Origin of the sequence: Nitrospirillum karajorum (assembly GCF_036348415.1) — a bacterium.
GTDB classification, from domain to species: domain Bacteria; phylum Pseudomonadota; class Alphaproteobacteria; order Azospirillales; family Azospirillaceae; genus Nitrospirillum; species Nitrospirillum amazonense_B.
Genome location: NZ_JAZBQB010000002.1, coordinates 532301 through 589105, shown reverse-complemented (window position 1 = coordinate 589105; position 56805 = coordinate 532301). Strand labels below are relative to the sequence as shown.

The 56805-nt window shown below is 67.8% G+C and carries 50 protein-coding genes and 1 pseudogene (2 of these 51 only partly in view); 26 read left to right on the top strand and 25 right to left on the bottom strand.

Going from position 1 to position 56805, the window contains the following annotated elements; translation table 11 throughout:
- The 6 genes from UCD39_RS10310 to UCD39_RS10285 form a co-directional block, all read left to right on the top strand.
- On the top strand, window positions 1-787 hold the 3' portion of the coding sequence (locus UCD39_RS10310) for an SDR family oxidoreductase (RefSeq protein ID WP_330495937.1). The gene continues 200 nt to the left of window position 1, outside the view; only the last 787 of its 987 coding nucleotides appear in the window; its start codon lies beyond the left edge, outside the window; its stop codon occupies window positions 785-787.
- A 44-nt stretch (window positions 788-831) separates the two neighbouring features.
- On the top strand, window positions 832-1581 hold the full coding sequence (gene paoA / locus UCD39_RS10305; RefSeq protein ID WP_330495936.1) for an aldehyde dehydrogenase iron-sulfur subunit PaoA: 750 nt from the start codon (window positions 832-834) through the stop codon (window positions 1579-1581).
- Window positions 1578-2213 (top strand): FAD binding domain-containing protein, encoded by a 636-nt coding sequence (locus UCD39_RS10300; RefSeq protein ID WP_330495935.1) that lies wholly within the window; start codon window positions 1578-1580, stop codon window positions 2211-2213. Before paoA ends, UCD39_RS10300 begins: the two co-directional genes overlap by 4 nt.
- A gap of 8 nt (window positions 2214-2221) precedes the next feature.
- Window positions 2222-2542, top strand: a complete 321-nt coding sequence (locus UCD39_RS10295; protein ID WP_330495934.1) for an FAD binding domain-containing protein — start codon at window positions 2222-2224, stop codon at window positions 2540-2542.
- A 3-nt stretch (window positions 2543-2545) separates the two neighbouring features.
- Window positions 2546-4741 carry an aldehyde oxidoreductase molybdenum-binding subunit PaoC gene (gene paoC / locus UCD39_RS10290; protein WP_330495933.1) on the top strand — a complete coding sequence of 732 codons (2196 nt, stop codon included), beginning with the start codon at window positions 2546-2548 and terminating at the stop codon, window positions 4739-4741.
- Window positions 4742-4822: 81 nt separating this feature from the next.
- Window positions 4823-6670 carry a glycoside hydrolase family 9 protein gene (locus UCD39_RS10285; protein ID WP_330495932.1) on the top strand — a complete coding sequence of 616 codons (1848 nt, stop codon included), beginning with the start codon at window positions 4823-4825 and terminating at the stop codon, window positions 6668-6670.
- Window positions 6671-6714: 44 nt separating this feature from the next.
- Here UCD39_RS10285 and UCD39_RS10280 read toward each other — a convergent pair whose 3' ends face one another.
- Window positions 6715-7464: a creatininase family protein gene (locus UCD39_RS10280; RefSeq protein WP_330495931.1), complete on the bottom strand. Its 750-nt coding sequence runs from the start codon at window positions 7462-7464 to the stop codon at window positions 6715-6717.
- Between the two features lie 165 nt (window positions 7465-7629).
- Between UCD39_RS10280 and UCD39_RS10275 the strand changes: the two genes are divergently transcribed.
- The gene (locus UCD39_RS10275; protein ID WP_330495930.1) at window positions 7630-9543 is read left to right on the top strand and encodes an AsmA family protein; all 1914 of its coding nucleotides are present in this window, start codon (window positions 7630-7632) and stop codon (window positions 9541-9543) included.
- Here the strand turns inward: UCD39_RS10275 and UCD39_RS10270 are convergent.
- Both UCD39_RS10270 and UCD39_RS10265 read right to left on the bottom strand, forming a co-directional pair.
- A complete protein-coding gene (locus UCD39_RS10270; protein ID WP_330495929.1) occupies window positions 9540-10928 on the bottom strand; it encodes a sensor histidine kinase in 1389 nt (462 codons plus the stop codon). The genes UCD39_RS10275 and UCD39_RS10270 overlap by 4 nt on opposite strands.
- The gene (locus UCD39_RS10265; protein ID WP_503629720.1) at window positions 10915-11595 is read right to left on the bottom strand and encodes a response regulator transcription factor; all 681 of its coding nucleotides are present in this window, start codon (window positions 11593-11595) and stop codon (window positions 10915-10917) included. The genes UCD39_RS10270 and UCD39_RS10265 overlap by 14 nt, the downstream gene beginning before the upstream one ends.
- A gap of 319 nt (window positions 11596-11914) precedes the next feature.
- On the opposite strand from UCD39_RS10265, the gene UCD39_RS10260 reads away from it, so the two are divergent.
- From UCD39_RS10260 to UCD39_RS10250, 3 genes are all read left to right on the top strand, one after another.
- The gene (locus tag UCD39_RS10260; protein ID WP_330495927.1) at window positions 11915-12319 is read left to right on the top strand and encodes a hypothetical protein; all 405 of its coding nucleotides are present in this window, start codon (window positions 11915-11917) and stop codon (window positions 12317-12319) included.
- 122 nt (window positions 12320-12441) lie between these two features.
- Window positions 12442-13098 (top strand): flavin reductase family protein, encoded by a 657-nt coding sequence (locus UCD39_RS10255; RefSeq protein ID WP_330495926.1) that lies wholly within the window; start codon window positions 12442-12444, stop codon window positions 13096-13098.
- Between the two features lie 213 nt (window positions 13099-13311).
- Window positions 13312-13830, top strand: coding sequence for a flavin reductase family protein (locus tag UCD39_RS10250; protein WP_330495925.1), 519 nt, complete (start codon window positions 13312-13314; stop codon window positions 13828-13830).
- 142 nt (window positions 13831-13972) lie between these two features.
- On the opposite strand, the gene UCD39_RS10245 is transcribed toward UCD39_RS10250, so the two are convergent.
- The 6 genes and pseudogenes from UCD39_RS10245 to UCD39_RS28495 all read right to left on the bottom strand — a co-directional run.
- On the bottom strand, window positions 13973-16879 hold the full coding sequence (locus tag UCD39_RS10245; protein ID WP_330495924.1) for a TonB-dependent receptor: 2907 nt from the start codon (window positions 16877-16879) through the stop codon (window positions 13973-13975).
- Between the two features lie 81 nt (window positions 16880-16960).
- A complete protein-coding gene (locus tag UCD39_RS10240) occupies window positions 16961-18655 on the bottom strand; it encodes a GH35 family beta-galactosidase (protein WP_330495923.1) in 1695 nt (564 codons plus the stop codon).
- Between the two features lie 204 nt (window positions 18656-18859).
- Window positions 18860-20185 (bottom strand): MFS transporter, encoded by a 1326-nt coding sequence (locus tag UCD39_RS10235; protein ID WP_330495922.1) that lies wholly within the window; start codon window positions 20183-20185, stop codon window positions 18860-18862.
- A gap of 88 nt (window positions 20186-20273) precedes the next feature.
- Entirely contained in the window at window positions 20274-21479 is a 1206-nt protein-coding gene (gene manD / locus UCD39_RS10230) for a D-mannonate dehydratase ManD (RefSeq protein WP_145733965.1), read from the bottom strand.
- Between the two features lie 203 nt (window positions 21480-21682).
- Window positions 21683-22516: a substrate-binding domain-containing protein gene (locus UCD39_RS10225; RefSeq protein WP_442943643.1), complete on the bottom strand. Its 834-nt coding sequence runs from the start codon at window positions 22514-22516 to the stop codon at window positions 21683-21685.
- Window positions 22517-22669: 153 nt separating this feature from the next.
- A pseudogene (locus UCD39_RS28495) lies at window positions 22670-22816 on the bottom strand (LacI family DNA-binding transcriptional regulator); the annotation flags it as partial.
- 200 nt (window positions 22817-23016) lie between these two features.
- On the opposite strand from UCD39_RS28495, the gene UCD39_RS10220 reads away from it, so the two are divergent.
- Together UCD39_RS10220 and UCD39_RS10215 are read left to right on the top strand one after the other, a co-directional pair.
- A complete protein-coding gene (locus tag UCD39_RS10220) occupies window positions 23017-23757 on the top strand; it encodes a GntR family transcriptional regulator (RefSeq protein WP_330495920.1) in 741 nt (246 codons plus the stop codon).
- A gap of 140 nt (window positions 23758-23897) precedes the next feature.
- Window positions 23898-26261: a glycoside hydrolase family 3 N-terminal domain-containing protein gene (locus UCD39_RS10215; protein ID WP_330495919.1), complete on the top strand. Its 2364-nt coding sequence runs from the start codon at window positions 23898-23900 to the stop codon at window positions 26259-26261.
- Here the strand turns inward: UCD39_RS10215 and UCD39_RS10210 are convergent.
- On the bottom strand, window positions 26251-26448 hold the full coding sequence (locus tag UCD39_RS10210) for a hypothetical protein (protein WP_330495918.1): 198 nt from the start codon (window positions 26446-26448) through the stop codon (window positions 26251-26253). The two genes, UCD39_RS10215 and UCD39_RS10210, sit on opposite strands and share 11 nt — an antisense overlap.
- Here UCD39_RS10210 and UCD39_RS10205 point away from each other — a divergent pair.
- From UCD39_RS10205 to UCD39_RS10195, 3 genes are read left to right on the top strand one after another with little or no spacing between them, the layout of a single operon-like run.
- Window positions 26443-29154, top strand: a complete 2712-nt coding sequence (locus UCD39_RS10205; RefSeq protein ID WP_330495916.1) for a glycosyl hydrolase 115 family protein — start codon at window positions 26443-26445, stop codon at window positions 29152-29154. The two genes, UCD39_RS10210 and UCD39_RS10205, sit on opposite strands and share 6 nt — an antisense overlap.
- Window positions 29155-29178: 24 nt before the next feature.
- Window positions 29179-30102, top strand: coding sequence for a polysaccharide deacetylase family protein (locus tag UCD39_RS10200; RefSeq protein ID WP_330495915.1), 924 nt, complete (start codon window positions 29179-29181; stop codon window positions 30100-30102).
- Between the two features lie 25 nt (window positions 30103-30127).
- On the top strand, window positions 30128-31375 hold the full coding sequence (locus UCD39_RS10195) for an SGNH/GDSL hydrolase family protein (RefSeq protein WP_330495914.1): 1248 nt from the start codon (window positions 30128-30130) through the stop codon (window positions 31373-31375).
- 126 nt (window positions 31376-31501) lie between these two features.
- Here the strand turns inward: UCD39_RS10195 and UCD39_RS10190 are convergent, their stop codons facing one another.
- A complete protein-coding gene (locus tag UCD39_RS10190; RefSeq protein ID WP_330495913.1) occupies window positions 31502-31885 on the bottom strand; it encodes a DUF1636 family protein in 384 nt (127 codons plus the stop codon).
- 144 nt (window positions 31886-32029) lie between these two features.
- Here UCD39_RS10190 and UCD39_RS10185 point away from each other — a divergent pair, with 144 nt between their 5' ends.
- Window positions 32030-33208: a winged helix-turn-helix domain-containing protein gene (locus tag UCD39_RS10185; RefSeq protein ID WP_330495912.1), complete on the top strand. Its 1179-nt coding sequence runs from the start codon at window positions 32030-32032 to the stop codon at window positions 33206-33208.
- Here UCD39_RS10185 and UCD39_RS10180 read toward each other — a convergent pair.
- Together UCD39_RS10180 and UCD39_RS10175 are read right to left on the bottom strand one after the other, a co-directional pair.
- Window positions 33191-33775 carry a DUF4865 family protein gene (locus tag UCD39_RS10180; RefSeq protein WP_330495911.1) on the bottom strand — a complete coding sequence of 195 codons (585 nt, stop codon included), beginning with the start codon at window positions 33773-33775 and terminating at the stop codon, window positions 33191-33193. The genes UCD39_RS10185 and UCD39_RS10180 overlap by 18 nt on opposite strands.
- A gap of 125 nt (window positions 33776-33900) precedes the next feature.
- Window positions 33901-34476 (bottom strand): helix-turn-helix domain-containing protein, encoded by a 576-nt coding sequence (locus UCD39_RS10175; RefSeq protein ID WP_330495910.1) that lies wholly within the window; start codon window positions 34474-34476, stop codon window positions 33901-33903.
- A gap of 83 nt (window positions 34477-34559) precedes the next feature.
- Here UCD39_RS10175 and UCD39_RS10170 point away from each other — a divergent pair, with 83 nt between their 5' ends.
- Window positions 34560-35090, top strand: a complete 531-nt coding sequence (locus tag UCD39_RS10170) for a GNAT family N-acetyltransferase (RefSeq protein WP_330495909.1) — start codon at window positions 34560-34562, stop codon at window positions 35088-35090.
- Between the two features lie 36 nt (window positions 35091-35126).
- On the opposite strand, the gene UCD39_RS10165 is transcribed toward UCD39_RS10170, so the two are convergent.
- Window positions 35127-36626, bottom strand: coding sequence for a CoA-acylating methylmalonate-semialdehyde dehydrogenase (locus UCD39_RS10165; RefSeq protein WP_330495908.1), 1500 nt, complete (start codon window positions 36624-36626; stop codon window positions 35127-35129).
- 109 nt (window positions 36627-36735) lie between these two features.
- Here UCD39_RS10165 and UCD39_RS10160 point away from each other — a divergent pair, with 109 nt between their 5' ends.
- From UCD39_RS10160 to UCD39_RS10150, 3 genes are all read left to right on the top strand, one after another.
- Entirely contained in the window at window positions 36736-37641 is a 906-nt protein-coding gene (locus tag UCD39_RS10160; protein WP_145733986.1) for a LysR family transcriptional regulator, read from the top strand.
- 72 nt (window positions 37642-37713) lie between these two features.
- Window positions 37714-38163 (top strand): DUF3775 domain-containing protein, encoded by a 450-nt coding sequence (locus UCD39_RS10155; protein WP_330495907.1) that lies wholly within the window; start codon window positions 37714-37716, stop codon window positions 38161-38163.
- Between the two features lie 112 nt (window positions 38164-38275).
- Window positions 38276-38782: a YciE/YciF ferroxidase family protein gene (locus UCD39_RS10150; protein ID WP_145733988.1), complete on the top strand. Its 507-nt coding sequence runs from the start codon at window positions 38276-38278 to the stop codon at window positions 38780-38782.
- On the opposite strand, the gene UCD39_RS10145 is transcribed toward UCD39_RS10150, so the two are convergent.
- The 3 genes from UCD39_RS10145 to UCD39_RS10135 form a co-directional block, all read right to left on the bottom strand.
- Window positions 38760-40277 carry an alpha,alpha-trehalose-phosphate synthase (UDP-forming) gene (locus UCD39_RS10145; RefSeq protein WP_330495906.1) on the bottom strand — a complete coding sequence of 506 codons (1518 nt, stop codon included), beginning with the start codon at window positions 40275-40277 and terminating at the stop codon, window positions 38760-38762. The genes UCD39_RS10150 and UCD39_RS10145 overlap by 23 nt on opposite strands.
- Window positions 40278-40396: 119 nt before the next feature.
- Entirely contained in the window at window positions 40397-41257 is an 861-nt protein-coding gene (locus UCD39_RS10140; RefSeq protein ID WP_330495905.1) for an alpha/beta fold hydrolase, read from the bottom strand.
- A gap of 62 nt (window positions 41258-41319) precedes the next feature.
- On the bottom strand, window positions 41320-42135 hold the full coding sequence (locus UCD39_RS10135; protein ID WP_330495904.1) for a FadR/GntR family transcriptional regulator: 816 nt from the start codon (window positions 42133-42135) through the stop codon (window positions 41320-41322).
- A 317-nt stretch (window positions 42136-42452) separates the two neighbouring features.
- Here UCD39_RS10135 and UCD39_RS10130 point away from each other — a divergent pair, with 317 nt between their 5' ends.
- From UCD39_RS10130 to UCD39_RS10120, 3 genes are all read left to right on the top strand, one after another.
- Entirely contained in the window at window positions 42453-43238 is a 786-nt protein-coding gene (locus tag UCD39_RS10130) for an enoyl-CoA hydratase (RefSeq protein WP_145733996.1), read from the top strand.
- Window positions 43239-43290: 52 nt separating this feature from the next.
- Window positions 43291-43521, top strand: coding sequence for a hypothetical protein (locus UCD39_RS10125; protein ID WP_330495903.1), 231 nt, complete (start codon window positions 43291-43293; stop codon window positions 43519-43521).
- Window positions 43522-43729: 208 nt separating this feature from the next.
- Window positions 43730-44809 (top strand): branched-chain amino acid aminotransferase, encoded by a 1080-nt coding sequence (locus tag UCD39_RS10120; protein WP_330495902.1) that lies wholly within the window; start codon window positions 43730-43732, stop codon window positions 44807-44809.
- A gap of 13 nt (window positions 44810-44822) precedes the next feature.
- On the opposite strand, the gene UCD39_RS10115 is transcribed toward UCD39_RS10120, so the two are convergent.
- The 8 genes from UCD39_RS10115 to UCD39_RS10080 are packed head-to-tail and all read right to left on the bottom strand — an operon-like array spanning window position 44823 to window position 52784.
- Entirely contained in the window at window positions 44823-46334 is a 1512-nt protein-coding gene (locus UCD39_RS10115; RefSeq protein WP_330495901.1) for an FAD/NAD(P)-binding protein, read from the bottom strand.
- 26 nt (window positions 46335-46360) lie between these two features.
- The gene (locus UCD39_RS10110; protein ID WP_330495900.1) at window positions 46361-47143 is read right to left on the bottom strand and encodes an ABC transporter ATP-binding protein; all 783 of its coding nucleotides are present in this window, start codon (window positions 47141-47143) and stop codon (window positions 46361-46363) included.
- Window positions 47143-47994 carry an ABC transporter permease gene (locus UCD39_RS10105; RefSeq protein ID WP_330495899.1) on the bottom strand — a complete coding sequence of 284 codons (852 nt, stop codon included), beginning with the start codon at window positions 47992-47994 and terminating at the stop codon, window positions 47143-47145. Before UCD39_RS10105 ends, UCD39_RS10110 begins: the two co-directional genes overlap by 1 nt.
- 3 nt (window positions 47995-47997) lie before the next feature.
- On the bottom strand, window positions 47998-49008 hold the full coding sequence (locus UCD39_RS10100) for an aliphatic sulfonate ABC transporter substrate-binding protein (RefSeq protein ID WP_330495898.1): 1011 nt from the start codon (window positions 49006-49008) through the stop codon (window positions 47998-48000).
- Window positions 49009-49055: 47 nt separating this feature from the next.
- Window positions 49056-49835: an ATP-binding cassette domain-containing protein gene (locus UCD39_RS10095; protein WP_330495897.1), complete on the bottom strand. Its 780-nt coding sequence runs from the start codon at window positions 49833-49835 to the stop codon at window positions 49056-49058.
- A complete protein-coding gene (ssuC, locus tag UCD39_RS10090; RefSeq protein ID WP_330495896.1) occupies window positions 49832-50611 on the bottom strand; it encodes an aliphatic sulfonate ABC transporter permease SsuC in 780 nt (259 codons plus the stop codon). The genes UCD39_RS10095 and ssuC overlap by 4 nt, the downstream gene beginning before the upstream one ends.
- Window positions 50608-51822: an FMNH2-dependent alkanesulfonate monooxygenase gene (gene ssuD / locus UCD39_RS10085; RefSeq protein ID WP_330495895.1), complete on the bottom strand. Its 1215-nt coding sequence runs from the start codon at window positions 51820-51822 to the stop codon at window positions 50608-50610. Before ssuD ends, ssuC begins: the two co-directional genes overlap by 4 nt.
- Entirely contained in the window at window positions 51819-52784 is a 966-nt protein-coding gene (locus UCD39_RS10080; protein WP_330495894.1) for a sulfonate ABC transporter substrate-binding protein, read from the bottom strand. The genes ssuD and UCD39_RS10080 overlap by 4 nt, the downstream gene beginning before the upstream one ends.
- Window positions 52785-53158: 374 nt before the next feature.
- Here UCD39_RS10080 and tyrS point away from each other — a divergent pair, with 374 nt between their 5' ends.
- The 3 genes from tyrS to UCD39_RS10065 all read left to right on the top strand — a co-directional run.
- On the top strand, window positions 53159-54421 hold the full coding sequence (gene tyrS / locus UCD39_RS10075) for a tyrosine--tRNA ligase (RefSeq protein ID WP_330495893.1): 1263 nt from the start codon (window positions 53159-53161) through the stop codon (window positions 54419-54421).
- Between the two features lie 294 nt (window positions 54422-54715).
- Window positions 54716-55477 (top strand): hypothetical protein, encoded by a 762-nt coding sequence (locus tag UCD39_RS10070; protein ID WP_330495892.1) that lies wholly within the window; start codon window positions 54716-54718, stop codon window positions 55475-55477.
- Window positions 55478-55605: 128 nt separating this feature from the next.
- Window positions 55606-56805: the 5' portion of a S10 family peptidase gene (locus UCD39_RS10065; protein ID WP_330495891.1), read on the top strand. The gene runs 267 nt beyond the window's last position; only the first 1200 of its 1467 coding nucleotides appear in the window; the start codon lies at window positions 55606-55608; its stop codon lies off the right edge, out of view.

Here is a 56805-nt window from a genome sequence, read left to right as displayed (position 1 = left end):
GCCCGACCACGGCGAAACCAGCTACAAGGGCAGTGGCCGCTTGGCGGGACGCAAGGCCCTGATCACCGGGGGCGACAGCGGCATCGGCCGCGCCGCCGCCATCGCCTTCGCCCGCGAGGGCGCCGATGTCGCCTTCGGCTACCTGCCGGTGGAGGAACCGGACGCTCGAGAGGTGGTGCAGCTGATCCAGGCGGCGGGCCGCAAGGCGGTGCCCCTGCCGGGCGACATCCGCGACGAGGCCTTTTGCCGTACCCTGGTGGCCGATGCCGTGCGGGACCTGGGCGGTCTGGACATCCTGGTGAACAACGCCGCACGGCAGCATTCGGTGGACAGCCTCACCGACATCAGCACCCAGCAATTCGACGACACGTTCAAGACCAATGTCTACGCGCTGTTCTGGATCACCAAGGCGGCCCTGCCGCACCTGGGCAAAGGGGCCGCCATCATCAACACCACGTCCGTCAACGCCTATGACCCATCGCCCAACATCCTGGACTATGCCGCGACCAAGGGGGCCATCATGATCTTCACCAAGGGCCTGGCCAAGCAATTGGCCAAGAAGGGAATCCGCGTGAACGCGGTGGCGCCCGGCCCGGTATGGACGCCTTTGCAGCCCAGCGGCGGCCAACCGCCGGAAAAGCTGGTGTCCTTCGGATCGGACACGCCGCTGGGCCGGCCGGGCCAGCCTGCGGAACTGGCCAGCCTGTATGTGTTGCTGGCGACGAACGAGGACAGCTTTTCTACCGGCCAGGTCTTCGGCGCGACGGGCGGGCATGGTGGGCCCTGAGGCCCCGTATCCCCTGAGTTCCGTATCCCCTGAGTTCCGTATCCATGGAACCGAAGCCCGCGCTGACGGGTTCGATGACGTTCAACAGCTTGGCTGGAGGGGGCATGGGGACGCGATGTGATGCCGATGTCAGCCGGCGCGGCGTGTTGCTTGGCGCGGCCGCGACCGTTGCCTTGACGACGCCTGTGGTTGGCGGCCAGGCTCTATCCACCAGCGGCGATGGCGCTGCCGCCACCAGCAACGGTCCGGTACCCGTGATGACTCCCGTAAAAGGCAAAGTTTCCTTCACCGTGAACGGCAAGGCCGAGACGCTGGAGGTCGACACCCGTACGACCCTGCTGGACGCCTTGCGTGAGCATCTGCGCCTGACGGGCACCAAGAAAGGGTGCGATCATGGCCAATGCGGTGCCTGCACCGTCATCGTCGATGGGCGGCGCGTCAATTCCTGCCTTACCCTGGCGGTCATGCATGAGGGCGGCAGCGTCACGACAGTAGAGGGCCTGGGTACGCCGGAACGGCTGCACGCCATGCAGGCCGCCTTCGTGAAACATGACGGATATCAGTGCGGCTACTGCACCCCAGGGCAGATCTGTTCCGCCGTCGCAGTGCTGGAGGAGATCAAGGCCGGCATCCCCAGCCACGTCACCGGCGACCTGACGGCGGCGCCACAGATGAACGCCACCGAGATGCGGGAGCGGATGAGTGGCAACCTTTGTCGCTGTGGCGCCTATTCCAACATCCTGGACGCCATGGCCGAGGTGGCGGGCCTACAGAGCGCGGGAGGCCCGGCATGAGGCCCTTCACCTATGAGCGGGCCGCGTCCCCGGCCGAGGCCGCGGCCAAGGCGGCCAGCATTCCCGGCGCCCGCTTCATCGCCGGCGGCACCAACCTGCTGGACCTGATGAAGCTGCAGATCGAGACGCCGGCCCATCTGATCGATGTGAACGGCCTGGGCCTGGACAAGATCGAGGACACGTCCGAAGGCGGCTTGCGCATCGGCGCCCTGGTGCGCAACACCGACCTGGCGGCCGATGGACGGGTGCGCCGCCATTACGGGGTGCTCAGCCGCGCCCTGGTGGCCGGCGCGTCGGGACAGTTGCGCAATGTCGCCACCACCGCCGGTAACCTGCTGCAGCGGACCCGCTGCCCCTATTTCTACGACCCCAACCAGCCGTGCAACAAGCGCCAGCCCGGCAGCGGCTGCTCCGCCATCGGCGGCGTCACGCGAAGCCTGGGCGTCATCGGCACCAGCAATGCCTGCATCGCCACCCATCCCAGCGACATGGCGGTGGCCATGCGCGTGTTGGACGCGACGGTCGAAACCGTCCTCCCGGACGGCAGCAGCCGCGCCATCCCCATCGCCGACCTTCACCGGCTGCCCGGCGACACCCCGCATGTGGAAACCGCACTGGAGCGGGGGAACTGATCACCGCCGTGACGCTGCCCCGGCCGGTCGGCGGGACGCATCTGTACCACAAGGTGCGAGACCGGGCCTCCTACGCCTTCGCCCTGGTGTCCGTCGCCGCCATCGTGCAGCCCGACGGCGGCAATGGGGTCGCGTGGGGCCGCGTCGCCCTGGGCGGCGTAGCACCCAAGCCTTGGCGGGTGGAGGCGGCGGAGGCGCACCTGAAGCAGGGGGCCAAGGAGACGACCGCCCTGCTGTTGGCCGGTGCGCGGCCGACACCGGACAACGCCTTCAAGATCAAGTTGGCGGAGCGCTCGCTGGCCGCCGTGCTTAGAGAGGCGAGGGCCTGAGCCATGAAGTTCGACACCCCCGCCGGCACCAATCCCATCGACCAACTGACCGTGGTGGGCAAACCCACCGACCGCATCGACGGCCCGCTGAAGACCACGGGCACCGCCCCCTACGCTTACGAACGACACGACGTGGTGGCGGGCCAGGCCTATGGCCACGTCCTGGGGGCCGCCATCGCCAAGGGGCGCATCATCCGTATGGACCTTGCCGCCGCCCTGGCCGCCCCCGGCGTCATCACCATCGTGACGGCGGAAACCGCCGGGCCGCTGGGCAAGGGAAAATGGAACACCGCCAAGTTGCTGGGCGGTCCAGACATCCAGCATTACCATCAGGCCGTGGCCCTGGTCGTGGCCGAAACCTTCGAGCAGGCGCGCGATGCCGCCAGCCTGATCAAGGTGGACTACCAGGCGGAACCGGGCGCCTATGACCTGGCCGCCGCCCGGAAGGGAGCCACCGAGGCGAAGGGGGAGCCGGACACCGGCGCCGGCGACTTCCACGGCGCGTTGGCCGCAGCCCCGGTGCAACTGGACGCCACTTACACCACTCCCGGCCAAAGCCACGCGATGATGGAACCGCACGCCAGCATCGCCGCCTGGAACGGGGACAAGCTAACGCTGTGGACCTCCAACCAGATGATCAGGTGGGGTGTCAAGGACGTCGCGCAAACCCTTAACATGCCAGAGGAAAATATCCGCCTGATCTCGCCCTACATCGGCGGCGGTTTCGGGGGAAAGCTGTTCGTGCGCAGTGACGCGCTGCTGGCCGCCCTGGGGGCCAAGGCGGCGGGGCGGCCGGTGAAGGTGGCCTTGCACCGCCCCTTGATTGTCAATAACACCACGCATCGTCCGGCCACCATCCAGCGCATCCGCATTGGCGCCACCAAGGATGGCAAGATCACCGCCATCGGCCATGAAAGCTGGTCCGGCGACCTGCCCGATGGCAAGCCGGAGACGGCGGTGCAGCAGACCCGCCTGTTGTATGCCGGCGCCAACCGCCTGACCGCCATGCGCCTGGCCGTGCTGGACCTGCCGGAAGGCAACGCCATGCGGGCCCCGGGGGAGGCGCCGGGCCTCATGGCGCTGGAGATCGCCATGGATGAGATGGCGGAAAAGCTGGGAATGGATCCCATCCAGTTCCGCATCCTGAACGACACGCAAGTGGACCCGGAACAGCCGGAGCGGCCCTTCTCGCAACGCCAACTGATCGCCTGCCTGCAACAGGGGGCGGAGCGGTTTGGCTGGGCCCGCCGCAAGCCGCTGCCCGCCAGCGTGCGCGAGGGGCGATGGCTGGTGGGCATGGGCGTCGCCGCCGGATTCCGCAACAACCTGGTCACCAAGTCCGCCGCCCGCGTGCGCCTGGATAACCAGGGTGTGGTGACGGTTGAAACGGACATGACCGATATCGGCACCGGCACCTACACCATCGTCGCCCAGACGGCGGCGGAAACCATGGGCGTGCCATTGGACAAGGTCGTGGTGCGCCTGGGCGACAGCAGCTTCCCCGTGTCCTGCGGGTCGGGCGGGCAGTGGGGCGCCAACAATTCGACGGCGGGGGTCTATGCCGCCTGTATGAAGCTGCGCCAGGCCGTGGCGCAGAAGCTGGGTTTCAACGCGACCGAGCCCCGCTTCGCCGACGGCCACGTGTCGTCGGGCGGACATGCGGTGCCGTTGGCTCAGGCGGCCAAGGACGGGGAGATGGTGGCGGAGGACGGCATTGAATACGCCGACCTGCACAAGCGATACCAGCAGTCCACCTTCGCCGGTCATTTCGTGGAGGTGGGGGTGGATGCCGCCACGGGCGAGGTCCGCCTGCGCCGCATGCTGGCGGTGTGCGCCGCCGGCCGCATCCTGAACCCAAAGTCGGCGCGCAGCCAGGTCATCGGCGCCATGACGATGGGGGCGGGGGCGGCCCTGATGGAGGAGTTGGTGGTGGACAAGCGCCGCGGCTTCTTCGTCAACCACGACCTGGCGGGATATGAGGTGCCGGCGCATGCCGACATCCCGCACCAGGAGGTGATCTTCCTGGATGAGGTGGACCCGATTTCCTCCCCCATGAAGGCCAAGGGGGTGGGGGAACTGGGCATCTGCGGGGTGGGGGCGGCGGTGGCCAACGCCATTTACAACGCCACCGGCGTCCGGGTGCGCGACTATCCCATCACCCTGGACAAGCTGCTGGATCACCTGCCGGAAATCGCCTAGCGACACAGCCCGCCATTGCCTTTCCCCCGCGCGGCCCCGTACAAGGCCCTGGTAACGCGACCGCAAGGATGGGTGAGGACGATGCGGCCAGGTCTGCTTTTCTCGGCGTTGACGGTGATGATGATGGCCGGCGCGGCCGTGGCACAGGACGCGCCCAGCCCCATCGTCCTGAACCAGACGGGCCTGGAAAGCGCCGGTCCCAAACTGGCCATCCTGGCCGACCCCGCGACCACGCCCTTGGACTGGCGCCTGACCGATGCCCAGGGACGCACTGTGGCGACGGGCAAGACCCAGCCGTTCGGCGATGACGCCGCGTCGGGCCAGCATGTGCACCAGATCGATTTTTCCGAGGTCCGCCAGGCCGGCCAGGGATATCGGCTGACGGTGGGCGACAAGGCCAGCCGGCCCTTCGCCCTGACGGCGACGCCTGATGGCCGCTTGCTGCGGGCCAGCCTGTCCTTCTTTTACCAGCAGCGCAGCGGCGTGCCCATCGAGGCGGCTTTGGTGGAGCGGCCGGATCTCGCCCGGCCGGCGGGGCATCGGCCGGACAAGGCCACCTGCTTCAACCTGGCCGACCCCAAGGGCCAGGTCTGGCCCGGCTGTGACTATACCCTGGACGCCAGCGGCGGATGGTACGATGCCGGCGACCAGGGCAAGTACGTGGTGAACGGCGGCATCTCCGTCTGGACACTGGTGGACGCCTATGAGCGCGCGCAGGTGCTGAAGCGCCCCCGCGCCCTGGCGGAGGTAGCGGATAGCACCCTGGCGGTGCCGGAACGGGGCAACGGCGTACCCGATCTTTTGGACGAAGCCCGGTTCGAACTGGAATTCCTGCTGGCCATGCAGGTGCCGGAGGGGAAGAGCCTGGAGGTGCCGCTGGGTGACCAGAAGGACAACGCCGGGCATTACATCCTGACCCGCATCGACGCCGGCGGCCTGGTTCACCAAAAGATCGCGGACGCCCATTGGACGGGCCTGCCCACAGCACCGGCGGACGACCATGTCACCCGCTATCTCTACTATCCCACCACGGCGGCCAGCCTGAACTTGGCCGCTGTCGCGGCGCAGGCGGCGCGGGTGTGGAAGGACATCGACGCGGCGTTCGCCCAGCGGTGCCTGGATGCCGCCCGCCGCGCCTTCGCCGCCGCGCAGCGCCATCCCGACATCCTGGCCCAGGTGAGCTTCGACGGCAGCGGCGGCTATGGCGATGCCCACCTGGCGGATGAGGTCTACTGGGCGGCGGCGGAACTGTACGCCACGACGGGTGAGCCCGCCTATCTGGCGGTGCTGCGCGCGTCGCCGTACTTCACGGGTGCGGAGGGGACCGGCGATCTCAGTTGGGGCTCCGTCGCCACGGCGGGCGCCTTGACCTTGGCCCTGGCGCCCGGCCGCCTGGACGACGCAGACCGGGACCGGATGCGTGCACAGGTGATCGCCCTGGCCGACGGTTATGTTGCGGATGAGCGAAAGACCGGCTACCGGCTGCCCTTCGCGCTGGCGGCCTACCCCTGGGGATCCAACGGCGCCCTTCTCAGCCGCGCCATGGTCTTGGGCGCGGCCTATGACCTGACGGGCAAGGCCGCCTACCGGACGGCGGTGGTGGATGCCGCCGACTATGTGCTGGGCCGCAATCCCTTGGACCGTTCCTACGTCACGGGTTTCGGCGCCCGGCCCATGCAAAACCCCCATCACCGCTTCTGGGCGCATCAGGCGGACGCGCGCTATCCGTCGCCGCCGTCGGGTGTCCTCTCGGGTGGACCGAATTCATCGGCCATGGACGACCCGGTGGCCAAGACCATGAAGGGCAATTGCGCCCCCCAGACATGCTGGGCCGACGACTACCGCGCCTATACCATGAACGAGGTCACCATCAACTGGAACGCGCCGCTGGCCTGGGTGGCGCTATGGCTGGACGACACGGCGCCGTAAGCGGGGGGCCCGCGCGTCATGGCGCAGGCCCCCCCCCTCAATTCTTAAACAGCGGGCTCGTTACCGAAGGCCGCGACTTCGGCCACCAGGCCGGTCACGGCCAGCGCCACCAGCTCCCCGCCCTTTTCCGGGGTGGCGAGGGCGGGGTCGGAGCCCATGCGCCCGTCAGGATGGCGGGCGCGGAAGTCCAGCGCCTCGCGGATAGGGCCGGAGCCGGCGATCTTGGGCGCGTAATCGGCGGTCTTGATGGCGTCGGGATAGGCCCACTGTGTCACCGCGATCTCCGACGGGGTGGCGTGGCTGCCGTGGCCCGCGGGGAACTGCCTCTGGGCCAGGGCGTTCACGCCGGGGAGGTCCCACCAGTTCCGCAGCTTGCAGGCGAAGCCGGCGCGCCGCTTGGCAAAGCTGGCCTCGGCATAGAGTTCGGAGAACGCCGCCTCGATGGTGGCGACATTGCCGCCATGGCCGTTCAGGAAATAGATCTTCTCAAAGCCGTGCACGGCCAATGAGCGCACCCAATCGCCGATCGCCGCCATGAAGGTGGAGGGGCGCAGGCTGATGGTGCCGGGAAAACCCAGGTGATGTTGGGCCATGCCGATGTTGAAGGTGGGGGCCACCAGGATGTCGGCGCCGCCCTTGTGCGCCTCATGCGCGATGATTTCTGGACAGAGCCAATCCGTTCCCAGCAGGCCGGTCGGGCCATGCTGTTCATTCGAGCCGATGGGGATGACGATGGTCTTGGAGCGTTGCAGGAAGCGCTCGACCTCGGACCAGGTGGATAGGTGCAGCAGCATGGACTCGTTCCTCAGGCAGGCTGTTTGGCCGCCACCATAGGAGGGCGCGCCGCCAAAGGCACCCCAAAAGCGAGGAGCGGAACCGTGACGGCATCTGGACGGTTGGCTGAGAACGGGAGGAGGGGCGCCATCGCCCCGCTGGTGTTCGCTTGACGGATCGTGACCATGCGACGGGCGGTCAAAATAGCGGGTTGGACCTTGGGCGTTCTGGCGGTGCTGCTGGTGCTGGCCGTGACCGGCGTTTATCTCTTCGTCACCTCCGATTATGTCCGCGCCCAGTTGGAGAACCGGGCCACTGCCTTCTCGGGGCGGGAAACGCGGATCGGGAAGGTGTCAGTCCGTTGGGGCTGGGTCACCCATGTGCTGCTGGACGATGTCCAGGTGTCCAACACCGACTGGGGGCAGGCGTCCCACCTGTTCACGGCGAAACAGATCGAGCTGGATATCGCGCTGCGTCCCCTTTTGCTGCACGGTGACCTGGTGTTCCCCACCCTGGTCCTGCACCAGCCGGTGGTCGCGTTGGAAAAGGACGAGCAGGGACAGTGGAACTGGAGCCCCGAGGAAAGCCCGGTGGCCACCGGCGCCCTGAACCAGTTGAAGCCCGAGCACCGGGATGAGGTGCCGCTGATCGGCCGGCTGGAGATTGACGGCGGCCGCGTCAGCTACCGCGACGCCAAGCGCAAACTGGCCCTGGACGGGACGGTGCAAACGGCGACAGGCCAGGCGCCGGCGGAGCCGACGGCCAACCTGGACCTCCAGGGCAGCATCGGGAAAGAGCCACTGGCCGTCCATTTCGTGGGCGGGTCGGTATTGATGCTGCGTGACACGAACCAGCCCTATCCGGTTGATCTGAAGGTCAATTATGGTGCCACTCTGCTGACGGTCCAGGGCACGCTGCAAGACCCTTTCCAGTTCACCGGATCCAATGTCCGGGTGGCGTTGTCCGGCTCAAACTTGGCGGACATCTTCCCCCTTCTGGGCATTCCCGGACCGCCCACACCACCCTATCGCCTTGCCGGCAAGCTGACGCATGAACCCGGCATATGGCGGGTGGTGGATTTGGCGTGGCACGCGGGCGATAGCGACCTGGCGGGCGACATCGCCATCGACCACCATGCCAAACCGTCGTTTCTGACGGCGCATCTCACCTCCGACCACCTGGCGTTCGCTGACCTGGCGCCCCTGGTGGGTGCCACCCCCGAATCGAAAGGCAACGTCTCCGCCGACCAGAAAAAGACCCAGGCCGCGCTGGAAGCCAAGGGGGAGTTGTTTCCCGACGTGCCCCTCCAGATGGAAAAGCTGCGGGCCATGAACATGGATGTCACCCTGGACGCCAATAGGGTGGTGGCGCCCGACTATCTGCCGGTGCGGACCTTGGCCTTCCGCGTCCGTGTCCAGGACGGCCAGGCGACGGTAAACCCCCTGCGCATGGAGGTGGCCGGCGGCACATTGGCCGGTGAGATGGCGCTGGACGTGCGGGGGAACGCCCCGCAGGCCCACGCCGCGCTGACGTACCAGGATGTGGACCTGAAGGCGTTCTTCCGGGGCTCGGACTATTTCGACACGACCAAGGGCAAGCTCCGGGGACGCGTGCGACTGGTGGGCCAGGGCCATTCCTTGGCGGAGGTCATGGGCACGGCCACGGGGGACGTGGTGGTCACCATGTCCGGCGGCACCATCAGTTCCCTGATGGTCAGCCTGGCGGGCCTGCAGATCGCCGACGCCCTGGTGCTGTACATCACCGGCGATGATCAAATTCCCATCCGCTGCGCCCTGGGGCGGCTTAATTTCAATCATGGCCTGGTGGTCTTCGACCGCACGCTGATGGACACCCGCAAGTCGGTGGTCCATGTCAACGGCGAGGTGCGGCTCAAGACCCAGGAGGTCGACACCGAGGTCACGGCCGACACAAAGAAGTTCGACCTGCTGGACCTGCACGCCCCCGTGGTGGTCAGGGGCAAGATCCGATCACCCCGCATCAGCATCGGCCGGCTCATCCCCATTCCGCTGCCCGACTTCGGCGGCGCCGACGATATCGATTGCGACGGCATGACCCGGCAACTGCTGGCCTCCGATTAGCCCACGCCCTCGCCCAAGGTGATACGCATGACACAGCCCGGCTGACCGTCCTCCACCGCCAGGCGGAAGCCGTGCAGTTGCACCACCGCCGCCACGAGACTGAGGCCGAGGCCGTTGCCGGAGGTGTGGCGTGCGTGATCGCCCCGGGTGAAGCGGCGGAACATCATGTCCCGCTGCGCCGGCGTGATGCCGGGGCCGGTGTCGCGGACGATCATTTCCGGCACCTGCCCCGCCTCTTGGCGCAAGGCCAGGGTGACGGTGCCGCCGCTGGGCGTGAACTTGATGGCGTTATCCAGCAGGTTGCCTAGCGCCTCGAACAGCAGGTCGGCATCGCCGGTGATGGTCGCGGTGGGGCGGATGTCGGTGATGAAGGTCAGGGCCTTGGCCGCCGCCAGCGGCTCATACAGGTCGGCGGCTGCCAGGGCCAGGGGGCCCGGGTCCACGGGGGCGAAGGCGGCACGGCGGCGTCCGTCCTCCACCTCCGCGATGCGCAGCAGGGCGCGGAAGGTCGCCAGGATCTGGTCGGCGTCGCCGATGGCGTCCTCCATGGCCGCGCGGTGGGCCTCGATGTCCCCGCCCCGGCGCAATGCCCCCTCCAGCCTGGTGCGCAGCCGGGTGAGGGGGGTGCGCAGGTCGTGGGCGATATTGTCGCCCGCCACCTTCATGTCGCCGATCAACCCTTCAATCTTGGCCAGCATGGCGTTGACGATGGCCGCCAGCTTATCGAAGTCGTCCCCCGATCCGCGCACAGGCAGGCGTTGCGACAGGTCACCCGCCATGATGGTCGCGCTGGCGCGGTGGATGGCCTCGATCCGCCGTAAGGTGCCGATGCTAAGCGCCAGTCCGCCCGCAAGGGCCAGGATGATGCCGCCCACCAGGCCTGCCACCATGGCGCGCAGGATCAGCTCCCGCACCTCATGCACCTCATTGGTCCGCACCGTCAGCACCAGGATGCGGCCGTCCGCCAGGCGCTCCGCCAAGCCACGGGCCGCGTGGTGGCGTTCAGGCGTGGGGGCCGGCCCTTGCGGCAGGGCGTGGATGCCGCTGTCCAGGGCCCGCAGTTCCTCGGGCACGCCCGTCAGGTCACCGGCCAGGCGCCGCCCGTCGGGCGCCAGCAGCGCCGCCCGCCAATGCCCGCGGCGGTCGCTGTCCACCAGGCTGTCGATGTGCGTGGCCTGCTCAGGTCCGGAGGCGCGCAGGAACTCCGCCGCCTCGCGTACCAGGGTTTCATCCAGCCGCCGGGTCAGGAACACGCCCGCGCGCCAGTAGACGACGCCCAGCGCCAACAGCACGACCGTGACCGTCAGCGCCCCGAACAGCACGGTCATGCGGAAGGCCGTGGTGCGGGGCAGGTCGGCGAGGCGAAAGCGGTCAATCCGGGGCATGCAGCCGCCAGCCCCCGCCGCGCACCGTGCGGATCATCGCTTCCTCATTGTCCGCGTCCACCTTGCGGCGCAGGCGGCCGACATGGACGTCGATGACGTTGGTGCCGGGGGCGAAGCCGTACTCCCAGACCGCTTGGAACAGCATGGACCGCGTCAGGGTCTGTTCCGCGTTGCGCACGAAATACTCCAGCAACTGGAACTCCCGCGGGGTCAGGTCCAGCTCACGCGCCCCCCGGGTGGCCTGGCGCCCCACCAGGTCCATCACCAGGGGGCCGACCTGCAACAGGGTGCCCGCCGGCTTGTCCGCCCGGCGGCGGGCCAGGGCCATGACCCGGGCGACCAGCTCCGCCAGGGCGAAGGGCTTGGTCAGGTAATCGTCGCCGCCCGCGCGCAGGCCGCGCACCTTGTCGTCCACCCCATCCAGGGCGCTGACCACCAGGACCGGGGTCGTCACCCCTTCGCGGCGTAGTTCCGCGAGCAGCGCCAGGCCGTCCAGGCCCGGCAGCAGCCTGTCCAGGGTGATGGCGTGGTAAAGCCCGGCCCGCGCCTCCGCCAGGCCGGCGGGGCCGTCGGCGCACAGGGTGACGGCATAGCCCTCCGCCGTCAGCGCGTCGACAATCTCGCGCGCCGTCCGCGCTTCGTCCTCGATCACCAATATCCTGGCCATGGCGGGCAGATCTCCGGGATTGCGCCGCGCACCATACCGGGGCCGCCAGCGCAAGGCACCTGGCCTGAAAGAACCCACCTCAAAAAATCGCTTCACCGCCGCTGTCCCGGGACTGCGGGGACGGTGGGCCCTGTGGTATTGTACATGCGCCACTCCGCCATCGTGTCCCCCATGGGCATCATCAGGGGCAGCACTTGAGCCACCTCAAGGCGTGCCAGGCCCGCGGTCGGTTACGATTATTCGTTCGTCTCGCCCGCCGCACCGGGGCCGGAACCTCCGCTTCCCCCGTGCCCGGGATCGCAACAGAGGGGAGGACGCCATGCCTGACGCCGCCAAAACACCGTTTCCGCCCATGGATTGGGCCACGAACGCCCCGCTCGGCACCCTGCTGTCGGAAAACGCCGCCTGGATGGACGACATCCACCATGTCTATGGTCGCGTGACCCACGGTAGCTTGGCCTTTTTCCAGGAACTCGCCCGTTTCTGGGAACAGCGGATGCATGAGGACCGCGAGGCCTGCGCCGAATTCCTGACCTGCCGGACGCCGCAGGACCTGCAGACTGTCGGCCAGCGCTTCGCCCTGAAGGCCAGCCAGGACTATGCCGAGGGGATCAGCCGCCTGCTGCAGGTCAGCATCGGCGCCCTGGGGGATGTCCCGGCCGGCAAGGACAAGGCTGACGGTGGGGCCGTTGCCAGCGCCGGCCGCCCGCGGCGCGTTGCCTGATGGTCATGCAATAGTCCCGTGCGTCGACGCCGCGTTCAAACCGGGCGCCAAGCCCGCTATGGTCGGGCGATGAATCACTGGGCGGTCCGGCAGGACCGCCCCTCATCGCCGGAACGTGCCGCATGCGCCAGTATGACGACCTTCATTCCTACGAGCCGTCGAAGGGTCATGGGCTGCCACACGACCCGTTGAACGCCATCGTCGGGCCGCGCCCCATCGGCTGGATCTCCAGCAAGGGGCGGGATGGCAGCGTCAACCTGGCGCCCTACAGCTTTTTCAACCTTTTCAACTATCGCCCGCCCATCATCGGCTTTTGCAGCACCAGCGCGAAGGACAGCCTGCGCAACGCGCGGGAAACCGGCGTCTTCGTCTGGAACCTGGCGACCCGCGACCTGGCCACGCAGATGAACGCCACCAGCGCGCCCCTGCCGTATGGTGTGAACGAGTTCCAGGCCGCCGGCCTGACGCAGGTGCCGGGAACGCTGATCGACGTGCCGCGTGTCGGGGAAAGCCCGGTGCATTTCGAATGCCGGGTGACGGATATCCACCGGCTGCGCCGCCATGACGGCACGGCGGTCGATTCCTGGCTGGTGATGGGGGAGGCGGTGGTGATCCACATCGCCCGGTCGCTGCTGGTGGATGGCGTTTTCGATACGTTTGGCGCCGGCATCATCCTGCGCGGCGGCGGCCCCTCCGCCTATGCCGCCATCACCCCCGACAGCCGTTTCGATATGGACCGCCCGGGTGTGGACCGCCCAGGCGCCACCGGCGGCCGCTGACCCTTTGGGCGCCACCAAGCGGATGTTGAGAACTATTCAATTACGGCGGGATAGCCCGGCATGCTACCGCGGAAGGGCATCAACCCGCCTTGTCATGACGGGCGAAGCGGTGTCCTATGCCCCCTGTATGTGGTTCGCCGAAACATTGGGCTGGCAACATCGTCGCCGATGGCTAAGGTGACCCGTTCGACCGCGCTTGTGATTTGAGGCCCCATGTCCACTTCCACCGCCCTACCGCCCGCCGATGACGACACCACGCTGGTGGATGGCCTGCGCCATGCCATGCGTCGCCTGGCGGCGTCGGTCTCCGTGGTTACACTACGGGATGCGCAAGGGGCGGCGGGGGCCACGGTCAGCGCCCTGTGCTCCCTGAGCTTCGACCCGCCCTCGGTCCTGATCGCGCTGAACCAGTCGGGCAGCATGCATGACCGCATCCTGGCGGTGGACACCTACGCCATCAACATCCTCTATGCCGACCAGGAGGATGTCTCCAGGACCTTCGGCGCCCCCAACCGCTCCGCCGATTGCTTCAAGCCGGGCGCATGGGAGGACGTCATGGGCGCCCCCTGCCTGATCGGCGCCCAGTCCACCCTGGTCTGCCGCCGGGCCGCGGAACTGCCCCATGGCAGTCATCGCGTCATCGTGGGGGAAGTGCTGTGGACCCGCAGCCGGGTGGAGGTCAATCCGCTGCTCTACGCCGACGGCGGCTACCGCAAGCTAAGCGCCCTTTAATTCCGTATTTTCAAAGAAATCCCCGGGCGGCATCGACCACCCGGGGATTTTTGTTACTGCCAAAACTCAAGTTGGGACGGGTGGCACCAGGGGCGGGCTACCCCTCGAAAACCCGTCCGGGGGAAGGATGCCGGGCCGCCGATCAGAACTTGGCGCGGGCACCGAAGATCACCTGCGCGCCGGGGTAGTAGATGCTGTAGGGCGAATTGGAGTGGCCGAACTGGGTCACCAGCGGTTCGTTGGTGATGTTCAGGGCGTCCACCGTCAGGCGGATGCTGTCGTTCAGCCAGGGCAACTGATAGCCCAGCGACAGGTCCAACTGGCCGCGCGCCTCGGCGATCAGGGCCTCGTTGATGTTGTTCTGCGGGGCGTTCGCGGCGGTGGACTGGTCGTTCCAGACGTAGTTCACGCTGACCGACACGCCATGCCCTTCATAATAGGCTTGCAGATTGTAACTGTAGGGCGCGATGCCGGTGGCGAACAGCCCGCTGTCGGAGCTTTGCTCGATATGCGTGCCGTTGGCGGAGAAGCCCAGGCCCTCGACGATGAAGTCCAGGGGCTGCACCCAGGTCAGCTCGATGCCCTGCAGCAGCAGCTTGCTGAGGTTCACCGGCTGGGTCAGGGTCACGGTGGCCACGTTCGGGCCGCCGCGCAGCATCAGCGCCTGCTGCTGGCTGGTCTGCAGGTCGCTGAAGTTGATGCCCAGGGCGGTGAAGGGCACGGTCTTCTGCGTGGTGACGGTGAAACCGTCGATGTCCTTGCGGAACAGGGCGGCGCCGATATAGCCGAGGCCACCGGTGTACCACTCGCCGCCGATGTCGATGTTGTTCGAGGTGTAGGGCTTCAGGTTCGGGTTGCCGGCGCTGGCCACCTGCGCCGAGATGTCGGAGAAGGTGGTCCCGGGCAGCAACTGGCTGGCGTCGGCGCGGGTCATGCTGCGTGAGGCGGACGCGCGCAGCTTGATATCGTCCGTCAGGCTGTAGACCACGTTGGCGGAGGGCAGCACGTCGCTGTACCCGGTGCTCAGCGTCTGGTCGACCAGCGCGCCGGACGCGGTCACCAACGGGCTGGTCACTGTCTGGTCGGTATGGAAGTAGCGCAGACCCATGTTGATGGCCACCTCGTGGCCCAGCAGGGTGTCCCTGGCGTTGCCCTCGGCATAGCCGCCGAAGGTCTTCTCCGAGATGTTGCCGACCGATCCGCCGGTCACGGCGCTACGGGTCTGCGGCGCCGTGTCCTTGTAATACTCGTAGTTGGTGGCCTTCTCCAGCGCCGACACGTTGGTCATGATCCACTGGGTGTAGCCGACGTTGCCCCCCGCCAGCTTGCCGAAATCGCTGATGTTCATGGGCAGCAGGTACTGGCCGATCTGGGAATTGGGCACCAGGCCGGAGTTGCCGTCGCAGGTTGCGCCGCAGACGGCCGTCTGGAAGGCCGTGCTGTTGTCATAGGCGCGGATGATGCGGCTGGCCATGTCATAGGCGCCGCCCACCTTGATGTTGGCGGTGTCGTCGCCGTACTGGGTGTCGATGTGGGCACCCCGGGTCGTGGTCTCGCGGTACACGTTCTGCACATTCACGCGGTACCACTTCCAGCCCAGGTTGGGGTCGTTCAGGTCGCGGTTGGGCACGATGATGGGCTGGCCGTTGGCGCCATTGGCCTGGTAGCTGACCGTCAGGCCCGACTGCGCCGGCGTCTGCACGTCGAACTGCGGCTGTTCACGGAAGAAAGTGCTGTGTCCGTAGTTCACTTGGGCGTCGACCTTGAAGTCCTTGGACGGCTTCCAGGTCAGGGTGGGGTTGATGTTGTAGAACTCGGTATGCTGGTTGAAGATGTCGTTTTCCAGGAAGAAGCTGGAATTGGCGAAGGTGCCCTGGGTCACGACATTGTTGCTGTCGACGGTCAGGTTGAAGGGGACCATGCCGCCGGTGGAGGTGGGGCTGGTGCCGGGGCCTGAGTTGCGGACGTACCAATTCATGTTCAGGCGCTGGTAGTCGCGGTCGGACTGGGCCCACAGGCCATCAATGGCGAAGTGCCATTCGTCGCTGGGCCGGTATTCCAGCGACAGCAGGCTGGAGACGCGCGAGCGGTCGCCGAAGGTGTAGCTGTTGCGGCCCAGGCGCGGGATCTGCGCGCTGCCCAGCTGCGGCAGGGTCAGGCCGGAGGTTTGCGCCAGGTTCACCGGCTGGCCGGCGGTCAGGCCCGCCACGTTGCGGGGGGCCGTGCTGGCGTAGACGAAGCCGTTGCCGGTGCCGACGTCGCCGCTGCCGGCCGGCAGGTTGCCATCGGTCCAGCCGATGGTCTCGAAGCCATCGATGCGGGTGGTGGTCTTCACCCCAGACACACCGACCAGGATGCCGAAGGGGCCCCAGGTATGGCTGGCCACCAGAGCGCCACGCGGGCTCACCTGGTCGTCCGCATTGGTGTATTGGCCCTGGCCGATCAGGGTGACGTGGGTGCCTTCATTGTCAAAGGGGCGGGCGCTGTGCAGGTTCACCGTGCCGGCGATGCCGCCTTCCAGGGTGGAGGAGACCGGTGTCTTCTCAACGTCCAGACGGGTGAACAGCTCCGACGGGAACAGGTCCAGGTCGACCTCACGGTTGGCGTTGCCGCCGTTGGTGCCGCCGTCGGAGGCGACGGCGACCTGGGTGTTGTTCAACAGAACCTTGGAGAAACTAGGGCCCAGGCCGCGGATAGACACCTGCACGCCTTCGCCGTTGATGTCGCGGTTCAGCTTCACGCCGGGGATGCGGTTCAGGGTTTCGGCCAAGTTGGTGGCCGGCAGCTTGCCGATATCTTCGGCGAAGATGCTGTCGCCGAAGGCGACGGAATTGCGCTTCTGCTCCGTGGCATCCAACAGACTGCGGCGAATGCCGGTGACGGTGATTTCCTCCAGCGTGGGGTCGTCGCCGGGCGACGCGGCCATGGGAGATTCGGCCGGGGGGGATGCCGTCTGGGCGTTGGCCTGAGGCGAGAGCATGCCCAGCAGGGCGGAGCCGGCCAGGGCGGTGGTGGTCAGTAATGCCTTCCAGTTCTTTGAATGTGCCATTTTTTCCTCCCTGGCCGCCCACGGCCCCTTTCCGGGTTCAGGCGGGCTGTTGTTAAGGCTCTGGTTTCGCGCGGGTGCGGATCAGCGGTAGCGGTAGAACGTCACCCGCTGGATCTGGAATTGGTCTGGAGGCAGGCGGATATGCCGCCCCTGATGGGTTTGGTCGCCGTTCAGCACGCGACCCGGAACCCAGCGGCCCTGGGCGTCGAAGGTGCCCTCGACCGCCTTATCGATGCCGGCCAGGGTGGGGCCATCCCCCTTGGCGCCAGGCTCGCCGGCCACGGTGACGATCAAGCCGCGGCCGGCGATCAGGTATTCCTCAGGGCCCGTCTGGATGATCATGCCGCCGTGGCTGGCGATGTCCTGCTCAGCCTTGGGCGTCCAGCTGTCGATGAAGCTGACGGTGAAGCGATAGTCGCCCAGCGCTCGGGTGACGGGGGCGTCCAGCACCGTGCCGTCCTCCAGCACCCGGGGCTTGAAACCCGCCACGCGGCCCAGCCCCTGCGCCTTCAGGATGGCCGGGGTCAACTGGCGCAGCAGGCCATAGGCCTCGGTGACGGCGGCTTGGCTCTTGGGATCCGCGTTCTCGATGGAGAAAGGGCTGAAGCCAAAGGCGTCCAGGTTGCCGATGGCGTAGAAGGCGTTGGCCGGCACCTCGGGCGCCGTCACGTTGTTGGCCTCGGGAATGAACAGCGGGTTGTCCGCACGGCTGTAGCGACCGGCCAGGTCGTTGAAATTGGGGAAATAGATGTCTGGCGCGATCAGGTCCAGGCTGGGCGCGCCGGTCTTCCACACGTCGATCAGATGGGGCAGGGGGCCCCCGCTGGGATACTCACCCGGCGCCTTGCCAAAGCGGTTCAGTGCCACGTTGACATACATGGGCAGGGGATAGGCGGCCTTGCCGGCCCGGGTGATGGCGTCGGTGTACTGGGCATAATGCCAGGCGGTGAACACCTCCTGGCCCGCGTCGGCGTCGCCAAAGACCTGGTCCCAGGTACCGGCGGCCTTGGCGCCGTGGGCCTGCCACAGGGCGCGCAACTCCGGTTCCACCGCTGCGCCCTCGCGCAAGGGGCGCAGCAAGGCGTCCGGCACGGGCTGGGCCCAGGCGGCCTGGGCGGCATCGCCCCATTCCCGCGCCACGGGCAGCATCCCGATCTCGTTTTCCACCTGCACCATCAGCACGGTGCCCTTGGCGTCCACGGCCTTGAGATGGCCCATCAGCGCGGCGAACGCCTTGGCGTCAGCCTCCCGCACGGCGGGGGAAAAGGCGGAGAGGATTTCCACGCTGGTGCCATTGGCTGCACGCACGCGCGGGAACCGCGCCTGGTCCCGCTTCACCCAGCCCGGCACGTAGGTCGACATGCTGTTCTTCCAGGCGCCGAACCACAGCAGGACCAGGTGCATGTCCTGGGCGCGGGCATCGGCCAGCAGGCCGTCGACGCTGGAGAAATCGAAGGAGCCTTCCCTGTCCTCGATCAGCTCCCAATAAACCGGGGCCAGCACCGTGTTCAGGTTCATAGCCTTCAGCTTGGGCCAATACTTGGTCATGTAGGACCGGCTGGACGCGCTTGAATTGCCCAGTTCACCGCCCAGCACCAGGAAAGGCTTGCCGTCCACCGACAAGTGGGCGGCCGTGCCTTGGCGCTCCAACGTGACGGGGGACGTCCCCGCAACGAGGGGAGAGGCGGCCAAGACCGCCAGGGCGGCCAGGCCGCCGGCCAATTTCATCCGCCGGGGGCAAGTGTGCCGGCCGGTGGCCGAACGCAGGCGTCCCATTTGCTCCCCTCCCTCGCAGCGGCGCGTTCGTGGCGCCTTGATGATAGCGTTACCATTTTACCAGAAGCGCAATATTGTCAAGATTTTTATTTCAATGACCCAAATATGATTGAAATCTATATTTTAAAAATAGACGACTCATCGCCAAAGCATCGAATCATTGGCGTTTAATCGTCATATTTTAAAATATTCGTCCTGCGGCCTTCAGGATGGGGCGCCTCCGCCGGTGGCGTCCGGTATGGCCGGACGCAGGTGGGGGCTCAGGGCCTGGATCGCCAGCAACGCCAATGGATAGGCCAGCGCCGCCGTCAGGAACACCGGGCCGTAACTGCCGGTCCCCTGCAGTATCCAGCCCGTGAACTTGGCCATCAGCATGCCGCCCACCGCGCCCGCTGTCCCTCCCAGCCCCACTACCGTGGCCACGGCAGAGGGTGGGAAAAGATCGGAGGGCAGGGTCATGAGGTTGGCGGAGAAGCCCTGGTGGCCCGCTGTCGCCAGGCCGATGATCAGGACGGCGGCGGTCAATCCGCCAACCCAGGGCGCGGTCAGCACGGGAATGACGCAGGCCGCGCACATCAGCATCGCCACCTTGCGCGCGCGGTTGGCCCCCAGGCCCCGGCGCATCAGGCGTGAGGACAGCCAGCCGCCGGCGACGCTGCCGATATCGGACATCAGGTAGATGGCGACCAGCGGCGGGCCGAAGCCGCGAAGGTCCAGACCGAAGCGCCGGCCCAGGAAATCCGGCAGCCAGAACAGGAACACCCACCAGATGGGGTCGGTCAGGAACTTGGCCAGAACATAGGCCCAGGTCTGGCGTTGGCGTAGAATCCAGGCCAGACGCGGGCCACTCGCGGATACGGTCGGGGCAATGGCGTCCGACAGGATATGCGCCCGCTCGGCGGCGGACAGGCGCCGGTCCTCCTCAGGACGGCGATAGAAGATCAGCCAGGCGGCCAGCCAGGCGAAGCTGATGACACCGGTTACCATGAACGCCATGCGCCAGTCGGCGACGGCGACGATGGCGGGAACCACCAGGGGCGTGATCACGGCGCCGACGTTGGACCCCGCGTTGAAGACGCCCACCGCCAACGCGCGTTCGCGCCGGGGAAACCATTCCGCCACGCTTTTCAGGCCGGCGGGGAAGTTGCCGGCCTCGCCCGCGCCCAGCGCCACGCGGACCAGCACGAACTGCACCAGGCCGCTGGCCAGGCCGTGCGCGATGTGGGCCAGGTTCCAGATGACGAAGGTCAGGGCATAGCCCCAGCGGGCGCCAATGCGGTCGATGATCCGGCCGCACACCAGGTAGGCCACGGCGTAGGACGCCTGGAACCAGAAGATGATGTCGGCGTAGTCGGTTTCGGACCAGTGGAACTCCCGCGACAGCAAAGGCTTCAGCAGGCCCAGCATCTGGCGGTCGACATAGTTGATGACGGTGGCGGCGAACAGCAGGGCCACGACGATCCAGCGCCGCCGGCCTATCCGGGCCGGCGGGGGACTGGGTGCGATGGTGGCTTCCGCTGGCCACGCCATGGACGTCTCACTCCCGTTTGTCGCCACGCCACCGTTGGGCGCGGCCTTTTTAGCGCTGGACGCGTTCAGGGCCGCGCCCGGTTCCCGCTTACCAGCTCCACAAGGTGCCGTCGGTCAGACGGGCCACGGGCAGGTAGGCGGGTTGGTAGGGGTACTTCGCGGCCTCGGTCTCATCAATGTCGACGCCATGGCCCGGCGCCTCGCCCGGATGCATGTAGCCCTGGTCGAAGGTGTAGGCGTGGGGGAAGACGCTGTTGGTCACGTCCTCGTGGACCATGCGTTCTTGGATGCCGAAGTTCGGCACCCACAGGTCGAAGTGCAGGGCGGCCCCCATGCACACCGGCGACAGGTCGGTGGCGCCATGGCTGCCGGTGCGAATCTGGTACAGGTCCGCCAGGTTGGCGATGCGGCGCAGATGGCTGATGCCGCCGGCATGCACCACCGTGGTGCGGATGTAGTCGATCAGCTGGTTCTGGATCAGATCCTTGGCGTCCCAGATGCTGTTGAACACCTCACCCACCGCCAGGGGGGTGGTCGTGTGCTGGCGGATCAGCCGGAAGGACTCCTGGTTTTCCGCCGGGGTCGGGTCCTCCATCCAGAACAGGCGATAGGGCTCCAGGCTCTTGCCCAGGCGTGCCGCCTCGATGGGTGTCAGGCGGTGATGCACGTCGTGCAGCAGGTGCAGGTCCCAACCGAAGCGGTCGCGGGCGGCGGCGAACAGGGTGGGGGCGAAGTCCAGGTACGCCTCCGTCGACCAGGCGGACTCCGCCGGCAGCCCCCGCGTCGCCGGCTCGTAGTTGATGCCCTTGGCGACGCCGTAGACCCCCTTCAGGCCGGGAACGCCCGCCTGGATGCGGATCGCCTTGTAGCCCAGGTCGACATAATGCTGGACCTGGTCCAGGGCGTCGCCCACCGTCTGGCCGTTGGCATGGGCATAGACCATGACGCCGTTGCGGCTTTTGCCGCCCAGCAATTGATACAGCGGCAGGCCGGCCACCTTGGCCTTGATGTCCCACAGCGCCGTGTCCACCGCCGCGATGGCGGACATGGTCACCGGGCCCCGGCGCCAGTAGGCGCCCTTGTACAGGTATTGCCAGATATCCTCGATATCGTGCGGGTCACGGCCGATCAGGCACGGAATGACATGGTCGGTCAGGTACGACGCCACCGCCAGCTCCCGCCCGTTCAGGGTGGCGTCGCCGATGCCATAAACGCCTTCGTCCGTGCGGATCTTCAGGGTGACGAAGTTTCGCGCCGGGCAGGTGACGATGACATAGGCGTCCGTGATTTTCATATCTTCAGCTCCGAAGGCGGGGTCCAGGCGGGCGCGGGGCCGACGACACGCGGGGCGGTCGCGGGCAGGCTAGAAGGTCGTGTTTCGGGGCGCCCTGGGGGCGGCGATCTCTCCCTGAGCGGCAGGCGCCGCCGTTTGTCTGTTACCATTCATGTATACTACCATACCAGTTAGGTCAACAGGGCAATCGTGCCCGTCCCCTGTCACGCGCTGTCCCGGGAAACGATGGAAAATCCCAAATCCACCGGGCGCGGGGTTGGGCCCTGGCGCGGCCGGCCCCCCTCCAGACGGTGCAGCAGCAGCCGGGCCGCCCGCTGCCCCATGGCGCGGGCGTCCAGACGGATGGTGCTGAGCCGGGGATGGGTGTGGGCCGCGAAGTCGGCATCGCCGAAGCCCACCACCGCCAAGTCCTGCGGCACGCGCAGGCCCCGGCTCGTGGCCTCGGTCAGGGCGCCCAGGGCCAGCCCGTCGCTGCTGCATGCCACGACATCGGCACGGCCTTGCTCCCCATCGGCCAAATCCAGCATATCCGCCACGACCTCCCGCCCATGGGCATAAGGGTTGCCGGCGGGCACGACATGGTGGGGCAGGGGGCCGGACGCCAGGGCGCCGTATCCCGCCTGGAACCCGTCCAGCCATGCCAAGGCCGGACCAGTCCGTTCCAGGATCAGCAAGGGGCTTTGGTAGCCGCGCCCGACCAGCAGCCGCGCCAGGGCCTGACCGGCCGCCCGATGGGAACAGCCGACCGCCATGTCGATCGCCTCGCCGGGCAGGTCGCCGATTTCCACGATCGGCACCCCGGTGCGGACCAAGCGCCGCCGTACCGGGGCGTCGCCGTGCAGGCCGGCCAGCACGAGCCCGGCGGGGCTGTAAGCCATCGCGGCATCCACGGCCCGGCGCAGGCCGGCATCCTCCTGCCCGGCGGGAACCACCAGGGCGGCCATGGCATGGGCCGCCAATTCCTCCACCACGCCCGTCACCGCCTCATCCGCAAGCGCCGGGGTGATAACGGCGATCACACCCGGCGGACGGGCCATACGCTGGGCAAGGGGCATTTTTGCGTTTTCCGCAGCGACAATGCCGGGGGATGTGGATGAAGGTTCCCGCCCGGTGTCCAGCGGCGCGGGGGTACGCTCGCCATCCCGCGCCCGGCGGTGGGCCAGGCTGACAGCCACGGCGTTGGGGACGAATTGGGTCTCCAGAATGGCGTGGCGCACCCGCGCCGTGGTCCCCTCCGCCACCTTGTCCGGGTCATTCAGCACCCGCGACACCGTGGCCGGTGACACGCCCGCCAACCGCGCCACGTCTTGCAACGTGGCCTTGCCCGGCTCCGCCATAAAGGTTTTGCCCGCCGCCATGCGGCCCCCTCCCTGTTTCAGCCGCCATCGCGGCCTTGCTTGTAGTCTAGTATGGTAGTATGTGTCTTGAGCCGGGGCAATGGTGTTGGAAAAAAAGACACCGGCTCGGGAAACGCGCCTCTGGAAGGCGACTGTCAAATGCCGCAGGGTGAACGCGTGGGCCCGCGGGACAGAATGGGGTGCGTCTGGTGTTGGCGGAAAATGACCGTATCATCCTGAACCGTATCCAGGCGGACAGCGCGGAGCCTGTGGCCCGGCGCGTGTTCCGGGAATTGCGGGCCGCCATCGTCGCCATGAAGTTCCGCCCCGGCCAGGCCATCTCTGAACAGGACATCGCCGACCAGTTGGGCGTCAGCCGCCAGCCGGTGCGCGAAGCCTTCATCAAGCTGAGCGAGGCGGGGCTGCTGTCGATCCGCCCGCAGCGCGGCTCCTTCATCGTCAAGATTTCCGTCCGCCAGGTGTTCGACGCCCGCTTCGTGCGCGAGGCGGTGGAACTGGCGGTGGTGCGCCGCGCCGTGGCGGAGATGAAGGGACGCGACATCGACCTCTTGCGCGACAACCTGCGCGCCCAGGCCCACGCCGCGGAGGACCGCGACCACGGCGGTTTCCTCGATCTGGATGAACGCTTCCACCGCGACATCGCGCTGCATGTCGGCTGCGAGTACGCCTGGCGGGTGGTGGAGGAGACCAAGGCGCAGATGGACCGCGTGCGCTATCTCAGCATGCCGGAGGCGACACCGTTTTCGCTGCTGATCGCGCAACACCAGGCCATCGTCGATGCCATCGCCGACCGCGACGCGGATCGGGCGGAGGCGGCGATGCGCCAGCACCTTCAGGAAATCCTGACCTCGTTGCCGCAGTTGGCGACCCGGTTCCCCGACCTGTTCGCCGACGACGTACCGTCAAAACCCTTTGGATAACCCTTTGGCTGTTTGGCCTGGGCCGGCCCTGGCCGGTTCAAGGTTTTGTGACTATGGTAACGGTACCATAGCGGCCCTGACAGGGCCGGGTGTCCGGGCATCCGGACGCCTTAAAAGAATAACGATAGGGAGAAGCCAACGTGCATACCCGCCACACCTCCATCCGCCGCCTGGTCCTGGCCGGCGTCGCCGCCGTGGCCATCAGCGCCGTCGCCCAAGCCGCGGACAAGCCCACCGTTTATAAGGACCCCGCCGCACCGCTGGCCGCCCGCGTGGACGATCTGCTGGCGCGCATGACCCTGGATGAGAAGGTGGCCCAGTTGATCGCCGTCTGGGATCACAAGCCCGCCATCTTCGACGCGTCCATGAACTTCGACCCCACCAAGGCCAGCGGCGTCTACCCCAACGGCCTGGGGCAGTTCACCCGTCCCAACGATGAAAAGGGCAGCGGCTCCCTGCGCACGCAGCGCTGGCGCGATACCAAGGGTACGGTCGCCATGGTGAACGCCGTCCAGCATTGGGCGGTTGAAAAGACTCGGCTGGGCATCCCCGTGCTGTTCCATGAAGAGGGGCTGCACGGCTATCCCTCCATCGGGCCCACCAGCTTTCCCCAGGCTATCGCCCAGGCCAGCAGCTGGGCCCCGGACCTGATCCGCGAGGTCGACAGCGTCGTCGCCCGCGAAATCCGCGTGCGCGGTATCAGCCTGGTGCTGTCGCCGGTGGTGGACGTGGCCCGCGACCCGCGCTGGGGCCGTATCGAGGAGACCTTCGGCGAGGATCCCTACCTGGCGGGGGAAATGGGCGTGGCCGCCGTCCAGGGCCTGCAGGGTGACAGCCTGCCCCTGGCCGATGGCAAGGTCTTCGCCACGTTGAAGCACCTGACTGGCCACGGCCAGCCGGAAAGCGGCACCAACGTGGGCCCAGCCTCGCTGGGAGAACGCACGCTGCGCGAAATGTTTTTCCCGCCGTTCGAGCAGGTGATCCACCGAACCAACGTGCGCGCCGTCATGGCCTCCTACAATGAGATCGACGGTGTGCCCAGCCATGTGAACACCTGGCTGCTGCAGGATGTGCTGCGCGGGGAATGGGGCTATAAGGGCGCCATCATCAGCGACTATTCCGGCGTCGACCAGCTGGTCAGCATCCACCATGTGGTGCCGGACCTGCCGGCGGCGGCCATCCGCGCCATCAAGGCCGGCGTGGACGCCGATCTGCCGGACGGCGAGTCCTATGCCAGCCTGGCGGACAGCGTACGCGCCGGCAAGGTGAAGGAACAGGTCATAGACCGCGCCGTCCGCCGCATCCTGGAACTGAAATTCCAGGCGGGCCTGTTCGAACATCCCTATGCCGACGCCGACCAGGCCGAGGCCCTGACCGGCAACGGCGAGGCCCGGGCTGTGGCGCTGAAGGCGGCGCAGAAGGCGGTGGTGTTGCTGAAGAACGATGGCGTGCTGCCGCTCGACACCGCCAAGGTCAAGACACTGGCTGTCATCGGCCCCAACGCCGCCGTGGCCCATCTGGGCGGCTATTCCGGCCAGCCCAAGCAGACCGTCAGCATCCTGGACGGAATCAAGGCCAAGGTGGGCGCGCGCGTGAAGGTGACCTATGCCGAAGGCGTGCGCATCACCAAGGGCGACGACTGGTATGCCGACACCGTCGAATTGGCCGATCCACAGGAGAACGCCCGGCTGATCCAACAGGCCGTCGCGGTGGCCAGGGCCGCCGACCACATCGTGCTGGTCATCGGCGACAATGAACAGACCAGCCGCGAGGGCTGGGCCAAGAACCACCTGGGCGACCGCGACAGCCTGGACCTGGTGGGGCAGCAGAACGACCTGGCGAAGGCGCTGTTCGCCCTGGGCAAGCCGGTGGTCGTGGTGCTGCAGAACGGGCGGCCGCTGTCGGTGGTGGACGTGGCGGCCAAGTCCAACGCCCTGATCGAGGGCTGGTACCTGGGGCAGGAGGGCGGCACCGCCATGGCCGACGTCCTGTTCGGCGACGTGAACCCGGGCGGCAAGCTGCCGGTCACCATCCCGCGTTCTGTCGGGCAACTGCCCATGTTCTACAACAAGAAGCCCAGCGCCCGGCGCGGCTATCTGTTCGACACCACCGACCCGCTGTTCCCCTTCGGCTATGGCCTCAGCTACACCACCTTCGACGTGGGGGCCCCGCGCCTGTCGACGCCCACCATCCGCAAGGACGGCACGGTCACCGTGTCGGTGGATGTGAAGAACACCGGCAAGCGGGTGGGGGATGAGGTGGTGCAACTGTACCTGCACCAGCAGGTCGCCTCCGTCACCCGGCCGGTGAAGGAACTGAAGGGCTTCCAGCGCGTCACCCTGGCCCCGGGCGAAAACCGCACGGTGACCTTCACCCTCGATGCGCAGGCGCTGGGCCTGTGGAACCAGGACATGAAGCGGGTGGTGGAACCGGGGGCCTTTGACATCATGGCGGGCGACAACTCCGTCGACCTGAAGACCGCCGTGCTGACGGTCACGGAGTGAGATCCATGAAGCGCCTCGCCCGTTCGCTGCTGGTGGCCGCCGCCGCCATCGCGCTGTCCCCCAGGCCTGGGCCCTGGGGCAGGTTTCCTATGTCGAGGGTGAGGCCACGCCCGGTGGCTTCGCCATCGTCCAGGGCGGCATCGCAGCCCCCCTTCATGTCGATGCCCAGGATTATGCCGGCGTGCAACGCGCCGCGCGTGACCTGGCGGCCGACATTGGCAAGGTCACCGGCGTCACCCCCGCCGTCGCCACGGAGGGGAAGAGCACCGGCGGCCTGCCCATCCTGGTGGGCACGCTGGGCCACAGCCCCACCATCGACCGGCTGGCGGCGGAGGGGAAGATCGACGTCACCGCCATCAAGGGCAAGTGGGAGGCGTTCCGCATCCAGGTGGTGGCCAACCCGGCGCCGGGCATCACCAGCGCCCTGGTCATCGCCGGCAGCGACAAGCGCGGCACCATCTATGGCCTGTACGACGTCTCGGAACAGATCGGCGTGTCACCCTGGGCCTGGTGGGCCGACGTGCCGGTGCGCCACCGCGACAGCCTCTACGTCAAGGCCGGCACCTATGGCGAGGACCCAGCGCCGGTCAAATACCGGGGCATCTTCCTGAATGACGAGGCGCCGGCCCTGACCGGCTGGGCCCGGGAGAAGTTCGGCGGCCTGAACCACCAGTTCTATGAGCATGTCTTCGAACTGATCCTGCGGCTGAAGGGCAACTACCTGTGGCCCGCCATGTGGGGCAACGCCTTCAACGAGGATGACCCGCTGAACCCCAAGATCGCCGATGAATACGGCATCGTCATGGGCAATTCCCATCACGAGCCCATGCTGCGGTCGCAGCAGGAATGGAAGCGCCACGGCAGCGGCCCCTGGGACTATGCCCAGAACGGCGCGGTGCTGCGCCAGTTCTGGACGGACGGCGTCCGCCGCAACAAGGATTATGAGAGCATCGTCACCATCGGCATGCGCGGCGACGGCGACATGCCCATGACCGGCGACGCGGCGGCGGCCAACACCGCTTTGCTGGAAAAGATCGTGGCCGACCAGCGCCAAATCCTGGCCAAAGAGGTCAACCCCGATGTCACCCAGATCCCGCAGATCTGGGCGCTCTACAAGGAAGTGCAGGAGTATTACGAGAAGGGCATGCGCGTGCCCGACGACGTGACCCTGCTGTGGTGCGATGACAATTGGGGCGATGTCCGCCGCCTGCCCACGGCGGAGGAACGCAAGCGCCCCGGCGGGGCCGGCATGTACTATCACTTCGACTATGTCGGCGATCCCCGGAACTACAAATGGATCAACACCAACTCCCTGCCCAAGGTCTGGGAACAGATGAACCTGACCTTGGAGTATGGCGCCGACCGGGTGTGGATCGTGAACGTGGGCGACCTGAAGCCCATGGAATTGCCCATCGAGTTCTTCCTGGATTACGCCCGCAACCCCAGCCGCTGGCCCAAGGAGAAGTTGCCGGAATTCACGGCGGCCTGGGCGGAGCGGGAGTTCGGGCCGGAGCATGCGGCCGAGATCGCGGCCCTGGTCACCCGCTACGGCATGCTGATCAGCCGCCGTAAGCCCGAACTGCTGGATGCCAACACCTTCAGCCTGACCGATTACCGCGAGGCGGAACGCGTGGTGGCGGACTACCAGGACCTGGTGGCGAAGGCGGAGGCCATACACCAGGCCTTGCCGGCCGATGCCCGCGACGCCTTCTTCCAGCTCGTGCTGCATCCCGCCAAGGCGGCGGCCCAGGTGACGGAACTGTATGTCGCCGTCGGCCGCAACCGCCTGTATGCCGACCAGGGACGCGCCTCCGCGAATGCGGAGGCTGCCAAGGCGCGGGCCCTGTTCCAGGCCGATGCCGACCTGACGAAGCAGTACCACGCGCTGAACGGCGGCAAGTGGAACCACATGATGGATCAGACCCACATCGGCTACACCTATTGGCAGGAGCCGCACGCCAACGTGATGCCGGAGGTGCGCGAACTGACCCTGCCGGCCGGGGCGAAGCTGGGTGTGGCGGTGGAGGGGAGCCGGCAGGCCTGGCCCGCCCTGGACGGCAAGCCGGTGAAGGATGCCGCCGTCCTGCCCGACCTGGATGTCGCCAATAAACCAAGCCGTTACATTGATATCTTCAACCGGGGATCAAAGCCCTTCGCCTACACCGCCAAGGCCAGTGCGCCCTGGATCATCCTGAGCCAGGCCAAGGGCACAGTGACGGCCGACACCCGCCTGCAGGTGGCGGTGGATTGGGCCAAGGTCCCCGCCGGGACCAGCCCGGGCAGCGTCACGATTAGCGGTGCCGGGGGCAGCGTCACCGTCCACCTGCGGGCCCTGAACACGCCAGCACCGCAGGATGGCCAGCCGGCCTTTGTCGCCGCCGACGGCTATGTGTCCATGGAGGCGGAGCACTATACTGGCAAGGCCGACGCCGGCGGGGCGGCCTGGGAGAAGATCCCGAACTATGGCCGCACCCTGTCCGGCCTGGCGCCGTTCCCCGTGACCTCGGCCAGCTTCGCGGCCGGCCAGGGGCCACGCCTGGACTATCGCGTCTACCTCCCGGCGGGGGGGCCGGTGACGGTGCAGGCCATCGTCGGCCCCACGCTGAACTTTGTGCCGGGGCGCGGTTTGCGTTATGCCGTCGCCATCGATGACGAGGCGCCGCAGGTGGTGGACATCTTGGCCATGAACGGGGTCGCCAACTGGTCCAAGGCGGTGCAGGACAATGCGCGCAAGCCCACCAGCCACCATACGGTGACCGGCGCCGGCTATCACACCGTCCACGTCTGGATGGTGGATCCGGCGGTTGTGCTGACCAAGCTGGTGGTGGACCTGGGCGGGGTGAAGCCCAGCTATCTGGGGCCGCCGGAAAGCGCCCGGGTGGCGGCGCGATAAGAACAGGGTGGGGAAGAAAACATCATGTGTCTGAAGCGATTGCTGGCCCTGGCCGCCGGGCTGATGCTAACCGCCGCGCCAGTTCTGGCACAAGAAGCGCCCCTGCAGGTGGCCTTGACCATGGACGATCTGCCGGTGCACGGCCCCCTGCCACCGGGCCTGACCCGGGCGGAGGTGGCGCGCCGCGTGCTGGCGGCGTTCAAGGCCGCCGGGGTGCCGGAGGTCTATGGCTTCGTCAACGCCAAGGGCTTGGATGAGGGCGACGATGCCGCCCAGGTGCTGACCCTGTGGCGCCAGGCCGGCTATCCCTTGGGCAACCATGTTTACGCCCATGACGACCTGCACGGCCACGACGTGGCCGCCTTCACCGCCGCCGTCACCGCCGATGAGGTGGCGCTGAAGCACTATATGGGCGACGCGGACTGGCACTGGCTGCGTTTCCCCTATCTGCATATCGGGGAAACGCCGGAAAAGCGGCGGGTGGTGGCGGCCTTCCTGAAGGACCACGGCTATCGCGTGGCCGAGGTGACGCTCAGCTTCAACGATTACCTTTACAACGCGCCCTATGCCCGCTGCATGGCCAAGGGTGACCAGGCGGCGGTGGCGCAGTTGCGCCAGAACTACCTGGACCGGGCGGCGGAATCGCTGACCATCGGGCGGCAGCAGGCGCGGACGCTGTACGGCCGCGATGTGCCCCATGTCATGCTGCTGCACATCGGCGCGTTTGAGACGGTGATGCTGCCGGAACTGCTGTCGCTGATGAAGGCGCAGGGTGCGACCTTCGTGCCGCTGGCCCAGGCGGAAGCGGACCCCATCTACGCCCCCAACCCGGACGCCCCGTCCGACGGCACGGGCGGCCTGCTGGACCGCGAGATGGCCAGCCGCCATCTGACCCCGTCGGCGCACAGCCCCGATCCGTCCCCCTGGCTGGACACCGTATGCCGCTGACGCCCCTACATCGAGGATACGCCTGATGCGCTTCCGTTCCCTTTTCCTGGCCGGGGTTCTATTGGCCTCGACCTCTGCTTTCGGGGTCGCCCAAGCGGCAAATGCGATCCAACCAGACGCCACCAAGTGGGTGGGCAGTTGGATGGCGTCCGCCCTGGCGGGCGGCGCCGATTCCGCGCCGCCGGCGCCCGCCTTCACCGACGCCACCTTGCGCCAGGTGGTGCACCTGACCTTGGGCGGCGCCCGTGTGCGTTTCCGCCTGTCCAACGCCTTCGGCACAGCTCCGTTGACCATCCCCGGCGCCCATGTCGCCCTGTCGGCGAAGGAGGGAAAGACGCCCAGCGCCGCCATCCGCGCTGGCAGCGACCACGCCCTGACCTTCAACAGCCAACCATCCGTCACCATTCCCGCCGGCGGCATGGTCTGGTCCGACCCGGTGGACATGGCCGTGCCCGACATGGCGGACCTGGCCGTCAGCCTGCGCCTGAAGGACGTGCCGGCCACGGTCACCGCGCACCCCGGTTCCCGCGCCACCAGCTATATCGCCACCGGTGACGCCCTGGCCGCCGCCGACCTGCCCGGCGCCGTTCCCGTCACCCACTGGTACATCCTGACCGGCGTGGATGTGCAGGCGCCAGCGGCGGCCAATGCCGTCGTGGTTCTGGGCGACAGCATCACCGACGGACGCGACAGCACGACCGACGGCAACGGCCGCTGGACGGATGCGCTGGCCCGGAACCTGCTGCGGGGCAAAAGCCCCGTGGGCGTGCTGAACGCCGGCATCGGCGGCAACCGCCTGCTGCTGGACGGCATCGGCCCCCGCGCGCTGGACCGCCTGGACCGGGACGTGCTGGACCAGACGGGCGTGCGCTGGGTCATCGTGCTGGAGGGCATCAACGACCTGGCGACGGCCCTGAAGGCGGAGGAACGCAAGGAGGTGGCGGCGACACCGGACGCCATCATCGCGGCCTACCGCCAGATCATAGCCCGCGCCCATGCGCGCGGGCTGCTGGTCTATGGCTCCACCATCCTGCCCTGCCAAGGCATCGGTTATTGCGCCCCGGCGATGGAGCCGAACCGCCAGAAGGTGAATGCCTGGATTCGCGGCAGCGGCGCCTTCGACGCCGTCATCGACCTGGACCGCACGCTGGAGGATCCCAAGAATCCCGGCCATCTGTTGCCGGAGGCCGACGGCGGTGACCACCTGCATCCCGGCGACACCGGCTATCGCCTGATGGCGGAGGGCACCGACCTCGCGCTGTTCGCTCGCTAAGCGTTCCCTCAATCGCCGGGCGGCCACGTCCGTGGCCTTGGCTTCCTCGCTCCGCCCTGCGGTGCTCGCTTCGGCGGACGCAGTCGCGTCCTAAACAACATGAGGCTAGGCCTCATGTTGTTGGAGTCACAGCGCCGCCGGCGGGATCTTCGCCAGGATGCCGGAGCGGAAGGGGCCGGGGCGGTCGCCCCGCATCAGCACGCCGGTGTCGCTGGCGGCATACTGCGCGGCCAGTTCCAGGGCGGCGGCGGCCGTTTCGGGCGTGGGTGCCTTGTCGCAGAACAGGTAGCTGGGCTTGCCCGGGCCCGACAGGGCCACGGTGCAGGCGCGGTCGCACCCGCTCATGCACTCCACCCCGTTCAGGGCCACCTGGTCGCGCCCCGGCCACTCGGCGTGCAGGGCGGCCACGGCCTCGAACAACAGGCGGCCGTCGCGCACGGCGTCCGGGGACGCGCCCTTGGGGCGGCAGGTGACGCAGATGTGCAGGGTGTGGGAGGGCAGTTCGCTCACCGGGGGACTTCCTCAAGGCCAGAACGCGGGCGACTATGGGCCAGGTGGGGCGGCGGGCGTCAAGGGGCATATCCGCCGTCACAGCGGCGGCGTCCGTCCACCGCTACAAGATCAACTTTCCCGTGCCTCCAGGATCGCGGCCCAATGCCAACCACCCCCGTCGAGATTTCCACCACCCGTGCCCGCCATCTGTGGCTGGCGGCCCAGCGCCTGCTGGATGCGGCCCCCTTTGGCGCGGGGCCGGAGGCGGTGGCCCGGGCGACCGCGCATCTGGGCTATGTCCAGATCGACACCATCAACGTCATCGAGCGCTGCCACCACCACATCCTGCAGACCCGCATCCCCGACTATGTCCGGGGGGACCTGGCGGCGGCGCAGTCGGTGGACAAGTCCGTCTTCGAATATTGGGCGCACGCCCTGGCCTACATCCCCACGGCCGACTATCGCTATTTCGCGCCCGACATGCGCCAAATTCGGGATAATCCGCCGCCCCACTACGCCGCCATCAACCGGCGCGACTACGCCGCCCTGTTGCGCCGCATCGGGGAGGAGGGGGCGCTCAGCATCCGCGACATCGACGATGAGGTGCTGGTGGAGAAGGAACATCTGTGGGCCAGCCGCAAGCCGTCCAAGCGCCTGCTGAACTTCGGCTTTTACAACGGCGACCTCGCCATCTCCCGCCGCGACGGCATGCTGAAGGCCTATGAGCTGACCGATCGCCATTTCGGCTGGGAGCGGCGGCCCCGCCCGGCGACAGCGGCGCAGGTGGCCGATTATCTGTTGACCCGGGCGCTGCGCAGCCAAGCCGTCGTCAGCCTGGAGTCCATCTGCTACGGCAATCTTAGCCTCAAGACCCAGATCCTGCCTCTGATCGAGAAGGGGGTGCGTGCTGGCCGCCTGGCGCCAGTGATCCTCGCCGGGGCGGAGAAAGTGCCCCATTGGGCCGAAGCTGCGGTGCTGGAAAGCACGCTGCCGCCCGTGCCGGCCGACCTGGTGCACATCCTGTCGCCCTTCGACCCCCTGGTCATCCAGCGCAAGCGGCTGGAGGCCATCTTCGGCTACGCCCACCGGTTCGAGGCTTATGTGCCGGCGGCCAAGCGGGTGCTGGGCTATTTCGCCCTGCCGGTGCTGGTGGGGGATGAGATCGTGGCCGCGCTGGACCTGAAAACCGACCGCCAGGCCGGCCGCCTGCTGGTGCAGCGCTGGACTTGGATGGTGCCGGAACGGCCGGACCTGAAGACCGCCATCGAGGAAGCGCTGGGTCGCTTCCAGCGCTTCCAATTGGCGCCCCAGGCGGCCGCGCCGTCAGTCCTGACGGCTTGAGGGCAAGGTTTCCAGTAACGGCCGGGCCAGCTGCAACACCTGATAGATCACGGCCGTGGGTGGAAGGCCGGCGGGCTCCTCCGCTGTCAGGCGGATACGGGTCAGGGTCCAGGTGCGGGCGTCCACGCCCACGGCGGTGGCGACGATGTCCGCCCCCTCCGCCACCTCGCGGTTGAGCGCGATCTCATCCGCCCACACCCGGCCCAGGGCCACGTCCACACCGATAGGCGCATTGTCCACCACGGCGAAGCGGGCGTCGCGGGCGGGGCCCTTGCGCGCGTCCAGCGCCACGCGCACGTCGATGTCGGCCCGGCCGAAGGTGTCGGTAACGGTCTTGTAGCGGTCCTGGACCAGGAAATCGCGGAAGGCCGCATCCTGCCGCCACAGGTACAGGGCCGAATAGGCATTGGCGATGGCGCCGTGCCGCCCCGCCTGACGCAACAGGAAGCCCTTGAAATACAGGTCGGGAATGGCGGCCCAGCGCTCAGCATTGGCAGCGGCCCGCTGGTGCAGGATGTCCAGGTCGTAATCGGCCGTCAGGCGGTGGCTGTAATGCGCGATCAACATCGGTGGTTCCTCCCATGGCTGCGATGCGGGGGAGGATAGCGGTACCCTGATGATCACATAATTATATGAATTTCTATTTCAGAGATTTCAGTTTGAAATGAATGTGGACTCAGCCGTTGACTGCCTCAAGGCTGAAGGATCAGGACCAGATAGGTGCAGGGCCGGTCGCCCCGGTTCTCGAACACGCAGTCGGCCGGTGGGCCCAGTTCCAGGCTGTCGCCGGCCGCCAGGCGGTGCTCGATGTCGCCTTCGGTGAAGGTCAGCTCGTTGGTCAGCACGTGGATGATGTGGCGGGTGAAGGCGTAGGCCGAGGCGGGGAAGGGCACGCGGGCCCCCGCCGGCAGGTCGATATGCACCAGTTCCAGCGGCAGCTCGGACCCCGGCGGGGGTGCCACCAGGCGGCGGACATAGCCGGTGGCGGGGTCACGCCAACTGCGCTGCTCCCCTGCGCGCAACAGGCGACGGCGTCCGTCATCCTCCGCGCGGGCAAGCAGCGCCGACAGGGTCAGGCCGAAGGCGCCCGAGAGCCGGCCAAGCAGGGAGGCGGTCGGGCTGCTTTCCGCCCGCTCGATCTTGTTGATCATGGCACGCGATACACCGGCGCGGTCCGACAGGTCGGTCAGCGACCAGCCGCGCGCCTCACGCTCCACCCGGATGCGGGCACCCAGCCGCGCGTCCAGCTCATCACCGTTTCCCGTCATAGGCTGCCCGAACCCCACTTGCCGAAAGCGGTATCGTATCACATAGTAGACGCGATGAAACTATAGTGAACGGATCGCCCATCATGACCCAGACCGTTTCCATCCGTCCCGCCACCCTGGACGATCTGGAAGGCATCCGCGTCATCTACAACCACGCGGTGGCGCACACGACGGCGATCTGGAACGAGGTGCAGGTGGATCTGGAGAACCGGCGCCAATGGTTCGAGGCGCGCCTGGCCCGGAATTTCCCGGTGCTGGTCGCGGTGGCAGAGGGGGAGGGGCAGGGGCAGGTCGTGGGCTACGCCGCCTATGGCGACTGGCGGCCCTTCGACGGTTTCCGCCATTCGGTGGAGAATTCCGTCTATGTGGCGCCCGAGGCGCAGGGGCGCGGGGTGGGGCAGGCGCTGCTGCGCGCCCTGGTGGACTGCGCGCGGGAGCGCGGCATCCATCGCATGATCGCGGCCATCGCCAGCGAGAACGCCATTTCCATCGCCCTGCACGCCAAGGTCGGCTTTCGCACCGTGGGCGTCTTTTCCGAGGCCGGCACCAAGTTCGGGCGCTGGCTGGACCTGACCTTCATGGAACTGGCGGTCGGGCGGGGCCAGCCGACCTGAGGCCGGCCCCGTCCTTCCCTAGGCCTCAACCCATCCTCAACCCATCGTGGGGATCACGAAGCTGGCGCCCTCCTTGGTGCCGGAGGGCCAGCGCGAGGTGACCGTCTTGGTCTTGGTGTAGAAGCGCACGCTGTCCGGCCCATGCTGGTTCAAATCGCCGAAGCCGGAGCGCTTCCAGCCGCCGAAGGTGTGATAGGCCAGCGGCACGGGGATGGGCACGTTCACGCCCACCATGCCCACATTCACCCGGCTGGTGAAATCGCGGGCGGTGTCGCCGTCGCGGGTGAAGATGGCCACGCCGTTGCCATAGGCGTGCTCATTGGGCAGGCGCAGGGCCTGCTCATAGCTGTCGGCCCGCACCACGGACAGCACCGGGCCGAAGATCTCGTCCTGGTAAATCTTCATGTCCGGGGTGACGTGGTCGAACAGGCTGCCGCCGATGAAATAACCGTTCTCGTGTCCCTGCATGCGGAAGCCGCGGCCATCCACCAACAGCTTGGCCCCCTCCTTGACGCCGGTGTCGATGTAGCCGCGCACCCGGTCCAGCGCCTGGCGGGTGACCAGCGGGCCATAGTCCGCCCCCTCGTCGGTGGACAGGCCCACGCGCAGGGATTCCACGCGCGGCACCAGCCGTGCCACCAGGGCGTCGGCCGTGCCCTTGCCCACCGGCACGGCGACCGAGATGGCCATGCAGCGCTCACCGGCGGAGCCATAGCCGGCGCCGATCAGCGCGTCCACCGCCTGGTCCAGGTCGGCGTCGGGCATGATGATCATGTGATTCTTGGCGCCGCCGAAGCACTGGGCGCGTTTCCCATGCTGGGCCGCCGTGGCGTAGATGTAGTTGGCGATGTCGCTGCTGCCGACGAAGCCCACGGCCTGGATGCGCGGATCGGTCAGCAGCGTGTCCACCGCCACCTTGTCGCCATTCACCACGTTGAAGATGCCCTCGGGCAGGCCGGCCTCCAGGAACAGCTCCGCCAGGCGCAGGGGCACCGACGGGTCGCGCTCCGACGGCTTCAGCACGAAGGCGTTGCCGCAGGCGATGGCGGGGGCCGCTTTCCACAGCGGGATCATGGCCGGGAAGTTGAAGGGCGTGATGCCGGCGACCACGCCCAGGGGCTGGCGCATGGAATAGACGTCGATGCCGGGGCCGGCGCTGTCGGTGTATTCCCCCTTGAGCAGGTGGGGGCTACCGATGGCGAATTCCGCCACCTCCAACCCCCGCTGGATGTCGCCCTTGGCGTCGGCGATGGTCTTGCCATGTTCGGAGGACAGCAACCGCGCCAGGCTGTTCATGTCGCGGTTCACCAGGTCCACGAACTTCATCAGCACGCGGGCCCGGCGTTGCGGGTTGGTCGCGGCCCAGGCCGGCTGCGCGGCCGCGGCGTTGGCGATGGCCGCCTCCACCTCATCCTGGCCGGCCAACGGCACCTTGGCCTGCACCTCGCCGGTGTTGGGGTCGAACACGTCGCCGAAGCGGCCGGACGTGCCGGCGACGGCGCGCCCGCCGATGAAATGGGTCAATTCCCGGGCCATGGGGCTTCCTCTCCTGCTATGGGACCGCTGTTGTTTTGCAGAAGTTAAGCATTCATATTCCCGCACGTACAGGGCGGATATTCGCCATTGGTTGTGCATGGATTCCCACATGGAAAGCTCTTTTGACTGGGACGCCCTGCAATCCTTCCTGGCCGTGGTCCGCGCAGGCAAGCTGACCGCCGCCGCCCGGCGCATGGGTGTGGATCATTCCACCCTCAGCCGCCGCATCGCCGACCTGGAACGCACCCTGCAGACCCAGTTGTTCACCCGTAGCGTCCAGGGCTATGCCCTGACCCCGCAGGGGGAGAAGTTGCTGGCTTCGGCCCAGGCCATGGAATCCGTGGCGCTGGGCATCTTGGGCGAGGTGGCGGGCTCCAGCCTCAAGGTGGCGGGCACGGTGCGCATCGGCGCACCCGACGGCTTCGGCACCGTGTTCCTGGCCCCCCGGCTGGGCGATCTGGGCGCGGCGCACCCGGATCTGGTGGTGGAACTGGTCACCACCCCCCGCCTGTTCAGCCTGACCAAGCGCGAGGCCGACATCGCCATCGGCCTGGCCCCGCCGCGCGAGGGGCGCCTGCATGCCCGCAAGCTGACGGATTACCGGCTGGGGCTGTACGCCGCCGTCGATTACCTGGAGCGCCGGGGGGCGCCGCAGCGCCGCGCCGACCTGCGGGACCACCGCCTGATCGGCTATGTCGGGGAACTGATCTACGCGCCCGAGCTGGATTACATCCCCCTGATCGAGAAGGATCTGGTGCCCAGCATCACCAGTTCCAACCTGCTGGCCCAATACCACATGACCCTAGCGGGGCAGGGGCTGTGCGTCCTGCCCTGCTTCATGGCGGGGCAGGAGCCGCGCCTGCGGCGAGTCCTACCCGACACGGTGTCCCTGACCCGGTCCTTTTGGCTGATCGTCCATTCCGACCTGCGCGCCCTGGCGCGGGTGCGCATCACCTCCGACTTCATTGTCGAGGCGGTGCGGGCGGAGCGGCCGATCTTCCTGCCGGACGCCTAGCGCCGGCCGACCGGAACTTTGCCGCGCCACCGCCGGTTTCCTTTCCACATTCAGGAGGGAGGCTATTCCAAGATGACCACGACGCAGGACATGGGCGGCGACACCACCCCGGCGGTGGAATTGAACATCAGCCCGGAAAAGGTCTGCTTCATCATCGTCAAGGCGCGGGAATTCGATGTGAAGGTCGACCCGGTGGAACCGGACCCGGGCTCCAATCCTGCCGACGATGGTGAGCGTGCGGTGCTGGAGGATTACGCCGACGACCCCACCCAGGCGGAACTGGTGGGGGCCATCGCCAGCCTGAACGACGATGAAGTGGTGGATCTGATCGCACTGACCTGGATCGGCCGAGGCGATTACACGGCCGCCGAATGGGATGAGGCGCGCGCCCTGGCAGCCGAGCGCCACCGGGAGGGATCGGCCCGCTATCTCATCGGCATCCCCACCCTGGGCGATTTCCTGGAGGAGGGCCTGGCCGCGCTGGGGCACTCCTGCGAGGAGTTCGAGGTCAACCGTCTGTGAGCGCCGGAGCCATTGCCCCCGGAACCATTACGGGGGCGTGCCGATTGACTTTGTGTCGGCGCTGACGGCGCCGGCCAGCGAAGACACATCCGTCCCATCCCGGAGGAACACCATGGGCTTGTTCACCAAGGACATCGAGACCATGAACGACCTGTTCGTTCATCAGCTGAAGGACATCTATTACGCCGAAAAGCGCATCCTGAAGGCGCTGCCTGACATGATCGAGAAGGCGACCAACCCGGAACTAAAGCAGGGCTTCCAAACCCATCTGCGCGAAACCGAGGGCCAGATCAGCCGGCTGGAGCAGGTGTTCCGCCAGCACGGTGTGGAGCCCGAGGCCGTGAAGTGCCCCGCGATTGACGGCATTATCGATGAGGCGGACGACATCGCCGGCGACGTCGATGACAAGCAGGTTCTGGATGCTGCCCTGGTCGCCGCGGGCCAAGCGGTGGAGCATTACGAGATCTCCCGCTATGGCACGCTGGTGACCTGGGCCAAGCTGCTGGGCCGCGACGATTGCGCTGCCCTGCTGCACCAGAACCTGGAAGAGGAAAAGGCCACGGACGAGAAGCTGACCATGCTGGCCAAGTCCCACATCAACGCCATGGCCGCCGAATAAGTCCGCCGGTTCCGGTCAGGGCTCCCGCGTCAGCCGGGGCCCGCCCGTTCCAACAGTCCCTCCTTGGCCGCCCCCTTCGCCACCGCGCGGGGGGCGGCCGTTTCGTCCTGGTGCCCCGCTGACCAACGGCGCCCCGGCCCGCCAGCGCCTCGGCGAAGGATTCGCCCCAGGCCAGCGCCGTCTTGTCCTTGATGACGTCCCAAAGGCTCTGCCACCGCTCCCGCCGCTCCTCCAGCGGCATGGTCAGCGCACGGCGTAGCGCCGCCTGGATTTGATCAGGGTCGTAGGGGTTGACCTGCAGGGCGGCCTGCAACTGGGTGGCGGCGCCGGCGAAGCGGGACAGGATCAGCACACCGGGATCCGACGGGTCTTGCGCCGCCACGAACTCCTTGGCCACCAGGTTCATGCCGTCGCGCAAAGGGGTAACCAAGCCCACCCGGGCATGCCGCATGTAGCTGGCGACCGTGTTGCGGGTGCTGCTTTGCGTCACCAGCTTCAACGGGGTCCAGTCGGGGTCGGCGTAGGCGCCGTTGGTGGCGCCCGCGATCTTCTCCAACTCGCGTAGCAGGCTGCGATAGGCCTGCACCCCTTCGCGCGACTTCGCGGCGATCTGCAGGAAGCTGACGCGCCGGCGCCAGTCGGGCTCCACCGCCAGGAACTGCTGGTAGGCCGTCAGCCGCTCCGCCAAGCCCTTGCTGGGGTCCAGCCGGTCGACACCCAGCACCAGGGCGCGGTCACGCAGGTTGTGGGCCAGATCCTGGGCCGGCGCGCGCTGCATGGCCCCCTCCGTGACGCGCGCGAACTCCCGCGCGTCGATCTCCACCGGGAAAACGCCCAGGCGCACAGTGCGCTCCCCCAGCTTCAGGCCCGTCCGGCCCACCCGCCGGGCCCCGGCGTACTGCGCCGCCGTCTGCGCGAAATGCTCCGCATCGGTCGCGGTCTGGAAGCCGATGAGGTCGGCGGACAAGACATCGCGCACAAGGGCCAGCAGGCCCTCCGATATGGCGGCCACCACCGGCGGGGGAAAGGGGATGTGCAGGAAAAAGCCGATGGGGTTGGACACCCGCAGCTCCCGCAGGGCCGCCGGCACGGCCAGCAACTGGTAATCCTGCACCCAGACCAGATCCCCCCGTTTCAGCAGCCCCTTCAGCGCCTGGGCGAAGCGCGCATTCACCGCGCGGTAGGTTTCCAGCTCATGCGGGTGGAAGCGCACCACACCGGGCAGGATGTGCATCAAGGGCCATAGGACGCTGTTGGAGAAACCCAGATAGTATTTGCGGTGTTCTTCCGGCGTCAGGTCGATCATGGCGCAACTGACGCCTTGCCGGTCGACAATGCGCGGTTCAGCCGCCGGCTTCTCGGTCAGCGCGTCGCTCCACCCGAACCACAGTCCCTTATGCCGCCGCAAAAGGTCGGCCAGGGCCACCACCAGGCCACCGGCCTGTGGTGTGCCGGCGGCCGGGACCCGGTTGGAAACGATGACCAGGCGCTTCATGGATGCCCCCTGAATGGTGTCTGCCCACGCAGGCAACATTCCAGGTCCGCTCCGGTTCCCGGCCCCGGCTGAAAAATGCGCGACGCTTCAAGGGTTTCCCTTCTTGTTGGTCGACCAGGTCAGCCGACCAGGAAGGGCCGCACCACCGCCAGGAACTCCGTTAACCGGTCGTGGTGCGGCCAGTGGCCGGCATCCGGGATCAGGGCTGTCCGCCCCTGCTTGAACAGGGCGGCGGCGCCATTGGTCTCCGGGTCCTGTACCCAGCTTTTGGCGCCAGTGACCAGCAGGGTGGGGCAGGCGACGGCCGCCCACAGCTCCGTCAGTTCATCCACGCTGATGCGGAAGGGAAAGGCGGTGCGGACGTAGTTGTCGAATTTCCAGCTATAGGTGCCGTCCTCGTTCCGGTGCAGGCCATGAACCGTCAGATGGTGCGCCTGCTCGGCCGACAGGAAGCTGTTCTCCGCCTGCATGCGGGCCTCGGCCTCCTCCAGCGTCTGGTATTTGCGCGGGCCACGGGCGGATAGTTCATGCACCTTCTCCACCCAGGCGCGGAAACGCTCGGGCAGGGGCTTCTGCTCCCGCAGCTCCTGCAAGGGCCAGGTGCCCTCCACCACCGCCAGCCGCTCCACCAGCTCGGGATAGAAGCTGGCTAGGAACAGTGCCGCCGCGCCGCCATAGGAGTGGCCCATGACCACGACCTTGCGGCCCGCCCGCTGGCGCAGCAACTGCACCAGGTCGGCCACCACCTCCGCCAGGGTGTAGGCCCCGCCCGGCGACCAGGCAGAGTCGCCATGGCCGCGCAGGTCCGGCGCCAGGATGTGGAAGTCGCGCACCAGCTCCTCCGCCACCCAATCCCAGCTGCGGCAGTGGTCGCGGCCGCCATGGACCAGCAGCAGCGTAGGCTTGTCCTCCCGCCCCCACTCCACATAATGCAGGCGCAGACGGTCGGAGAAATAGAAGCGTGACACAGGCCCGTTCATTGGCTTCTTCCCTGTCTTGTTATGAAGGCGGAACGAGATAGGCCGTCCTTTTGTTCGTCCCTTCAATCCCGCTCGGCGATGGACTCCCGCTCCACCTCCGGCGACACCCAGTCCAGCATCAGCCGGTTCTGCCGCCGCGCCAGCAGCACGGCCATCTCCGGGTCGCGGGCCAGGATGGCGTCCACGATGCGCAGGCGGCCGGTGCGCCAGTGGGCGCAGCGGTCGGGATGGCCCTGGAAGACACGCAGGTTGGCATCGCGCTGGCCGAATTCGAACAGGGTGCGATGAAACAGCTCCAGGGCCGGATTGCCCGCCATACGCATGAGGATGGCGTACAGCGCCACCTCGTCCCGCACCACGTCGGCGGCCAGGTAGGTCACCTCCCGCCGGTCGACCAGATTCTGGCGGAACTCCGCCAAATCCAGCCGGGCATCCACAGTGTCGGTCAGCGCCGCCAGGCGCGCGGCCTCGACATTCACCAGCTGGAAAGCGTCCAGCACGTCGCGCACCGTGGTCTGGCGCAGCCGCAGGTACAGCGCCGCCGCCTGGGTGACGGCGCCAATGTCGGGGCGCCGGCCGTAATAGCCGCCGCCGTTACCCCGCCGGACCACCAGCAGCTGCTCCTGCTCCAGGATACGGGCGGTCTGACGCAGGGTGGGGCGGCTCAACCCATAACGGGCCAGCAACTCCTCCTCCGAGCCCAAGGGCGCGCCGTCGGGCAGGGCCAGGATCTCATCACGCATCCGCCGTGCCGCCTGGGCCGGCGCCCCGCCCCGGGAGGGTTGGGTCCGGGACGTCTTTGCAGTCTGGGTGGTCACGTTGCTAGGTTCACAGGTACCGGTTTGGGGTGGAAGAGCCCGCGGATCGCGCCGGATCATTTCAGGATTGGCGCTAACAGGCAACCTTTCGGGCCTCCACCCTTCGGCGGACCAGGCGCGCGCGTAAGGCGCGCGCGGGTGACCGAGGGCAATTCGCAAACTTCGCAATACCCCTTTCCAGCCTTCACTCCCTTTTCCTAGCCAGGCCCGGCGGATCGCTGAATAATCCCCCCCAACCATCGATCTTCGCTTGCCCGTCCGTCACCGAAGGGTAGGGATGACAGGGCAGGCGCGCATGTCATCCGCGAACCCGGCGCGGCCCGGGGTCCCGCCGGCGCCGGCGGGAAGACGCCAATAATCCTGGAGAGGATGCCCCCATGTCCGAGTTCACGTACGAGAACATCCTGGTCGAGGTGCGCGGCCCCGTGGCCCTGATCCGCCTGAACCGGCCCAAGGCGCTGAACGCCCTGTCCGACGGCCTGGTGACGGATCTGCAGCACGCGCTGGACCGGCTGGAGGATGACGACGCCATTGGCGCCATCGTGGTGACGGGCAGCGAGAAGGCCTTCGCGGCCGGTGCCGACATCAAGGAGATGAAGGACAAGTCCTACATGGACGCCTATCTGGGCGACTTCATCACCAAGAAGTGGGGCCGGCTGGCCACCTGCCGCAAGCCGACCATCGCGGCCGTCGCCGGTTACGCCCTGGGCGGCGGCTGCGAGTTGGCCATGATGGCGGACATCCTGCTGGCGGCGGACACCGCCAAGTTCGGGCAACCGGAAATCACCATCGGCACCATCCCTGGCGCTGGCGGCACCCAGCGCCTGACCCGCGCCATCGGCAAGGCCAAGGCCATGGAGCTGGTGCTGACCGGCCGCATGATGGACGCGGCGGAGGCCGAGCGCGCCGGCCTGGTGGCGCGCATTGTGCCGGCGGCCGATCTGGTGGAAGAGGCGGTGCGGGTGGCGGAGAAGATCTGCGGCTACTCCCGCCCGGCGGTGATGATGGCCAAGGAGGCGGTGGACCGGGCGTTTGAATTGACGCTGACCGAGGGCCTGCGGTTCGAGCGCCGGCTGTTCCATTCCACCTTCGCGCTGGAAGACCAGAAGGAAGGCATGAGCGCGTTCGCGGAAAAGCGCCCGCCCCAGTTCAAGGGCCGCTGAGGGAACTCCAGGCCGGCAGGCCCATGCTTTTCACAGTATTGGAATCGAGATCATGCGTAGTGCCGTGAAAGTGGGTGCCGCCCGCTCCTGGGATGAGGAAAGCCTGGCCCGGCTGGTCGCCATGAACGCGGCCGGGCAGGACGACCGGGAAATCGCCCAGGCGCTGGGCAGGACCGTGGCGTCCGTCCAGCACAAGCGCCACCTGCTGCGCCTGGCCACCCCCGTGGACCATCGCCGGGGCCGGCGCATGCGCCTGGACGACGCGACGGCGGCGGCTCTCTGATCCGACCAGCCGTTCCGGTAATGATCGTCCCACGCGGTGCCCGCGCGCGTTCTTTTCGGCGTGCCGGGGGGCTGATTTGGTTTCGATCTGATCCCGCCGCTAGGCAGCTTTGAAAATCCGCCGTACCACCTCGACCCTAAAATGCATGACCGTATCCGGCTGGTGGATCGGTTAGGCTACCGTCCTGGGGACACGAAGGCTTGAGAAGATGACGTTCACGATAAACCGCACCTCCCATCCGACCGACGCCGCCACCCTGGCGCGCATCCTGGAAAACCCGGGCTTCGGCAAGGTATTCACCGACCACATGGTGACCATCCGCTGGACGGAGGGGCAGGGCTGGCACGATGCCACGGTCACGGCGCGGGTACCGTTCTCGCTCGACCCGGCTTCGGCCGTCCTGCATTACGCCCAGGAAATTTTCGAGGGCATGAAGGCCTACCGGGCGGCCGACGGCGGCGTGACCCTGTTCCGACCCGACGCCAATGCCAAGCGCTTCCGGGAATCGGCCGAGCGCATGGCCATGCCCCTGATCCCGGAAGAGCTGTTCCTGGAGGCGGTGGAACAGTTGGTGCGCATCGACCAGGATTGGGTTCCCGGCGGTGAAGGCAGCCTGTACCTGCGCCCCTTCATGTTCGCCAATGAGGCCTTCCTGGGCGTGCGGCCGGCGTCGGAATACATCTTCTGCGTCATCGCTTGCCCGGTGGGCGCCTACTTCAAGGGCGGGGCCAAGGCCATCACCATCTGGGCGCCGGAGAACTACACCCGCGCGGCGCCCGGCGGCACCGGTGCCGCCAAGTGCGGCGGCAACTACGCCGCCAGCCTGATCGCCCAGCTGGAGGCCAGCAAGCACGGCTGCGACCAGGTGGTGTTCCTGGACGCGGCGGAGCATCGCTGGATCGAGGAACTGGGCGGCATGAACGTCTTTTTCGTCCGTGACGACGGCAGCCTGCTGACGCCGCCGCTGACGGGCACCATCCTGCCCGGCATCACCCGCGATAGCATCATCCAGCTGGCCCGCTCGCTGGGCCGCACCGTGGTGGAGCAGCCCTATTCCCTGGCGCAGTGGAAGGAAGACGCCGCCACTGGCCGCGTGCGGGAGGCCTTCGCCTGCGGCACCGCCGCCGTGCTGGCCCCCATCGGCACCGTGCGCACCGCCCAGGGTGACTTCGTCATCGGCAATGGCGAGGGCGGGGCGACCACCGCCGACCTAAGGGAGCGCCTGGTCGGCATGCAGCGCGGCAGCCAGGCCCCGCTGGTGGAGAACTGGGTGCGCCGGGTCATTTGACCGTAACGCCTGATCAGGCGGGCATCCGGCTCCGGGTGCCCGCCGTTGATTTCTCCGCATTCGATTTCTCGGGGGCGGCCTGACCCGGCAGGCGCTTGGCGACGGCGCGCGCCACCTCCTCCGCGTGGATCAGCACCTGGGGCAGGCCCATCAGCTCACCGAAGGTGGCACGGGCCAGGGGGCCGGCGACCCACAGCGTCTCATCGGGCAGCCCGCGGGCGTCCAGGACGCGGCTGTGCTCATCCACCGCGATGCCCAGCCCCAGCGCGTCGGGGCGCAGGCGGCCCGAGGTGACCAGGGGGGCGAGGGCCGGAACGGCATCGATCAGGTGGTCGTGCGCCGGGCCAGTGGCCACCACCACCACGTCCACAGTGCGCGTCAAGGCCGCCCCACCGCGCCGGGGGCGCAAGGTGGCGCGGATCCCCTCCGGCCCGGCGGCGATGTCGGCCAGGCTGGCCGCCAAAATCTCAAGCTGTCCCCGCGCCTGCAACTTCTGGATGGTCGCCTCCGGCTGCGGGGCGATGCGATAGCGGTGCGCGTCCCAGAAGGGGCGCAGGTGGCGCAGCACCTTGCGCTTCTCCTCCAAGGGCAGGGCCTGCCAGACAACGCGGGCATCGCGGCGTACAGCGTCCAGCACCGCCTGCCATGGCCGGCCCTCCACCTCCGCCGCCGTGACCGTGGCGCGGATGCGGCGCAGCAGGGCCAGGGCCGTCCGCTCCGGCCGGGTGGTGAAATCGCCCACCAGATCGGTCGCGTCCAGGGCATGCCCCCGGGGCGTCAGCCCACGGCGGGAGAAGACGGTGATGGGCCCCCGGTGGCCGCCCGCGTCCAGGCTGGCGACGATGTCCGCCATGGTGAGGCCTGAGCCCACCACCAGCACGCGGGCGTCGGGGGCCACCGCCTCCAAGGCGCCAGGCGCCCAGGGATTGGCGATCAGGCGCGGGTCATCGCCCAGGGCTTGCGTCAGGATGCGGGGCGCGGCGGGCGGGGGATGGCTGGTGGCGATGATGACCACATCAGCCACCAGTCGGGCGCCATTCTCCAGCGCCACGGCGTAACCGATGGACTGGCCCGGCGGCGCGTCGCGGGGGATGGGAGTGACGGCCGCCGCGCGCCGCTGCACATGCCGGATATGGGCGGGGCCGTCCGATGCCGCCTGTTCCCGCACCAGCCCGTCGAGATAGCGCCCGAACTCCAGCCGGCTGGCGAAAATATGCCCGCCCTTGACCAGGGCCTGGGGATCGGTGGCCAGCACGCCGGAGCGGCGCAGCCAGCGGTCGAAATGCCCCATGTCGGCGGAAAAGGCGCTCATGCGCGCCGCCGGCACATTGATGCGATGCTGCGGGTCGGGCGTGGAATAGGCGACCCCGCCGCCCAGCAAGGGGCGCGGCTCCACGATGTCGATGTCCACGGGCACGGTCACTGCCCGGGCCAGGTGCAGGGCGGCCACGGCCCCGCTAAACCCGCCGCCCAGGATGACGACGCGGGGCGCGGCGCGATGGTAGGGCGTGTCACCCAGGGACATGGGGGAACCCGATCAAGTGATACCGTTCATAGGGCGGCGGCGGTCAGGCTGTCGGGTGCCAGAGTGTCAGGCGCCAGCGATTGGTTCAAGGCGGCACGTAGCCGCCTTTTATGAACTTCAAAATTATGGGCGTCGCGGTCCCGGGGGCGGGACAGGGCCACCGTCTGGATGTCATCGACCCGGCCGGGGCGGGGCCGCAGGGTCACCACGCGGTCGGCCAGCACCAGCGCTTCCTCGATATCATGGGTGACCAGCACCAGGGTCGGCCGGTCGAAGGCCCACAATTCCAGCAGGTGGTCCTGCAGGGCGGTGCGGGTCAGGGCGTCCAGGGCGGAGAATGGCTCATCCAGCAGGAGTACTTGCGGCCGGGTGACCAGCGCCCGCGCCAGCGCCGCGCGCTGCGCCTGGCCGCCCGACAGTTCCCGCGGCCAGGCCTGGGCATGTTCGGCCAAGCCCACCCGCTCCAGCGCCAGGGCCACGCGCACGGCGCGCTCGCCAGCATCCAGCGCGGACAATCCGAAACCGACGTTCTCCGCAACCGTCAGCCAGGGCAGCAGGCGCGGTTCCTGGAACACCAGGCCCACGGCCGGATGGGGCCCGCGCACCACGTCGCTGCCCACCCAAACCGATCCGGCGCTGGGCGTCTCCAACCCGGCGACCAAGCGCAACAGAGTGCTCTTGCCGCAGCCGGAGCCGCCGACGATGGCCAGGATTTCGCCCGCCGGCACGCTGAGGTCGATGCCACCCAGGGCGCGCAGGCCGTTGGGGTAGGTCTTGGCCAAGCCAGCGATCTCCACCGCGACACTCATCACCGTCCCCCCTGATAGGCGTCCTGCCAGCGCAGGGCCGGCTTGAACAGTGCCACAAGCAGGGCATCCGCCATCTTGCCCAGCAGGGCGAACACCAGGATGGCGGCGATGATCTGGTCCGGCTTGCCCAGTTGCTGGCCATCCACCAGCAGATAACCGATGCCCTCCGACGCGCCCATGTACTCGGCCGCCACCACGAACATCCAGCCCAGACCCAATCCGGTGCGTAGCGCCACCACCAGCGCCGGCAGGATGGCGGGCAACAGGATGCGCCGCGCGAGGGCCAGGCCGGACAGCCGATAGATGCGTCCCACCTCCACGATCTTGCGATCCACCCCCAGCACCGCCGCCATGACGCCGAGGTAGACGGGAAAGAAGACGCCCACCGCGATCAGCGCCACCTTGGACGTCTCGAAAATGCCCAGCCACAGCAGGAACAGGGGCACCCAGGCCAGGGAGGGGATGGCGCGCAGTCCTTGCAGGGCCGGGTCCACCAGGCGGCGGAACAGGGGCGAATAGCTGGCCGCGAGGCCGGACAGGATGCCGGCGGCACCGCCCAGGACGAAGCCCGCGCCAACGCGGGCGGCGGTGGCGCCGACATGGGGCCACAGCTCGCCGGACCGTGCCAATTTCCACAGGGCCGCGGCCACCCGGCTGGGTGGGGGCACCAGACGACCGCTGGCCAGCCCGGCCTGCACCACGATTTCCCACCCCGCCGCCGCCAGCAGCGGCAGGGCAAGGCCCAGCAGCAGGGGGCGCCAGTCCGGCCAGGCCACGCGCCAGGGGCGGGGGCCGGCGGCGGCGATGGCCAACGTCCCGTTCTCCAGCCCCGCCGTCGCCTCCACCGTCATGGCTCAGCCCACGGCGAAGCGGCTGTCGACCAGCTCGGCCGCCGCCTTGCGCACGTCCACCCCGGCCTCGATCAGGCCCACCTGCTGCATGGCGAGACCGGAGGCCACCACGCTGTCGGCCTGCGCCGGCTTCAGATGCCCCTGGCTAAGGTCCGTGCGCTGCAACTGCTTGGCCACCACCGCGTCCGCCAGCTTGGTTTGGGCGGTCAGGCTGGCGGCCAGGGCGTCGGGATCGCCCTGGGCGAAGGTGCGCGCCTTCTCATAGGCGGCCAGCACCTTTTGCACCACGCCGGGGTTCTCCGCCGCGAAGGCCTCGCGCACGTTCAGGGCGCCCCAGCTGTTGAAAGCCGGATTGCGGTACAGCAAGCGGGCGCCGTTCTCGATCTCCGCCGCCGCCATCAGCGGATCCAGGCCGGCCCAGGCGTCAACATCGCCCCGCAACAAGGCCTGCTTGCCATCCGGATGTTGCAGCAGGACCAGCTTCACGTCGTCCTGGGTCAGGCCGGCGCCCGCCAGCGCCCGCACCAGGAAGATGTGCGGATCGGTTCCCCGCGTCACCGCGATGCGTTTGCCCTTCAGGTCGGCGATGGTCTTGGCCGGGCTCTCTGCCGGCACCACCAGCGCCGTCCATTCCGGCTTGGAATAGACATAGACGGACCGGATGGGGTTGCCGCCGATGCGGCCCAGCAGCGCCGCCGCGCTGGCGGTGGAACCGAAATCGAGGCTGCCGGCGTTCAGGAACTCCAGCGCCTTGTTGCTGCCCAAGGATTGAACCCAGCGGACGCCGATGCCGTCGGCCTTCAACTCCTCCTCCAGCCAGCCCTTGTCCTTCAGCAGCAGGCTGACAGGGCTGTAGGTGGCGTAGTCCAGGCGCAGTTCGGTGATCTTGGCCGCCGGCTGGGCAAGGGCGGACGCCGGGCGCAACAGCGGGGTGGCAGCGGCCAGGGCGACACCGCCTGCCAGCAGGGTACGGCGCGTGGGAGCGAAAGGCGGGGGCGTCATCTTAGTCGTCATTGGGTGCTTTCCTTCTTCTAGACGGCCTTCTTCTTGACGGCCTTCTTCTAGACGGCGGTGAGGATGCGGCGTTCCAGCTCCGCCAGGCGCGGGGTGCCGGCGGCGCGGGCATTGCGGGGGATGTCGATGGCGACATCGTCGGCCACCACGCCGTCGCGCAGCACCAGGACGCGGTCGGCCAGGGCCACGGCTTCCGCCACGTCATGGGTGATGAGGACGGCGGTGAAGCCGTGCTGGCGCCAAACGCGGGTCAGCAGGCGGTGCATGTCCGCCCGGGTCAGGGCGTCCAGGGCGCCGAAGGGCTCATCCAGCAGCAGGATGCCCGGTTCCGTCACCAGGGCGCGGGCCAGGGCCACGCGCTGCTTCTGGCCGCCGGACAGGACGTAGGGCCAGTCGCCAGCGCGGTCGGCCAGGCCCACCTCCGCCAGCAGGGCCTGGGCCCGCTCCTTCCAGCCGGGGCCACGGGCGATGCCGACATTGCTCAGCACCCGCTGCCAGGGCAGCAGGCGGGCCTCCTGGAACAGCAGGCGCACGTCGGGCTGCAAGCCCTTGCGCGCCGTGCCGTTGATACGGATGGTGCCGCCGGTGGGGCTGTCCAGCCCGGCGATCAGGCGCATGAGGGTGGTCTTCCCACCGCCGGAGCGCCCGACCACGGCGACGAACTGCCCGGCCGGGATGGTCAAATCCAGGCCCCGCAGCACGCCGACGTCGCCGAAGGCCTTGGTGACGCCATCGAAGGTCAGCTCCAGGCCCCGGCCGGCACTCCCATCGGCCGCCGGGGCCGCCGGCTCTTCAACATCTGGAACCGCGCGCAAGGGCACCATCATGCCGCCTCCAGCCCGGTGTGGAAGGAGGGGTTCCAGTCCAGCGCCCTGCGCTCCAGCCAGCGGGAGGCGATGTCGGCCAGCTTGCCCAGCAGGGCGTAGACGATGATGCCCAGCAGCACCATGTCGGTCTGCAGGAACTCCCGCGCGTTCATGGTCATGTAGCCGATGCCGGAGGAGGCGGAGATGGTCTCCGCAACGATCAGGGTCAGCCACATGATGCCCAGGGCATAGCGCAGCCCCACCAGGATGTTGGGCAGGGCGCCTGGCAGGATGACGCGCAGGTACAGGGCCACCGGCCCCAGGCCATAGACCCGTCCCATCTCCACCAGACCCCGGTCGACGGAGCGGATGCCGTGGAAGGTGTTGAGGTACATGGGAAACAGCACCCCGACGGCCACCAGGAAGACCTTGGCCTCCTCGCCGATGCCGAACCACAGGATGACCATGGGGATGATGGCCAGGTGCGGCACGTTGCGCAGCATCTGCAGGCTGCTGTCCAGGATGTCCTCGGCCAGGGGCAGGGCGCCGTTGATCAGGCCTAGGGCGAAGCCCAGGCCGCCGCCGATCACAAGGCCCAGGAAAGCGCGCTCAGCGCTGATCCCCACATGATGGGGCAGGCTGCCGTCGCGCAGGGTCGCCCAGAAGGCGACGGCGATATCGCTGGGCGCCGGCAGCACCCGCGCCGACAGCCACCCCATCTTGGCCGCGACCTCCCACCCCGCCAGCAGGGCCAGGGGCAGCAGCCAGGGCAACAGACCGCGCCTCAACCCGGTCATGATGCCGACGCCTGGCGCAGGGCGACGGTCTCCTTGGCCACCGGGGGCAGGGTGTTGGCGATGCGCTCGCCAAAGGGCCCGTGGTTGGTGGCCTCGCCCCGGTCGCGGCCGTTGCCGGGAGCCAGCGGCAGCAGGGGAAACACCAGCTCGGCGAAGCGATAGGCTTCCTCCAGGTGGGGATAGCCCGACAGGATGAAGCTGTCGATGCCGACGGCCATATATTCCTTCATGCGCTGGGCCACCGTTTCCGGGTCGCCCACCAGGGCGGTGCCGGCCCCGCCGCGCACCAGGCCCACACCAGCCCACAGGTTGGGGCTGACCTCCAGCTTGTCGCGCCGGCCGCCGTGCAGTGCCTGCATGCGGGCCTGGCCCACGCTATCCATGCGGGCGAAGGTCTTCTGCGCCTGGGCGATGGTGGCGTCGTCGACGTGCTGGATCAGGTCATCGGCGGCCCGCCAGGCGGCCTCATTGGTTTCGCGCACGATGACGTGCAGACGGATGCCGAAGGTCACCGTGCGGCCCTTCGCGGCGGCGGCGGCGCGCACCGCGGCCACCTTCTCCGCCACCTGCTCCGGTGGCTCGCCCCAGGTCAGGTATTTGTCCACCGTTTCCGCCGCCACGTCGATGCCGGCGGTGGACGACCCGCCGAAGTACAGCGGCGGATGGGGACGCTGCAGAGAGGGGAAGAACAGGCGGCCATCCTCGATGCGGATATGCTGGCCTTCGTAATGCACCGTCTCGCCCGCCAGCAGGCGGGTCCAGACATCCAGGAACTCCCGCGTCACCTCATAGCGCTCAGCATGCGACAGGAAGATGCCGTCGCCGGCGTTCTCCACCGGGTCGCCGCCGGTCACCACGTTGATCAGCAGCCGGCCGTTGGACACGCGGTCCAGCGTGGCCGCCATGCGGGCCGAAACGGTGGGCGACTGTAGGCCGGGCCGCACCGCCACCAGATAGCGCAACCGCTCCGTCAACGGGGCCAGGGCCGAGGCGATGACCCAGCTATCCTCGCAACTGCGCCCGGTGGGCAGCAGCACGCCGTAATAGCCCAGGCTGTCGGCGGCCTGCGCGATCTGCTTCAGATAATCGAAGCTGACGGCGCGGGCGCCCTGGGTCGTTCCCAGGTAACGGCCATCGCCATGGGTGGGGATGAACCAGAAGACATTGGCTTCGGTGACGGGTTGGGCGGGGGGAAGGGCGGTGCTGCTCATGACTTCGATCCCGGGATGGCGTCGGAAACGGTGATGGGCTTGGGGATCAGCCCCAACTGATGAAAGGTGTCGGCGATCTTCTGCTGGGCGGCGATGACATCGGGCGTGATGGGCTGGACGCCGTAGCCCATCCGGGCCAGCGCCACCTCCAGCACCGGGGCGGGGATGCCCACCTGCGGGGCGAGGCGCTGGGCCACGCCCTTCTGATCGCCGCGTGAGACGGCGTCGACCTCCCGCAGCGCCGCCAGGATGGCCTGGACCACCTGGGGCCGCGTCTCGTTGAAGCCGCGTTCGGCCAGGTAGAACTGGTGGTTGGCGACCAGGGCGCTGCCATCGGCGCGTACGCCGTCGGTCAGCACCCGCGCCTTTGTCGCGGCCGCCGCGGCGGCGTAGTAGGGGTCCCAGATGACCCAGGCATCCACGCTGCCCTGCTCGAACGCGGCGCGGGCGTCGGCCGGGGCCAGATATGTGGGCTGAATATCGCTGTATTTCAGGCCCGCGTCCTCCAGCGCCTTCACCAACAGGTAATGGACGTTGGACCCCTTGTTGAGCGCCACCTTCTTGCCTTTCAGGTCGGCCACGCTTTTCAGCGGGCTGTCCTTGGGCACCAGGATGGCCTCACCCTTGGGTGCCGCGGGTTCCACGCCGACATAGACCAGGGGGGCGCCGGCGGCCTGGGCGAAGATGGGCGGGGCCTCACCGGTGGTGCCGAAGTCCAGGGCGCCGACGTTCAGCGCCTCCAGCAGCTGCGGCCCGCCGGGAAATTCCCGCCATTCCACGGTGATGCCTTGTGCTTTCAGCTGGGCGTCCAGCGTGCCGCTTTCCTTCAGCAACAGCAGCGTGCCGTATTTCTGATAGCCAATGCGCACAGGCTTTTCCGCCGCGTGGGCCGCGCCGATGCCCAGGCTCAAGGCTGCGGCGAAAGCCAGGCGGCAAAGGGCGGACAAGGCTTTACCCATCATTGTCTCCCGCAGGTCAGCGGCCGATCGGCCAGAATCAACACTGTTTTTGATGCTATTTAACAATTTCAGCATGATATTTTACGACTGAACTTGAGGCTAAATTAACGATCCATTAAGAGTCAATCTTGATATTTAGCTTTTACAATTTGTTAAATAGCAAACGCACACAGGCGGCCTTGACAGGGCCGGAGGGCATGATCACCATCCGCCCATGGTCACGACGCTGCCCCTCTGCTGCACGTATTACGCGCCCTCCTCATAGGAGCGGCGTTGTTCGACCATGTTGAAACGATGCCGCCGCCAAGGCGGCAGTCGTTTTCCTGAAAGCGGTCTTCCTTCCTGGTGGCGGCCCCACCGACGACAGGAAACCGTTCATGGACACGCTGGATCTTCCCCGACACGACCTCCACTCGACCGCCTTGCAGGTGTTGCGGGCGCGCGGCTACATCCATCAATGCACCGATCTGGGCGGCCTGGATGCCGCCTTCGCGGCGGGCGTGGTGCCGGTCTACATCGGCTTCGACGCCACGGCCGACAGCCTGCATGTGGGCCATCTGCTGCCCATTATGACGCTGCGCCGCCTGCAGCGGGCGGGGCACAAACCCATTGTGCTGATGGGCGGCGGCACCACGCGCGTGGGTGACCCCAGTTTCCGGGCGACCGAGCGCCCGCTGCTGAGCGACGACCAGATCGCCGCCAACATCCGGGGCATCCGGCGGGTATTCGAACGCTTCCTCACCTTCGGCAACGGGCCCATCGACGCCGTCATGGTGAATAACGCCGACTGGCTGGACCGTTTGGGCTACATCGACCTTCTGCGTGACGTGGGACGCCACTTCTCCGTCAACCGCATGCTGTCCTTCGATAGCGTCAAGGCGCGGCTGGACCGGCAGGACCCGATGACCTTCCTGGAGTTCAACTACATGATCCTCCAGGCCTTCGATTTCCTGGAGTTGCACCGCCGCGCGGGATGCCTGGCCCAGATGGGCGGATCGGACCAATGGGGCAACATCGTCAACGGCATCGACCTGGTCCGCCGGATCGAGGGGCGGGAGGTGTTCGGCCTGACCACGCCGCTGCTGACCACGGCGTCCGGCACCAAGATGGGCAAGACCGCCGGCGGGGCCGTCTGGCTGAACGCCGACCGGCTGTCGCCCTACGACTACTGGCAGTTCTGGCGCAATACCGACGATGCCGACGTCGGGCGCTTCCTGCGCCTGTTCACCGACCTGCCCCTAGACCGCATCGCCGAGCTGGAGGCGTTGCCAGGCGCCGCGATCAACCAGGCCAAGGTGGCGCTGGCCGACGCCGCGACCACGCTGGCCCACGGCGCCGACGCCGCCCAGGCGGCTCGGGACAGCGCCGGGCAGGCCTTCGCCGGTACCGTCGCCGACGGCCTGCCCGACGTGACGCTGACCGCGGCGGAGGTGCGGGACGGTGGCGCCCTGGTGGTCGATCTGCTGGTGCGCGCCGGCCTGGCCACCTCGAAAGGGGAGGCGCGACGGCTGATCCTCGGCGGCGGGGTGCGGACGGACGGCAGGGTGGTGACCGACACGGACGCCCGTATCACCCAGGCGGCGGTGCCGATCCGCCTGTCCCTGGGCCGCAAGCGCCATGTGCGGGTGTGTGGCGTTTGACGCAAAGGGGTGGGCGACAGGCATGCCTTGCGCCCATCCTTGCCCTTGGGCACAGTTCAGGGGGCGAAGCGGGGCGACATCATGGGCAAATGGGCGATCATCACCTTATACGCGCGGCATTTGATCGTGGCCTCCCAAACGCCCCCTCAAACGCCGGGCGCGGGCACCCGCCCGCTTGGCTTCCTCGCTCCGCCCTGCGGTACTCGCTCCGGCGCCCGCGGTCGCAGGCTACAACGGCAAAAATCGTATCTCGGGCCTTTGGTGTTGGTGGCCGCCTTGTCAGGCGGCGGCGCGATGGCGGCCGGTGATCCGCCGGTGCCGGGCCTGACGGTGGCGGACTGTGAGGCGCCCACCTCCGCCTCCTTGCAAGCCCTCTGCACGGATCCGGGCCTGCGCCAGTTGGTGGACAGCGTGCAGGACCTGCCCTATGTCCGGCTGGGCCGCGCCTGGACTGTGGATGACGAGATGTTCAATCGGTGCGATGCCACGCTGGACGCGCGCGCCTGCCTGGATCGGGAATACCGCCAGAAGATCAAGGCCGTGCAGGCGGAATCGGCCAAGCGCGCCACGGCCTACGTTCCGGATGGCAACCGGGCTGACGCCAAGGCGCTGCTGGCCCGCATCGCCGGCGTCTACCGGCATCCGGTCAGAAGCGCCGATGGCCCCCATGAGGCGGAGGATGTTCTTCAGGTCATGCCGGTGGCGGACGGTGCCGCCTATCTCGACATGCGCTTGTCCTTTCACAATGGGCGGAGCTGCACCATCACCGGCATCGCGGAATACAAGAAGATCGGCGGCTTCGTCTTCCAGGACCCTAAGCCCGGGAAGGCGTGCCTGTTGACCATGTCCCTCAGCGGCGATGAGCTGGGATTCAACGATCCCACCGGCGCCTGCGCCAAGTTCTGTGACGACGGGGCCAGCCTGACGGCGGAGACCTTCATGCAGAAACAGAGGAAAAAGCTGCGCGCCGCCCCGGCCCTCAAGCAGACGTCCGACTACCAGCAGGCTTTGCAGGCCTATCAGGCCCGCCATGCCACGGCCACCGCAACCCGCTGACGGCCCTATAAAACCGAACGACGCATAAAATTTGCGGCCCGGCCCACGCTGGACGGCATTACGCAAAAACATTCCGCCGCCGGCCGGTATTCTTTTCCCTGACAGGGCTTTGCGACAAGGGGACAAGGATGACCGGGCACCTCAGCCGGCGGAAACTGGGCGGCTTGGCGGCCGCGTTGATGCTGGCGACAGCCTTGCCGGCTTTTGCCGAAACGCCCGTGGTGACCCGCCACGCCACCACCCTGAACGGCCAGAAGCTGACCTACACCGCGACGGTGGAGGGGACGGACGTCAACGATGCCGCCGCCAAGCCAGGCGCCCACATCGTCAGCTTCGCCTACACCGTGGACGCCAAGGACGCGGCCAAGCGGCCGGTGACCTTCGTCTTCAACGGCGGGCCCATCACCGCCTCCCTCTGGCTGCACCTGGGCATCATGGGGCCCAAGCGCGTGGCGGTGCCGGATGACCTGACGGCCGATCCCGCCACCTTCAGGCTGGTGGACAATCCCTATTCGCCGCTGGACGCCACCGACCTGGTGTTCATCGACCCGGCCTCCACCGGCTTCAGCCGCGTGGCCGATGGCGTCGATCCCAAGAGCTATTTCTCGGTGAAGGCGGATGGCCAGCAGGTCACCGCCTTCATCCAGGCATGGCTGACGCGGCATCATCGCGAGGGCTCGCCCCTGTATCTGCTGGGCGAAAGCTACGGCACCATGCGCGCGGCGGAGGTGGCGGGGCAACTGGCCGAACTGCCCAAACCCATCCTGCTGAATGGCGTGCTGCTGATGGGGCAGGCGGTCAACATCATCGAATATGTCCAGCGGCCGCAGAACATCATGAGCTACGTGGTGTCGCTGCCCACGCTGGCGGCCATCGCCTGGTACCACAAGAAGGTGGATCGCCGCGGCCTGTCGCTGGAGGCCTTCGTGGAGGAGGCGCGGCACTACGCCCAGAGCGATTACATGCCCGCCCTCTACCAGGGCAGCGACTTGCCGGCGGCCGACCGCGACCGCGTCGCCCAGCGCCTACAGGAGTTGACCGGCATCGCCGCCGCCTATTACCGCGAGCACGGCCTGCGCATCAGCAAGGAACAGTACCGGGGTGAACTGCTGAAGGATCAGGGCCTGCTGCTGGGCCGGGCCGACGCGCGCTACGCCGCACCAATCACCGACAAGGGCATTGGCCCCGACCCCTTCGCGGCCGCCGTCATGCCGCCGTTCTCCCGCCTGTTCAAGGACTATCTCCATACCGACCTGAAGGTCGACCGGGCGGAACCCTATGTGGAGATCGCCGAGGTCGAGGGCCTGGACGATTGGGGATGGGGTTAC

Excerpts from the sequence above, each read along its gene's own strand:
- paoA (WP_330495936.1), top strand. The coding sequence starts at position 832 with ATGGAACCGAAGCCCGCGCTGACGGGTTCGATGACGTTCAACAGCTTG.
- UCD39_RS10300 (WP_330495935.1), top strand. The coding sequence starts at position 1,578 with ATGAGGCCCTTCACCTATGAGCGGGCCGCGTCCCCGGCCGAGGCCGCG.
- paoC (WP_330495933.1), top strand. The coding sequence starts at position 2,546 with ATGAAGTTCGACACCCCCGCCGGCACCAATCCCATCGACCAACTGACC.
- UCD39_RS10285 (WP_330495932.1), top strand. The coding sequence starts at position 4,823 with ATGCGGCCAGGTCTGCTTTTCTCGGCGTTGACGGTGATGATGATGGCC.
- UCD39_RS10280 (WP_330495931.1), bottom strand. The coding sequence starts at position 7,464 with ATGCTGCTGCACCTATCCACCTGGTCCGAGGTCGAGCGCTTCCTGCAA.
- UCD39_RS10275 (WP_330495930.1), top strand. The coding sequence starts at position 7,630 with ATGCGACGGGCGGTCAAAATAGCGGGTTGGACCTTGGGCGTTCTGGCG.
- UCD39_RS10270 (WP_330495929.1), bottom strand. The coding sequence starts at position 10,928 with ATGCCCCGGATTGACCGCTTTCGCCTCGCCGACCTGCCCCGCACCACG.
- UCD39_RS10265 (WP_503629720.1), bottom strand. The coding sequence starts at position 11,595 with ATGGCCAGGATATTGGTGATCGAGGACGAAGCGCGGACGGCGCGCGAG.
- UCD39_RS10260 (WP_330495927.1), top strand. The coding sequence starts at position 11,915 with ATGCCTGACGCCGCCAAAACACCGTTTCCGCCCATGGATTGGGCCACG.
- UCD39_RS10255 (WP_330495926.1), top strand. The coding sequence starts at position 12,442 with ATGCGCCAGTATGACGACCTTCATTCCTACGAGCCGTCGAAGGGTCAT.
- UCD39_RS10250 (WP_330495925.1), top strand. The coding sequence starts at position 13,312 with ATGTCCACTTCCACCGCCCTACCGCCCGCCGATGACGACACCACGCTG.
- UCD39_RS10245 (WP_330495924.1), bottom strand. The coding sequence starts at position 16,879 with ATGGCACATTCAAAGAACTGGAAGGCATTACTGACCACCACCGCCCTG.
- UCD39_RS10240 (WP_330495923.1), bottom strand. The coding sequence starts at position 18,655 with ATGGGACGCCTGCGTTCGGCCACCGGCCGGCACACTTGCCCCCGGCGG.
- UCD39_RS10235 (WP_330495922.1), bottom strand. The coding sequence starts at position 20,185 with ATGGCGTGGCCAGCGGAAGCCACCATCGCACCCAGTCCCCCGCCGGCC.
- manD (WP_145733965.1), bottom strand. The coding sequence starts at position 21,479 with ATGAAAATCACGGACGCCTATGTCATCGTCACCTGCCCGGCGCGAAAC.
- UCD39_RS10225 (WP_442943643.1), bottom strand. The coding sequence starts at position 22,516 with ATGGCCCGTCCGCCGGGTGTGATCGCCGTTATCACCCCGGCGCTTGCG.
- UCD39_RS10200 (WP_330495915.1), top strand. The coding sequence starts at position 29,179 with ATGTGTCTGAAGCGATTGCTGGCCCTGGCCGCCGGGCTGATGCTAACC.
- UCD39_RS10195 (WP_330495914.1), top strand. The coding sequence starts at position 30,128 with ATGCGCTTCCGTTCCCTTTTCCTGGCCGGGGTTCTATTGGCCTCGACC.
- UCD39_RS10185 (WP_330495912.1), top strand. The coding sequence starts at position 32,030 with ATGCCAACCACCCCCGTCGAGATTTCCACCACCCGTGCCCGCCATCTG.
- UCD39_RS10180 (WP_330495911.1), bottom strand. The coding sequence starts at position 33,775 with ATGTTGATCGCGCATTACAGCCACCGCCTGACGGCCGATTACGACCTG.
- UCD39_RS10175 (WP_330495910.1), bottom strand. The coding sequence starts at position 34,476 with ATGACGGGAAACGGTGATGAGCTGGACGCGCGGCTGGGTGCCCGCATC.
- UCD39_RS10170 (WP_330495909.1), top strand. The coding sequence starts at position 34,560 with ATGACCCAGACCGTTTCCATCCGTCCCGCCACCCTGGACGATCTGGAA.
- UCD39_RS10165 (WP_330495908.1), bottom strand. The coding sequence starts at position 36,626 with ATGGCCCGGGAATTGACCCATTTCATCGGCGGGCGCGCCGTCGCCGGC.
- UCD39_RS10160 (WP_145733986.1), top strand. The coding sequence starts at position 36,736 with ATGGAAAGCTCTTTTGACTGGGACGCCCTGCAATCCTTCCTGGCCGTG.
- UCD39_RS10155 (WP_330495907.1), top strand. The coding sequence starts at position 37,714 with ATGACCACGACGCAGGACATGGGCGGCGACACCACCCCGGCGGTGGAA.
- UCD39_RS10150 (WP_145733988.1), top strand. The coding sequence starts at position 38,276 with ATGGGCTTGTTCACCAAGGACATCGAGACCATGAACGACCTGTTCGTT.
- UCD39_RS10145 (WP_330495906.1), bottom strand. The coding sequence starts at position 40,277 with ATGAAGCGCCTGGTCATCGTTTCCAACCGGGTCCCGGCCGCCGGCACA.
- UCD39_RS10140 (WP_330495905.1), bottom strand. The coding sequence starts at position 41,257 with ATGAACGGGCCTGTGTCACGCTTCTATTTCTCCGACCGTCTGCGCCTG.
- UCD39_RS10135 (WP_330495904.1), bottom strand. The coding sequence starts at position 42,135 with ATGATCCGGCGCGATCCGCGGGCTCTTCCACCCCAAACCGGTACCTGT.
- UCD39_RS10130 (WP_145733996.1), top strand. The coding sequence starts at position 42,453 with ATGTCCGAGTTCACGTACGAGAACATCCTGGTCGAGGTGCGCGGCCCC.
- UCD39_RS10125 (WP_330495903.1), top strand. The coding sequence starts at position 43,291 with ATGCGTAGTGCCGTGAAAGTGGGTGCCGCCCGCTCCTGGGATGAGGAA.
- UCD39_RS10120 (WP_330495902.1), top strand. The coding sequence starts at position 43,730 with ATGACGTTCACGATAAACCGCACCTCCCATCCGACCGACGCCGCCACC.
- UCD39_RS10115 (WP_330495901.1), bottom strand. The coding sequence starts at position 46,334 with ATGTCCCTGGGTGACACGCCCTACCATCGCGCCGCGCCCCGCGTCGTC.
- UCD39_RS10110 (WP_330495900.1), bottom strand. The coding sequence starts at position 47,143 with ATGAGTGTCGCGGTGGAGATCGCTGGCTTGGCCAAGACCTACCCCAAC.
- UCD39_RS10105 (WP_330495899.1), bottom strand. The coding sequence starts at position 47,994 with ATGACGGTGGAGGCGACGGCGGGGCTGGAGAACGGGACGTTGGCCATC.
- UCD39_RS10100 (WP_330495898.1), bottom strand. The coding sequence starts at position 49,008 with ATGACGACTAAGATGACGCCCCCGCCTTTCGCTCCCACGCGCCGTACC.
- UCD39_RS10095 (WP_330495897.1), bottom strand. The coding sequence starts at position 49,835 with ATGATGGTGCCCTTGCGCGCGGTTCCAGATGTTGAAGAGCCGGCGGCC.
- ssuC (WP_330495896.1), bottom strand. The coding sequence starts at position 50,611 with ATGACCGGGTTGAGGCGCGGTCTGTTGCCCTGGCTGCTGCCCCTGGCC.
- ssuD (WP_330495895.1), bottom strand. The coding sequence starts at position 51,822 with ATGAGCAGCACCGCCCTTCCCCCCGCCCAACCCGTCACCGAAGCCAAT.
- UCD39_RS10080 (WP_330495894.1), bottom strand. The coding sequence starts at position 52,784 with ATGATGGGTAAAGCCTTGTCCGCCCTTTGCCGCCTGGCTTTCGCCGCA.
- tyrS (WP_330495893.1), top strand. The coding sequence starts at position 53,159 with ATGGACACGCTGGATCTTCCCCGACACGACCTCCACTCGACCGCCTTG.
- UCD39_RS10070 (WP_330495892.1), top strand. The coding sequence starts at position 54,716 with ATGGCGGCCGGTGATCCGCCGGTGCCGGGCCTGACGGTGGCGGACTGT.